Here is a 56,299-nt window from a genome sequence, read left to right on the forward strand (position 1 = left end):
CTTCGGCATCATCAGCGAAGTGATCCCGGTGTTCTCCCGCAAGCCGATGTTCGGCTACATGGGTCTGATCGCCGCGACCATCGCGATCGCCGGTCTGTCGGTGACGGTGTGGGCCCACCACATGTACGTCACCGGCGGTGTGCTGCTGCCGTTCTTCTCCTTCATGACCTTCCTGATCGCCGTGCCGACCGGTGTGAAGTTCTTCAACTGGATCGGCACGATGTGGAAGGGCTCGTTGTCCTTCGAGACACCGATGCTCTGGGCGACCGGCTTCCTGATCACCTTCACGTTCGGTGGTCTGACCGGTGTCATCCTGGCCTCGCCGCCCATGGACTTCCACGTCTCCGACTCGTACTTCGTGGTGGCCCACTTCCACTACGTGGTCTTCGGTACGGTCGTCTTCGCGATGTTCTCCGGCTTCCACTTCTGGTGGCCGAAGTGGACCGGCAAGATGCTCGACGAGCGCCTCGGCAAGATCACCTTCTGGACGCTGTTCATCGGCTTCCACGGCACCTTCCTGGTCACCTGCACCACCCTGAGATCGCCGCGCTCGAACAGCTCGAGCACGCCGGTCACGGCACCGCCATCGCGGGCAGCAAGGAGGCCGGCAAGTGAAGATCCAGGGTCGGATGTTCATCTGGCTGAGCGTCTTCATTCTGATCATGGCCATCGTGTATGGCGTGTGGTCGAAGGAGCCGGCCGGTACCACCGCGCTCTTCCTGGCCTTCGGCCTGAGCGTCATGATCGGCTTCTACCTGGGCTTCACCGCCCGGCGGGTCGACGCGGGCGCCCAGGACGACAAGGAGGCCGACGTCGCGGACGACGCGGGCGAGCTGGGCTTCTTCAGCCCGCACAGCTGGCAGCCGCTCATGCTGGGCTTCGGCGGTGCCGTCGCCTTCCTCAGCATCGCGGTCGGCTGGTGGCTGATCTACTTCGCCGCCCCGTTCATCGTGGTCGGCATCTTCGGCTGGGTGTTCGAGTACTACCACGGTGAGAACCGCACCCAGTAGAACGCGAAGCGACACGCCGGGAGCCCGGACACTCCATCAGGAGGGTCCGGGCTCCCGGCTTTTCCGCTGCTCCGGCGTGTCCTTCCTTTGCCGCAGTGTCGTTCGCTCGTACGGGTTACCTGCCATGCCGGTGAGCTCTCCATCTCATAACGTGATCATATGAACCACACTCCGCGGACCCGCACCGTCGTCAGCTGCACGCTGCTGGTGGCCGCCCTCGGCGCGGGCGTCACCGCTTGCGGTTCGGACGGCAACCCCCTGTCGGCCAGGCCGTACGACGCAGCGGGCCTGATCTCCTTCAACGGCCCCACCGAAGCGGGGAAGCGGGCCGACCCGGACAAGCCCCTGGAGGTGACCGCCAACAGCGACGAGGGCCGCATCACGGACGTCACCGCCCAGGACGCCACAGGGCGCCATGTGGCGGGCGAACTCGCCGCCGACGGCAGCCGCTGGCACAGCACCTCCCCGCTGGCCGCCAACGCCCACTACACGGTCACGGTGAGCACCGAGGACGAGGACGGCGCGCCCGGCCGCAAGGTCCTCACGTTCGACACCAGCCAGCCGACCAGCAAGCAGCGCCTGCACGTCACGTTCGGGCCGCAGAAGGGCACCTACGGCGTCGGACAGCCGATCACGGCCCAACTCGACCACGAGATCAAGGACAAGGCACAGCGCGCCGTCGTGGAACGGGCCCTCCGGGTCGATTCCACGCCGGCCGTGGAGGGCGCCTGGCACTGGGTCGACAACAAGGAACTCCACTACCGGCCCAAGGACTACTGGCCCGTGCACGCCACCATCCAGGTCCACAGCAACCTGGACGGCGTCAAGATCGGCGACCGGCTGTGGGGCAGCGCGTCCAAGCCGTTGACGATCACCACCGGTGACAGGATCGAAGCCGTCACGGACGCCGCCACGCACCAGATGACGGTCTACAAGAACGGCCAGGAGATCAACCAGATCCCCATCACGACGGGCAAGCCCGGTTTCGAGACCCGCAACGGCGTCAAGGTCGTCCTGGCCAAGCAGTACTTCGTACGCATGCGCGGCACCACGGTCGGCATCGCCGAGGGCAGCGCCGACTCCTACGACCTGCCGGTCTACTACGCCACCCGGGTCACCTGGTCCGGCGAGTACGTCCACGCCGCCCCCTGGTCGGTGGGCTCCCAGGGGTACGCCAACGTCAGCCACGGCTGCACCGGTATGAGCACGTCCAACGCCGAGTGGTTCTTCGACACCGTCCGCGAGGGCGACATCGTCAAGGTCGTCAACTCCAACGGCGACGACATGGAGCCCTTCGGCAACGGCTTCGGCGACTGGAACCTCGACTGGAAGAAGTGGCGCGAGGGCAGCGCCCTCTTCAACGGCAAACCGGAGGGCCCGGCCCCGGGGAACGCGCTACGCGTCCAGCCGGCGGCGGCGTGATGAAGGGGCGCGGGGAACCGAGCGAGGAGGACCCACCGGCCCGCACTCGCCCGCGAACCCGGCGCCCCGCCCCGCTACGCGCCCACCAACCGCCGCTGACGCAGCAGAGAGGCCAGGGCGGAGGCGAACTCCACCGGATCCACCGGCAAGGTCACCGCCGCGTCGGCCCGGCTCCACGTGGCCAGCCACGCGTCCTGCGGCCGCCCCATGAGCAGCAGTACCGGCGGGCAGTTGAACACCTCGTCCTTGATCTGCCGGCACACCCCCATGCCGCCCATCGGCACGGCCTCGCCGTCGAGCACGCAGACGTCGATGCCGCCCTTGTCCAGCTCCCGCAGCACCGCCTGCGGAGTCGCGCACTCCACGAACTCGACCAGGGGGACGTCGGGCGCCGGCCGACGCCCGGCGGCCAGCCGTACTTGCTCGCGGGTGTTGGAGTCGTCGCTGTAGACCAGCACCGTGGCGGTCGGCTGCATTGTTCCTCCGAGACGTCGGCGTCGTACGGACAGGACGGGCGGGCCCGTTCCGGCGGATGTTACTCCCGCCATCGTCCCCATGAACACCACGTCAACACCGGTCTCGCGGGTGGCAACACTCCGAACGGCACCCCCCGGAGTGAGCGCGAGATAAGCGACCGACATAATGTCGGTCGTGGCGACAGCAACGACAGTAGAAACCGGGCACGCGCACCCGTCGGTCAACCGGCCGAACCTCACCAGCGTCGGAACCATCATCTGGCTGAGTTCCGAGCTGATGTTCTTCGCGGCCCTCTTCGCGATGTACTTCACCCTCCGGTCGGTGACCGGACCGGCTCACTGGAAGGAGATGGCGGAGGCACTCAACGTGCCCTTCTCCGCCACGAACACCACGATCCTGGTGCTCTCCTCCCTCACCTGCCAGCTCGGCGTGTTCGCGGCCGAGCGCGGCGATGTGAAGAAGCTCCGTGGCTGGTTCATCCTCACCTTCATCATGGGTGCGATCTTCATCGGCGGTCAGATCTACGAGTACACGGAGCTGGTGAAGAAGGACGGCATCTCGCTGTCCTCCGACCCGTACGGCTCGGTGTTCTACCTGACCACCGGCTTCCACGGCCTGCACGTGACGGGCGGTCTCATCGCCTTCCTGCTGGTCCTCGGCCGCACCTACATGGCCAAGAGGTTCACCCACGAGCAGGCGACCGCCGCCATCGTCGTGTCCTACTACTGGCACTTCGTCGATGTCGTCTGGATCGGCCTCTTCGCCACGATCTACCTGATCAAGTAGCCGGGACCGCTCCCGCACATCCAGAAGCACCGACGCAGAAGATCCTGACACCGGGGTAATCCGTGAAAAAGCTCTCCGCACGACGACGCCATCCGCTGGCGGCGGTCGTCGTCCTACTCCTCGCGCTGGCGGCCACTGGGGGGCTGTACGCCGCGTTCGCGCCCGCGGGCAAGGCGCAGGCCGATGAAACCTCCCAGTCCCTGACCATCAAGGAGGGCAAGAAGCTCTACGAGGTCGGCTGCGCCAGCTGCCACGGCACCGGTGGCCAGGGCTCCTCCGACGGCCCGAGCCTCGTCGGCGTGGGCGCCGCGGCCGTCGACTTCCAGGTCGGCACCGGCCGCATGCCCGCCGCCACCTCGCAGGGCGCCCAGGTCCCGCGCAAGAAGAACATCTACTCGCAGGCCCAGATCGACCAGCTCGCCGCGTACGTCGCGTCGCTGGGCGCCGGCCCGACCGTGCCCACGAAACAGCAGTACGGCCCCGAGGGCGCGGACATCGCCAAGGGCGGCGAGCTGTTCCGCACCAACTGCGCGCAGTGCCACAACTTCACCGGCAAGGGCGGCGCCCTGACCAAGGGCAAGTTCGCGCCGGACCTGGAGGGTGTCGCTCCGAAGCACATCTACGAGGCCATGCAGACGGGCCCGCAGAACATGCCGTCCTTCCCCGACACCACGCTGTCGGAGAAGAACAAGAAGGACATCATCGCGTACCTGAACGCGGTCAACGGCGACAAGACCGAGAACCCGGGTGGTCTGGAGCTGGGCGGCCTCGGGCCGGTCAGCGAGGGTCTGTTCGGCTGGATCTTCGGTCTCGGCACGCTCATCGTGGTCGCCGTGTGGGTCGCCGCTCGGACCGCAAAGGCCAAGAAGTCATGAGTAGCCAAGACATTCCAGAAGAGAACCTGCCCGCTGAGCAGGACCACGCGCACGGCGCGGTAGGGATCGCGGACGAGGAGAACCCGTTCGCGGACCCGGGGCTGCCGCCGCACGAGCACCGGATCCAGGACATCGACGAGCGGGCCGCCAAGCGGTCCGAGCGCGTGGTGGCCCTGCTGTTCACGGTGTCGATGCTGGCCACCATCGGCTTCATCGCCGCGTACCTGGCGGTCCCGCACGACAAGTCGATCTTCGTCTTCCCGATCGGTCACATCAACGCGCTGAACTTCACGCTCGGTCTGACCCTCGGTGTGGCGCTGTTCTGCATCGGCGCGGGCGCGGTCCACTGGGCCCGCACCCTGATGTCCGACGAGGAGATCGCCGACGACCGTCACGCGATCGAGGCCCCCTCCGACGTGCGGGCGAAGGTCCACGCGGACTTCCGCCAGGGTGCCAAGGAGTCGGCGCTCGGCCGCCGCAAGCTGATCCGCAACACGATGTTCGGTGCGCTGGCCCTGGTGCCGCTCTCCGGTGTCATGCTGCTCGGCGGTCTCGGCCCGGCGCCGGGGACCAAGCTCCGCCACACCATGTGGGCCAAGGGCAAGCGCCTGGTCAACATGAACACGAACCAGCCGCTGCGTCCCGAGGACGTCTCCGTGGGCTCGCTCACCTTCGCCAAGCCGGACGGCCTGGAGGAGCACTCCGAGGAGTTCCAGAAGGAGATCGCCAAGGCCGCCCTGATGATCGTCCGGCTCCAGCCGGGCAACATCAAGGACAAGCGCGAGCTGGAGTGGTCGCACGAGGGCATCGTCGCGTACTCGAAGATCTGCACCCACGTCGGCTGCCCGATCTCCCTGTACGAGCAGCAGACGCACCACGTGCTGTGCCCGTGCCACCAGTCCACCTTCGACCTCTCCGACGGTGCCCGAGTGATCTTCGGCCCCGCCGGCCACGCCCTGCCGCAGCTGCGCATCGGTGTGGACAGTGAGGGTTACCTCCAGGCGCTCGGCGACTTCGAGGAGCCCGTCGGTCCTGCTTTCTGGGAGCGCGGATGAGTACTTCAGCGAACGAGACCTCCCGCTCACGCGGGAAGGCACCGGCCGGCGAGCGTCTCGCCGACTGGGCCGACGGCCGGCTCGGGATCTACTCCCTCGCCAAGGCCAACATGCGCAAGATCTTCCCCGACCACTGGTCGTTCATGTTGGGTGAGGTCTGCCTCTACAGCTTCATCATCATCATCCTGACGGGTGTCTACCTGACGCTGTTCTTCCACCCGTCGATGAACGAGGTGGAGTACCACGGCTCGTACGTCCCGCTCCAGGGACAGCTGATGTCCGAGGCGTTCAGCTCCACCCTGCACATCTCCTTCGACGTGCGCGGTGGTCTGCTCATCCGGCAGATCCACCACTGGGGCGCGGTCGTCTTCATCGCCGGCATGTTCGTGCACATGATGCGCGTGTTCTTCACCGGCGCGTTCCGCAAGCCGCGTGAGGTCAACTGGCTGTTCGGCTTCCTGCTGCTCGTCCTGGGCATGTTCACCGGTTTCACCGGTTACTCGCTCCCGGACGACCTGCTCTCCGGCACCGGTGTCCGCTTCATGGAGGGCGCGATCCTGTCCGTGCCGATCGTCGGCACGTACATCTCGTTCTTCCTCTTCGGCGGCGAGTTCCCGGGCGGCGACTTCGTGGCCCGCTTCTACTCGATCCACATCCTGCTGCTGCCGGGCATCATGCTGGGCCTGGTCGTGGGCCACCTGATCCTGGTCTTCTACCACAAGCACACGCAGTTCACGGGCCCCGGCAAGACGAACAAGAACGTCGTCGGCATGCCGCTGCTGCCGGTGTACATGGCGAAGGCCGGCGGGTTCTTCTTCCTGGTCTTCGGTGTGCTCGCGGCCCTCGCGGCCATCGCGCAGATCAACCCGATCTGGGCCATCGGCCCCTACCGTCCGGACCAGGTGTCCACCGGCGCCCAGCCGGACTGGTACATGGGTATGGCCGAGGGTCTGATCCGCGCCATGCCGGGCTGGGAGATCAACTTCTGGGGTCACACGCTGGTCCTGGGCGTGTTCATCCCGCTGGTGCTGTTCGGCGTGATCCTCGGTGCGATCGCGATGTACCCGTTCATCGAGGCCTGGGTCACGGGCGACAAGCGCGAGCACCACATCCTGGACCGCCCGCGCAACGCTCCGACCCGTACGGCGTTCGGTGTCGCCTGGCTGACCGTGTACTTCGTGATGCTGATCGGTGGTGGCAACGACATCTTCGCCACGCACTTCCACCTGTCGATCAACGCGGTCACCTGGTTCGTCCGGATCGCCTACTTCGTGGGTCCGGTCATCGCGTTCATCGTCACCAAGCGGATCTGCCTGGGCCTCCAGCGCCGCGACCGCGACAAGGTGCTGCACGGCCGCGAGACCGGCATCATCAAGCGGCTGCCGCACGGTGAGTTCATCGAGGTGCACGAGCCGCTCAGCCAGGAGCAGCTGCACACGCTCACCTCGCACGAGCAGTACCAGCCGGCCGAGATCGGTCCGGCGGTCGACGAGAACGGGGTCGAGCGCAAGATCCCTGCCTCGGAGAAGCTGCGGGCGAAGCTGTCCAACGCCTACTTCGGCGAGGACAACCAGATCCCGAAGCCGACCGTCGAGGAGTACAAGGAGATCACGAGCGGCCACGGCCACCACTGATCCCCGCGTCGCCACGCCACGCTGAAGGGCCCCGTCCGGGTTACGGACGGGGCCCTTCGCCATGCCGCCGGCTGGATAGGGTGGTGTACGACGTAGCAGGAACCTGTTCAAGGAGCGGCTGATGAGCGCTGTGACCCCCGCTGGAGGCGACACCGCGGCGGGCCGCTCCTGGCCCGCCCTGCTGAACGGCCTGCTGGACGGCCGGGACCTGAGCGCCGACGACACCGCCTGGGCGATGGACCTGATCATGCGCGGGGAGGCGACCGACGCGCAGATCGCGGGCTTCATGGTGGCGCTGCGGGCCAAGGGCGAGACGGTCCAGGAGATCACCGGACTGGTCCGCACGATGTACGCGCACGCGAACGTCATCGAGGTGCCCGGCCCGGCCGTCGACATCGTCGGCACCGGCGGCGACGGCGCCAAGACGGTGAACATCTCCACCATGTCCTCGATCGTCGTCGCGGGCACGGGGGCGAAGGTCGTCAAGCACGGCAACCGCGCCGCGTCCTCCGCCTCCGGCTCCTCCGACGTCCTGGAGAAGCTGGGGATCAACCTGAACCTGACCCCGCAGCGAGTGGCCGAGGTGGCGGAGGAGGCCGGCATCACCATCTGCTTCGCGGTGCGGTTCCACCCGTCCCTGCGTCATGTCGCCGCCGCCCGCGGCCAGTTGGGCATCCGGACCACCTTCAACGTGCTCGGCCCGCTCACCAACCCGGCGCAGGTGCGGTCGCAGGCCGTCGGTGTCGCGGATCCCCGCATGGCGCCGATCGTCGCCGGCGTCCTCGCCGAGCGCGGCAACTCCGCGCTGGTCTTCCGGGGCGACGACGGCCTGGACGAGCTGACCGTCACCGCCCCCTCCCGGGTGTGGGTGGTCCGGGACGGCAAGGTCACGGAGGAGGTCTTCGACCCGCGGGACGTAGGCATCGACCTCGTCCCCGTGGACGCCCTGCGCGGTGCCGACGCCTCCTACAACGCCGAGGTCGCCCGCCGGCTGCTGGACGGCGAGACGGGGGCCGTGCGGGACGCCGTCCTGCTGAACTCGGCTGCGGCGCTGGTGGCCCTGGAGCCGACGGACGCGCCGCTCACCGAGCAGATCCGCGCGGGCATGGCACGGGCCGCGGAGTCGATCGACTCGGGCGCGGCCAAGCGCACCCTGGACCGCTGGGTGGCCGTCAGCAACGCCTAGCACCCCCGGGAGTCGTCCCGCGATCCGGACACGGGTTGCGGGGCGACGATCACTTCAGTACGTTCCTGTACCAGGTCATGAGTGACAGTCATGAGGCCCCGGCCGACTGTCCGGCAACCCTCCGTCCGTGGCGGGGTGCCCCGGGTGAAGACCAGGTCGTACGGCAGCAAGGCCTACGGCAAGCGCGGACCCCTCGCATACCAGGGGTCCTGGTCGTTCGAGGGAGCCTTCCGTGAGCAAGCGAATGCGTTAGGGCCGCAGAGCCCCGCCTCCGCACACCCCTTTTTCTCTCTTCTCCGCATTCCTGTCACGGGAGTTCCGCCATGTCTGTCTCCACCGCTGCCGCCGACCAGTCCGTTTGCACCCCTCTGCCCGTTCTGGGGCGAGATGTCACCGTCCCGCTGGTCACCGGCGGCGAAGTCAGCTACGCCGCCCTGGACTACGCGGCCAGCGCCCCCGCCCTCCAGCGCGTCTGGGACGACGTCGCCGCGTACGCCCCGTACTACGGCAGTGTCCACCGCGGCGCCGGTTACCTCTCGCAGCTCTCCACCGACCTGTTCGAGAACGCCCGCAAGACGGTCGCCGACTTCCTCGGCTGCCGCCCGGCCGACCAGGTGATCTTCACCCGTTCGACCACCGACTCCCTCAACCTGCTGGCCCGGGCGATCCCGGCCGACTGCCAGGTCTTCGTCTTCGAGACCGAGCACCACGCCTCCCTGCTGCCCTGGCAGGACGCGCGGGTGACCTACCTCGACGCCCCGCGCACCCCGCGCCAGGCCGTGGAGACCCTGGAGCGGGCCCTCGCCGACCGGGACCCGTACGGCCCGGCCCTGGTCTGCGTCACCGGCGCCTCCAACGTCACCGGCGAGCTGTGGCCGGTGCGCGAACTGGCCGTCGCCGCGCACGCCCACGGCGCCCGCATCGTCCTGGACGCCGCCCAGCTCGCCCCGCACCACCCGGTGGACCTGCGTGACCTGGACGTCGACTGGGTCGCCTTCTCCGGCCACAAGCTGTACGCCCCCTTCGGCTCCGGGGTCCTGGCCGGCCGCGCCGACTGGCTCCAGGCGGCCGAGCCGTACCTCGCGGGCGGCGGCGCCAGCCGCAAGGTCACCCGGCGCGAGGACGGCGGCGTGGCCGTCGAGTGGCACGAGACCGCGGCCCGGCACGAGGCCGGCTCCCCGAACGTCATCGGCGCCTACGCCATCGCCTCGGCCTGCAAGGCCCTCACCGAGGCCGGCTGGGACAGCCTCGTCACCCGCGAACAGCACCTGATCGCCAAGGTCCGCGAGGGCCTGGGCGAGGTGCCCGAGGTGCGCGTGCTGTCCCTCTTCGGCGACGACGCCCCGCGCGTCGGCGTGATCTCCTTCGTCGTCGAGGGCTGGAACAGCTCCCACTTCGCCGCCGCGCTCTCCGCCGAGTACGGCATCGGCGTCCGCGACGGCCTCTTCTGCGCCCACCCCCTGGTCCGCACCCTGCTCGGCAGCGGCCCGCAGACCCAGGGCGAGTGCGGCGCCCCCGAGGCGGCCCCCGGCGAGAAGTCCCTCAACGCCATCCGCGTCAGCTTCGGCGCGGGCACGCCGGACGAGCACGTGGAGCGCTTCGTGAACGCCGTCGGGGAACTGGTGGCGGAGGGCGCGAAGTGGCAGTACCGCACGGAGGACGGCCGCTGCGTGCCGGCGGTCTGACCGCGCTATAACCTCCCCTTGACACCTCGTCGGACAGGGGGAGCCCGGAGTGCAGCCGCTGCGCGCAACAGACCCGCGCCACATCGGCCCGTACACCACCACGCACAGACTGGGCGCGGGCGGCATGGGCGAGGTCTACCTCGCCGAGTCCCGCACCGGACTGCGGCTCGCGGTGAAGGTCGTACGGGCCGAGCACGCCGAGGACCGCACCTTCCGCGCCCGCTTCCGCCACGAGGTCCGCGCCGCCCAGACCGTCGGCGGCGCGGACACCTACACCGCACGGGTCGTGGACGCCGACACCGAGGCCGAACGGCCCTGGATGGCGACGGAGTTCGTGCCCGGACCGAATGTGCGGGACGCCGTCCTGGACCACGGAGCGCTGCCCGGGCCCGCGGTCCGGATCCTCGCCGCCGCGCTCGGCGAGGCGCTCGCGGCCATCCACGCCAAGGGTCTGGTCCACCGCGACCTGAAGCCGTCGAACATCCTGCTGGGCCCGGACGGGCCCCGGGTCATCGACTTCGGGATCGTCCGGGCGCTGGAGGCCACCTCGCTGACCCGGACCGGGGCGGTCGTCGGCTCGGTCGGCTACGTCTCTCCGGAGCAGATCCGCAACGGCGGCCAGGTCGGCCCGCCCAGCGACGTCTTCTCCCTCGGCGCGGTCATCGCCTACGCGGCGGCCGGCCGGGAGCCGTTCGGCGAGGGGCAGGACTCGGTGGTCCTGCTGCGCATCCTCACCCGCGACTTCGACCTGTCCGGCGTCCCGGAGGACATCCGCCCGCTGGTGACGGCCTGTCTGCGCGAGGACCCGCTGGAGCGCCCGGAGCCGGCGGAGGTGGTGGCGAGCGCCGGGTTCACCCCGGACACCCTGCGCACCGCCGTCCGCCCGGGCTGGTACGGCCCCGCGGCCCGGCCCCGCCCGACCCCGTACGACCGTCCCAGCGGCGTGGAGTACCTGGCCCCGGAAACCCCCACCCGGCCCACCCCGACCGACTCGGCGACCGCCGCCACCCCGGCAGGCTCGACCGACCTGACCACCCAAGCCGACTCGGCGGCCGCCGCTACCCCGGCAGGCTCGACCGACCTGACCACCCAGGCCGGCTCGGCGACCGCCGCCACCCCGGCAGGCTCGACCGACCTGGCCGCCCCGGCCGACTCGGCGGCCGCCGCTACCCCGGTCGGCTCGGTGGCCCCTTCGATCCCGATGGGCTCGGCCACTGGGGCACCGGCCGGCTCGACTGACCTGGCCGCCCCGGCCGACTCGGCGCCCCCCGCCACCCCGGCCGGCTCGATCGCCCCGGCTACCCCGACCGGCTCGGCGGCCGCCGCTACCCCGGTCGGCTCGGCGGCCCCCTCGACCCCGACGGGCTCGGTTACCGGGGCCCCGACCGGCTCGACTGACCTGGCCACTCCGGCCGATTCGGCGGCCCCGGCCACCCCGGTCGGTTCGGTCACCCCTGGCACCCCCGTCGACGTGCCCACCGCCGGCCGCAGCCTGGGCCCCGTGGCCCCTGGTCGCCGCCGGCTGCTCAAGGCCCTCGCCGGGGGAGCCGTCGGCGTGGCCGGGGTGGGGGCCGGTGGCTGGCTGTGGGAGTACGGGTTCCGCACCGAGAGCAGCGGCGGCAGCGACCGCTCACCGTCCCCGTCGGCCCACCGCGCGATGGGGGCGGCGGTGCTGCGCTGGCAGTACGACCTCGGTGGCATCGGCGGTCTGGACGGGGCCTGCTGCGCGCTCTCCCCGGACGGCTCCGTCGTCTACGCGGGCACCTCGGGCGGGGTGCTGCACGCGATCTCCCGGGACGGCTCCAAGCGCTGGAAGGTCCGGCTGGGGGATGACGTCTCCACGCCCGTGGCCACCCGGGACGCCGTGTACTGCGTGGTGGGCCTGCACTCCGAGGACACGCGCCGGCTGACCGCGGTCAGCCCGTCGGGCAGCCCGCTGTGGACCCGCACCCTCGGCGACCAGCGGTACGCCGTCCCCGTCCTGCTCGGTCAGGACGTCCTCGTCTCCGTCGGCGGCACGGACACGGGCGGGCTGCGCCGCTACGCCTCCGACGGCAGCGAGAGCTGGACCGTCAAGACCCCGGCCGGCCCCACCGGCACCCCGCTCGTCTCGGCGGGGACCGTCTGGACGGGCAGCTACGGCGACGTCCTGCTGGCGCTGGACGCGCGGGACGGCTCGCGGAAGTGGCAGGTGTCCGGGGGCACCGACGTCACCGCCCTCGCCCTGGCGGGCAGCACCCTGTTCACGGACTCCGCCGCCGAACTCCAGGGCTTCCGCGTCACGGACGGCCGGCGGCTGTGGCACAAGGAGGACGACGGCGGGATCCTGGCCGGGGGCAGCCGTACGCTGGCCGTCGGCACCGAACAGGGCGGCCTCTACGCCGTCCGGGCGGCCGACGGCTCCCGTGCCTGGAGGTACGGCTTCGAGGGCGGCCAGGCCGCTCCCCGCGCGGTGGTGGCCGGTGACACCGTGTACGCGCGTGCGGGCGAGAAGGTCTGTGCGCTGGACCTGAACGGGAAGAAGCGCTGGAACGCGGACCTGGGCCGGGACGCGGGCGACGACCAGCACACCCCGGTCGTGCGCGGCGACCGGCTCTACGTCCCCTCGGGCACCGGGATCGCCGCGGTGGACGTGAGCGCCTAGCCGCCCCCGGCCGCCCCCGGCCGCCCCTGGTCGTCCTAGTTGTCGAGGCCGATCGCGAACGCGGCCTCCAGGTCGTGCTGGGAGTAGGTGCGGAAGGCGACGTGCGTGTCCGTGGCCTCGACGCCGGGGATCTTGCTGATCCGCCCCGGGATGATCTCGGCGAGATCCTCGTGCTCCCGCACCCGGACCATCGCGATCAGGTCGTACGTACCGGTGACGGAGAACACCTCGCTCACCGAATCCAGCGAAGCGATCCGCTCCGCGATCTCGGGGATCCGGTCCACGCTGGTCTTGATCAGGACGATCGCGGTGATCACGGCTGTCTCTCTCCCTCGGTGACCGGAGCTGCGGAGGGTTTCACTCTAGTCGTACGGCCATAACGCACCCACGCGTAACCGAACCCGAGCCCGAACCCCACCAGGTGCGCCAGATACGCCACCCCCGGCCCGTCGGACGCCTGCCCCGCCGCCAGCCACTGCAGGGCCGCCCAGGACGGCAGCACCACCCAGGCGGGGAAGCGCAGCGGCAGGAAGAACAGGAACGGCAGGAGACTGGTCACACGCGCGCGGGGGAAAAGGTAGAGGAACGCTCCGAGGACCGCCGAGACCGCCCCGGAGGCGCCGACCAGCGACTCCTCGGAGGCCGCGTTGGCCGCCGCGTATCCCAGCAGGGCGAGGTAGCCGCAGCCGACGTAGAACAGGGTGAACTCCACCCGGCCCATCCGTTCTTCGGTCATCGCCCCGAAGACGAAGAGGAAGAGCATGTTGCCGAGCAGATGCACCCAGCTGCCGTGCACGAACAGCGCGGTGGCCGGGGTGAGCGCGGCCCCGGCCGGGCCCTCGAACAGCTCGGCCGGGACCACGCCCCAGTGCCGGAAGTACGCCCGCTGCGCCGCGAGCAGCGCGTCCCCGGAGCCGTACCCGGGGACCAGCCCGGAGGCCGGGCCGAGGGCGAAGATCAGACCGCACAGGACGATGAGGCCGTACGTCATCGGTGCCGAGGTGCCCCGGACCGCTCTCAGTGTCCTGCCGGCCGCCGTGCTCCAGGTGCTGATCATGACTACAGAGCATGACGTAACGGGACGCTTGCTGACAGACCGCCTCGCCGCCGCGGACGGACGGGCGGCGGGCACCCGCCAGGCCGTAGGGTTACGGCCACACGCGTCGGGGGACGGCGCGGACCGACACGAGAAGGAAGAGAACAGTCACGATGACGGTTCCCCTGCCGACGGCCACGACACGATGGCGCTGCACCCTGTGCGGCAACCTCACGCGCTTCGACGTGACCCGCTCGTCGAAGGTCGTCGAGTACGTCCACCTCGACCTGGCGGGCGAGCCGACGGTGGAGGAGCGCGAGGTGGTCAGTGAGACCATCGAATCGGTGCGCTGCCGCTGGTGCAACGCGGTGGACCAGGTGGAACTCGTGGACAGGCCGGGCGCCGGCTCCTGAGCGGGGCGGCCCCGGAGAGGCTTATTCCGGTATTGGGGTGTGACGGATGGTGGAGACCGCAGGCGGGGGGCCGGGCGACGGCACCGCTGAGGTGCTTGACCGTCCGCTGCCCGACGGCGTGCGCAAGCGGGTCGTGCAGATCGTGTCGGACGGTTTCGGCGGGCTGACCGTGGCGGAACTGCCCGCCCAGCTCAGACAGTACGCCCGGTTCGCCCCCAATCGCCGGGCGAAGTTCGCCGGGAACGCGATGGCGGCGGCGCTGGAGACCGATTCCCTGTTCCGGCAGCGGATCGGGGAGCGGTTCAGAGAGGCGCAGCCGGAACTCGCCGGTGCCCTCGACGCCGGCTCCGCGCCCCCGGCCGCGGACCCGCTCGACGTGGCGGCCGCTGCCTACGTACTGCGCCCGGCGGGCTGGGTGAAGCTGGTCACCGCGGCCGGCGAGGAGGCCCAGCGCGCGCACGCCGAGCGCGCCGACGAGGAGAACCGGGCCGAACTGGAGCGGCTGCGTGCGGAGCTGGCGCAGGCCCGCGACCACACCCGGGCCGAGACCGAACGGCTGCGCACGGAGCTGGAATCGGCGAAGAAGGAAGCGGAATCGCTTCACCGCAAGCTGCGCGCCGCCCTCAGTGACGTCAAGCGGGGCGAGGCCGCGCTGCGCAAGGCACAGGCCGAGATGGACGCCGTACGCGCCGAGGCGCAGGCGCAGGTGTCGGCCGCGGAGAGCGAGTCCCGGCGGCTCAAGGCCCGCCTGGGCGAGGCCGAGGCCACACTGGAGGCCACCCGGCGGGCGGCCCGGGAGGGCCGCAGCGTGGAGGACATGCGGGTACGGCTGCTGCTCGACACCCTGCTGGAGGCGACGCAGGGGCTGCGGCGCGAACTCGCCCTGCCTCCGGTGTCCGTGCGCCCGGCCGAGACCGTGGACGCGGTCGAACCGGGCCGGATGACGCCGAAGGACATCGCGGCGCGCGCCCTGTCGGAGAACGATCCGGCCATTCTCGACCAACTGCTCGCCCTGCCGCAGGCGCATCTGGTCGTCGACGGCTACAACGTGACCAAGACCGGTTATCCGCAGATGCCCCTGGAGAAGCAGCGGCTGCGGCTGCTGGGGCAGCTCTCCGCGCTCGCCGCGCAGACCGGTGCCGAGGTGACCTGCGTCTTCGACGGCGCCGAACTGGCCGCGCCGGTGCTGCTCGCGCCACCGCGCGGGGTGCGGGTGCTGTTCTCCAAGCCGGGCGTCACGGCCGACGAGCTGATCCGCCAGCTCGTGCGGGCGGAGCCGCCGGGGCGTCCGGTCATCGTCGCCTCCACCGACCGCGAGGTGGCCGACGGGGTCGCGAAGGCGGGTGCCCGACCGGTGGCCTCTGCGGTGCTTCTGAAGCGACTGTCCTGAAGGTCCAACGGACGCGCCCAATGCCCGAATTGGCCGTATCGTCACGCAACGTAGTGTCAATCGCCTCTCACTGCACGTGAGTTGTGTGCAAAGAATGCACTGTGTGACGAGTTTTTTTGCTGTGGGATTTGAACTGATCACAACGAGGTCACTAGGGTCTGGGCTCGAACCTCCGAACGGGTGATCACTCACAAGAAGGAGTTCGTCCTCCGTGGCGTCCCACCGTCGACCCAAGCAGCCGAGTCGCACCCGTGTGACCGTGCTGACCACCGCAGCCGCCGCTGCCGTCGCGCTGAGCGCGAACGCCGCCAACGCCGCCCCCAGCGAGAAGCTGAGCAAGGACGAGGTGAAGGCGAAGGTCGACAAGCTCTACGAGCAGGCCGAGCAGGCGACCGAGAAGTACAACGGCGCCAAGGAGAAGCAGCAGAAGCTGCAGAAGGAAATCTCCACCATCCAGGACGACGTCGCCCGTGGCCAGGAGGAGCTCAACAAGCTGCGCGACGGCCTGGGTTCGCTGGCCACCGCCCAGTACCGCTCCGGCGGCATCGACGCCTCGGTCCAGCTCTTCCTGTCGTCCAACCCGGACGACTACCTCGACAAGGCCTCCACGCTCGACCAGTTGAGCAGCCAGCAGGTCGACGCGCTGAAGAAGATCCAGGACAAACAGCGCGAACTCGCCCAGGAGCGGGCGGAGGCCACCGAGAAGCTCAAGGACCTCTCCGCCACCCGCACCGAGCTGGGCAACAAGAAGAAGGAAGTCCAGAGCAAGCTCGCCGAGGCGCAGAAGCTCCTGAACTCCCTGACCGCCAAGGAGAAGGCGCAGCTCGCCGAGGAGCAGGAGCGCGCCAACCGCTCCTCCACCGAGCGCGTGGACCTCGGCGACGCCCCGCCCGCCTCGGGCCGCGCCCAGGCGGCCTTCTCCGCCGCCCAGACCCGGCTCGGCTCGCCCTACGTCTACGGCGCCACCGGCCCGTCCTCCTTCGACTGCTCGGGCCTGACCTCCTGGGCCTACGCCCAGGCCGGCGTCTCCATCCCGCGCACCTCCGAGGCGCAGGCGCAGATCGGCACGAGGATCTACAACCAGAGCGACCTCAAGATCGGCGACCTGGTCTTCTTCTTCAGCGACATCCACCACGTCGGCCTCTACGCGGGCAACGGCCGCATCCTGCACGCCCCGCGCACCGGCACGGTCGTCCGGTACGAGTCCATGTCGACCATCGGTGGCCCGTTCATGTTCGGCGTCCGGGTCTGACACCGGCGTCCGACACCCGGCGACACGCGGACACGGTGGCGCCCGAACGAGCGAATCCCGGGGACCGGAACTGACTCCACGCCCCGCCGGTGACCTGCGTCAGCGGCGGGGCGTCAGTCTGTGTTGACGCCGAGGTCTTTGGTCCGGGCCCGTCCGCACGGCTACTGTCTGCCGCGTTTCCCCGGCGCCGGGGCCTCCCCGTCCCCAGGCGCCGGGGAAACGGTCTGTGTCCGCCAGCAGTTAGGACTGCCGTGGGGTCCCACCGCCGCCTTGCCCCGTCCGGATTCGACCGGGGTGCCGTCGCCCTGTGTGTGCTGTCGGCCGCCGCCGCGCTCGGCGCCGTACCCGCCCAGGCGGTACCGGGAGCCGACACCCGGGCCGAGGTGGACCGCCTGTACGAGGAGGCGGAGAAGGCGACCCAGGCCTTCGACAAGGCCGACGAGCGGGCCGGCCGGCTGCGCCGGGAGGTCCGGCACGCCCAGGACCACATCGCCCGGCAGCAGCAGCGCGTCAACGACCTGCGGGAGCAGCTCGGTTCGCTGGCCGGCGCCCAGTACCGCTCCGGCGGCATCGATCCGACGGTCGCCCTGCTCTTCTCCGCCGACCCCGAGGACTACCTGGACAAGGCGTCCACGCTCGACCGCATCGGCTCCCGGCAGGCCCGCCGGCTGGGGGAGCTGCAGTCGGCGCTGCGCGACCTCGCCCAGGAGCGCGCGGAGGCGGCCGGGAAGCTCGCCGAGCTGGAGAAGAGCCGCAAGGCCGTGGCCGCGCACAAGCGGACCGTGGAGCAGAAGCTGGCCCGGGCCCGGCGGCTGATCAACGCCCTGCCCACCGCCGAGCGCGCCGCGTACGACCGGGCCTCCCGCGGCGGCCGCGCCGACCTGCCCGACCTGACCGGCGCCCCCGCCCCCGACGGCCGCGCCGCCGCGGCCCTGGCCGCCGCCCGCTCCGCCCTCGGCCGCCCCTATGTGTGGGGCGCCAACGGTCCCTCCGGCTTCGACTGTTCGGGCCTGATGCAGTGGGCGTACGCGCACGCCGGTGTCCACCTGCCGCGCACCTCGCAGGAGCAGCGGTTCGCCGGCCGGCAGGTGCCGCTCTCCCAGGCCCGCCCCGGTGACCTGGTCGTCTACCGCTCCGACGCCAGCCATGTGGCGATCTACGCCGGCAACGGCCAGGTCATCCACGCTCCCTATCCCGGTGCTCCGGTGCGCTACGACCCGGTCGGGATGATGCCGGTCTCCTCGGTCACCCGGCCCTGACCGCCCTCCTCGCCGTACGATCGGGAAATGGCTGGTCGCGGGCGGGCGTGGGAGATCGGGGCCGTGGGGCTCGCCCTGCTGCTGCCGCTGACCGGGTGCGGCGCGCACACGGTGACCGACTCCGCGCGGGCCGAGGTGCAGCGGGTGCTCGACCGGCGCGCGGCGGCCCTGCTCGGCCACGACGAGACGGCGTACGGCGCGACCGGCACCCGCACCGAGTACACCCGGCTGCGCGCCCTCCCGCTCGCCTCCTGGAGCTACCGGGTCACCGCCCTGCGCCGCACCGCGTCCGGCGCCACCGCCGACGCCGAGCTGCGCTACCGCGTCGCCGGCTACGACAACGCCCCCGTCGACGCCCGCCGCACCCTCACCCTGGGCCGCGCCGCCGACGGCCACTGGTACGTCACCGCCGACGAGCCCGCCCGGAAGGCCGGACAGCAGCTGTGGGACCAGGGCACGGTGACCGCCGTCCAGGGCGCGCACAGCCTGGTGCTCGGCGCCGGGGGGTCCGCGGCCGGCCTGAGACCGTACGCGCGGCTGGCCGACCGGGCGGTCCCGGCGGTCTCCGGGGCGTGGGGCCGGAACTGGAGCCGCCGGATCGTGGTGCTGGTCCCCCCGTCCCTGGAGGGAATGGCGGCGCTGCTCGGCTCGCCCGCCGCCGACTACCGGGGCATCGCGGCCGTCACCACGGGCGAGACGGGCGGCTCCGGCCGGTCGCCGGCGGACCGGGTGCTGGTCAACCCGGAGGCGTACGCCGTGCTCGGGGACGCCGGCAAGCAGGTCGTCCTCACCCACGAGACGACCCATGTCGCCACCCGGGCGGACACCACCGCCGCCACCCCGCTGTGGCTCTCCGAGGGCTACGCCGACTGGATCGGCTACCTGGGCACCGGCCGCACGCCGGGCGAGATCGCGCCGGAACTGGCCCGGGCCGTGCGGGAAGGCGAGGCGCCCGACGCGCTCCCCGGTGACGAGGACTTCGCCTTCACCCGCGAGCCGACCCGGCTGGCGCGGGCCTACGAGGGCGGCTGGCTGGCCTGCCGGATGATCGCCGAGCGGTGGGGCGCGGACCGGCTCAGCGCCTTCTACCGGGCCGTCGGCGCCCACGGGAAGCGGGCGGGCGCGGTGGAGGGGGCACTGCGGAAGGTGCTCGGGACGACACCGGAGGAGTTCACCGCGCGCTGGCGCGACTACGTCACGAACCGGCTCGGCTGAGCACGTCGAGGGCCTCCCGCAGCCATTCCCGCTCGGCCTTCCCGGTGGCCCGCCCGACCCGCGGCATGCCCTCCCGGAACAGGTCCCCGGCCTCCTCGGCCGGCACCGGCTCGCCCTCGCGGCAGAAGAAGCTCTGGATCATGGCCGCGTTCGGCGCCGGCCCCGCGGGCAGCGGGGGAGCGCCGGCGCTGCTCCGGGTCACCCTCGTGGGCACCGCCGTCCAGCTCCCCTGGCGTACGCCCCCGCCGGGCTCGGCCTGCCCGGTGTCTGCCTGGCGCCGGCGCTCGCGATGGCCGTGCAGTGCGCGGCGGTGGCGGTGCTGCTGCGGCGGGCCCGGCGTCAGGAGGAGACCGGGGTCTCCTTCGCGCGGGCGGTCTGAGACGGGAAGGGGGCGGTCGCGGCCGGCGGGACGGTCGCGCGCCACAACCGGCGGGCCGCCGTGACCGTGGCCGCGACCAGCAGGCCGTTGCGCACCACCAGCAGCGTGACGCCGTACCAGTCGCTCGTCACCACGTGCGAGAAGCCCAGCGGGAACTCCAGGACCGTCACGAAGGACGCGAGGAGGACCAGCAGCGCGGGCGGTCCCATGCGGCTCGCCCGGTACGAGAGGCACACGGCGGCCAGGCCGACCAGCCACACCAGGTACTGCGGGCTGATCACCCGGCTGGTCACCGTGAACAGCAGCACCGCCGTCAGGGCCGCGTCGGCGACGGTGTGCGGCGCGAACCGGGTCGCCCGCAGCCGCCACAGCAGCAGCCAGCCGAACGCGACCCCGGTCAGCGCCAGCGCGGCCGTGCTGACCTGGTCGACGTGCGGGCCCAGGAACTCGATCGAGCCGTAGTTCAGCAGCACCTCGCCCCGCCAGCCGAAGTGCCGGGCCACGTGGAAGACCAGGGCGCCCAGCGACTCCACCTCCGTGCCCCGGTCCCGCTGGAAGGTCAGGAACGCGAAGGCGCCCGGCATGGACACCGCGAACAGCAGCGCGAGACCGGCGGCGGTCACCACCGCCGACGCCCACGCCCGCCGCCGCACGGCACCGACCAGCAGCAGCGCCGGCCACACCTTCAGCAGCGCCCCGAAGGCCGTCAGGGCGCCCATCACCCGCGGGTGCCGCGCCCCGGCCAGCAGCGCCGCCACGGCCACCGCGGTCACCATCACGTCGTAGCGGGCGTACACCGTGGGCCCGAGCAGCGGCACGCCCGCCACCCACACCCAGGTCCCGCGCGGCGACCGGTCCGGCCGTCCGCCCGCGTACCGCAGCAGGGCCAGCACGACGGCGTCGGCGAGACAGGCCAGCACGAAGAAGGCGTGCGGGTACGACAGGAAGGGCAGGACGCCGGGGGAGAGGACGGGCAGGGCGGCGGCGGGCGGGTACTGCCAGGTCACGTCGTCCAGCGGAAACGTTCCTTGCCGCAGGACCTCGTACCAGCCGCGGTAGATCACCGACACGTCCGAGGTGACGTCCGGACCCGGGAAGGCGAACACCCGGAACACGAACAGCAGCAGCGCCGCACGGGTGCCGACCCAGGTCGCGAGCAGCCACGCCAGGGACCGCCCGGCACCCTTCGTCTCCACCTGATCCCCCTGCCGTCCGGTTCCCGCGCCGATCGCCGTGCCGTTCGCATCCGCTGCGAGCGTCCATGATGTCGTGCACACCTGTGCGGATGCCACAGGCTCGGCCGCGCCCGCCCGGGAACGCCCCGTTCGGTAGGGTCGGCGGCGATGCACAAGACCCTGATCGTCACCAACGACTTCCCGCCCCGGCCGGGCGGCATCCAGGCCTTCCTGCACAACATGGCCCTCCGCCTGGACCCCGGCCGGCTGGTCGTCTACGCCTCCACCTGGAAGCGCGGCCGGGAGGGCGCCGAGGCCACCGCCGCCTTCGACGCCGAGCAGCCCTTCACCGTCGTACGCGACCGTACGACCATGCTGCTGCCCACCCCGCGGGCCACCCGGCGGGCGGTCGGGCTGCTCCGCGAGCACGGGTGCACGTCCGTGTGGTTCGGCGCGGCGGCACCGCTGGGCCTGATGGCGCCGGCGCTGCGGAAGGCGGGCGCCGAACGGCTGGTGGCCACCACCCACGGTCACGAGGCCGGCTGGGCCCAGCTGCCCGCCGCCCGGCAGTTGCTGCGCCGGATCGGCGAGTCCACGGACACGATCACCTACCTCGGCGAGTACACCCGCTCCCGGATAGCCACCGCCCTCACACCGGAGGCGGCCTCGCGGATGACGCAGCTGCCGCCGGGGGTCGACGAGAAGACCTTCCACCCGGGGTCCGGCGGCGACGAGGTCCGCGCCCGGCTCGGGCTCACCGACCGTCCGGTGGTCGTCTGCGTCTCCCGGCTGGTCCCGCGCAAGGGGCAGGACACCCTGATCCGGGCCATGCCCATGATCCTGGCCGCCGAGCCGGACACCGTCCTGCTCATCGTCGGCGGCGGGCCGTACGAGGAGGACCTGCGCCGCCTCGCCCGGGAGACGGGGGTCGCCGGCTCGGTGCGCTTCACGGGCGCCGTGCCCTGGTCCGAGCTGCCCGCGCACTACGGCGCGGGGGACGTCTTCGCCATGCCCTGCCGCACCCGGCGCGGCGGCCTGGACGTGGAGGGCCTCGGCATCGTCTACCTGGAGGCGTCGGCGACGGGCCTGCCGGTCGTCGCGGGCGACTCGGGCGGCGCCCCGGACGCGGTCCTGGAGGGTGAGACGGGCTGGGTGGTCCGGGGCGGCTCGGTGGAGCAGACCGCCGAACGGATCGTGGCGCTGCTGGCCGACGCCGAACTGCGCCGCCGCATGGGGGAGCGGGGCCGCCAGTGGGTGGAGGAGAGGTGGCGCTGGGACCTGCTGGCGGAGAGGTTGAAAACGTTGCTCTGAACCCTGCCGACGCTCTGGGCGGAACCTGAAAATCCGCCGATGCTGCACGCATGACAGCAAAACTGACGAGGCGTCACATCCTCGGAATGGCCGCGCTGCAAACCGCCGCCACCCTCGGTCTCACCCGCATCGGTCTCCAGTCCGCGCGCGCCGTCGAACCGGCCGCCGTCGACAACTCCCCGGCCATCGTGGTCGGTTCCGGATACGGCGGCGCGGTCGCCGCCCTCCGCCTCGGCCAGGCCGGCATCCGCACGCTCGTCCTGGAGATGGGCCGGCTGTGGAACACCGTCGGCGCCGACGGCAAGGTGTTCTGCTCCACCAGCGCCCCCGACCAGCGCTCCATGTGGTTCCGTTCGCGCACCGAGGCCCCGCTCGCCACCTTCCTCTGGCTGGACGTGGTCGACCGGGCCATCACCCCCTACCCGGGCGTCCTGGACCGCGTGCACTACGACCACATGTCCGTCTACGTCGGCCGGGGCGTCGGCGGCGGCTCCCTGGTCAACGGCGGCATGGCGGTCACCCCGCCCCGGTCCTACTTCACCGAGCAGTTCCCGGCCGTGGACGCCGACGAGATGTACGGCACCTGGTTCCCGCGCGCCCGCGCCATGCTCGGCGTCAACTCCGTCGACCCGGCCTGGTTCGAGTCGACCGAGTGGTACCGGTTCACCCGGACCTCCCGGAAGGCCGCCGCCAACGCCGGTCTGAAGACCACGTTCGTGCCGAACGTCCACGACTTCGACCACATGCGGCGCGAGGCCGCCGGCACCGCGCCGAAGTCCGCGCTCGCCGGCGAGGTCATCTACGGCAACAACCACGGCAAGCGCAGCCTCGACCGGACCTACCTGGCCGCCGCCCTCGGCACCGGCAACGTCACGATCCACACCCTGGAGAAGGTCACGTCGGTCACCAGGGCGGGCGACGGATCGTACGTCCTGACCGCCGACCGCATCGACGAGACCGGCTCCGTCGTGGGGACCCGGCAGTACGGCTGCACCCGCCTGTTCCTCGGCGGCGGCAGCCTCGGCACCACCGAACTCCTCGTCCGCGCCCGGGACACCGGCACCCTGCCCGACCTCTCCCGGGCCGTGGGCGCCGGCTGGGGCACCAACGGCAACACCATGCTCGGCCGCGCCAACCACGTGTGGGACACCGTCGGCGCCGACCAGGCCACCATGCCCGTCATGGGCATCGACGACTGGGCCAACCCCGACAACCCGGTCTTCGCGGAGATCGCCCCGCTGCCCATGGGCTTCGAGCACTGGATCAGCCTGTATCTCGCGATCACCAAGAACCCCGAGCGGGCGACGTTCTCGTACGACGCCTCCTCCGGCGCGGTGCGGCTCGGCTGGACCGCCGCCCAGAGCGCCGTCTCCGCCGGCATGGCCAAGAAGCTGTTCGACCGGATCAACGCGGCCAACGCCACGATCTACCGGTACGACCTGTTCGGCTCCGGTGACAAGGTCTTCGCCGACGACTTCACCTACCACCCGCTCGGCGGCTGCGTGCTGGGCAGGGCCACCGACACCTACGGGCGGGTGAAGGGATATCCACGGCTGTACGTCACCGACGGCTCGCTCGTACCCGGGTCGATCGGCGTGAACCCCTTCGTCACCATCACGGCCCTCGCCGAACGCACCATGGCGCGGGTCCTCGCCGAGGACACCGCGCCATGACGCTCTGGCAGGAGGGAGGCTACTTGGCGTAGATCGCCTCGATCTCGTCCGAGTAGTCCTTCGCCACCACGTTCCGCTTGAGCTTCAGCGACGGGGTGAGGTGGCCCGACTCCTCCGTGAACTGGGAGGGCAGAATGCGGAACTTCCGCACCGATTCCGCCTTCGACACCGCGGCGTTGCCGTCGTCCACGGCCGCCTGGATCGCGGCGAGCAGATCCGGGTCGTCCTTCAGCGACGCCGCGGTGGAACCCGACGGCTTGCCGTGCTCGGAGCACCAGCGGCCCAGGAACTCCTCGTCGATGGTGACCAGCGCGCCGACGAACGGCCGCCCGTCGCCCACCACCATGCACTCCGCGACCAGCGCGTGCGCCCGGATCCGGTCCTCGATCACCGCCGGGGCCACGTTCTTGCCGCCCGCCGTGACGATGATCTCCTTCTTCCGGCCGGTGATCCTCAGATAGCCGTCCTCGTCGAGGGTGCCGATGTCACCGGTGTGGAACCAGCCGTCGGCCAGCGCCTCCGCCGTCGCGCCGGGGTTGTTCCAGTACTCCTTGAACAGGTGCTCGCCGTGCAGCAGCACCTCGCCGTCGTCCGCGATCCGCACCACCGAGCCGGGCAGCGGCTGCCCGACCGTGCCGATCTTCTGCCGGTCCCACGGGTTGAACGCGGTGGCCGCACAGGACTCGGTCAGGCCGTAGCCCTCCAGCACCGTGAAGCCGATGCCGCGGAAGAAGTGCCCGAGCCGCTCGCCCAGCGGGGCACCGCCGGAGATGGCGTACTCGCCCCGGCCGCCCAGGACCGCGCGCAGCTTGCTGTAGACCAGCTTGTCGAAGACCTTGTGCTTGAGCTTCAGGCCGAACGACGGGCCCGAGGGGCTGTCCAGCGCCTTGCTGTAGGCGATCGCGGTGTCCGCCGCCTTGTCGAAGATCGCGCCCTTGCCGTCCGCCTGCGCCTTGGCCCGCGCCGAGTTGTAGACCTTCTCGAAGACCCGCGGCACACCGAGGATCAGCGTCGGCCGGAACGCTGCCAGCTCGTCGGTGAGGTTCTTGATGTCCGGGACGCAGCCCAGCTTGATCGGCGCCATCATCGGCGCCACCTGCACCAGCCGCCCGAAGACGTGCGCGAGCGGCAGGAAGAGCAGGACGGAGCACTCACCGGTGCGGAACAGCGGGCGCAGCCGCTCCACGACGTTCCCGCACTCGGCGAAGAAGCTGCGGTGGGTGAGGACACAGCCCTTGGGGCGCCCGGTCGTGCCGCTGGTGTAGACGATGGTCGCCGGGTCGTCGGCCTTGGCGAGCGAGCTGCGCTCCTCCACCGTCGCGTCCGACAGGTCCTGCCCGAGCCGGCCCAGCTCCGCGACGCCCCCGGCCTCGATCTGCCAGACGTGTTTCAGCGCGGGCAGCGACTCGCGCACCGCCTCGACGGCCGCCACGTGGTTGTCCAGCTCCACGATGCAGGCGGTCGCGCCCGAGTCGGACAGGATCCACTGCACCTGCTCCGGCGAGCTGGTCTCGTACACCGGCACGGTGATCGCGCCCGCGCTCCAGATCGCGAAGTCCAGGAGCGTCCACTCGTACCGCGTCCGCGACATCAGACCCACCCGGTCGCCCGGCTGCACGCCGGAGGCGATGAGGCCCTTGGCGGCGGTGCGCACCTCGGCCAGGAACTCCCGTGCGGTCACGTCCTGCCAGGCACCTCCCCCAGACTTCGTCCGGGGGGACCCCCCCCTTCGCTTCGCTCACCTTGCGGGCGATCACGGCGACGTCGGGATGCTGCGCGGCGTTTCTGCGGACGATGTCGGTCAGATTCCCGTCCGCGGGGACCTCGTACAAAGCCGGAAGGCTGAACTCGCGCAAGACTGCTGCTCCTCATAGGGCGCCGGCGCCACGACGTTGTGCGATGCGACGGTGCGGTCCAAGGCTCGGGCAAGTGCTCCGGAACAACATGAGCATTCACATGTTGAAATCCTGAGCACGACTGGACTGCCCGGACGTTACCCGCCGGTATGGCGTCTACGACAGGGGGTCCCGGCGAGATGTTCGCTGCGTCACACACGTGGGCGTTCCTTCGCGCACAGTAGTCCACGGCCGAACCGACCGGCGAGTAACCGCAGGCCGGACCGGCACTGTTCACCTGGACCGCACACGCCTACGCTTGATCGCCATGGCATCCACACGTTCCGGCGCCCGGCGCACCCGCGTCCACGTGGTCAGCGACGTGCACGGCAACGCCCGCGACCTGGCCCGGGCCGGTGACGGTGCCGACGCCCTGATCTGCCTCGGCGACCTGGTCCTCTTCCTCGACTACGCCGACCACTCGCGCGGGATCTTCCCGGACCTGTTCGGCAAGGAGAACGCCGACCGCATCGTCGAGCTGCGCACCGCCCGCCGCTTCGAGGAGGCCCGCGCGTTCGGCGCCCGGCTGTGGGCCGGGATCGGCGCCGACCGGGCCACGGCCATCGAGGAGGCGGTGCGCAAGCAGTACGCCGAGCTGTTCGCCGCGTTCCCCACCCCGACGTACGCCACCTACGGAAATGTCGACATGCCGGCGCTCTGGCCGGAGTACGCCCGGCCCGGCACCACGGTCCTCGACGGCCGGCGGGTGGAGATCGGCGGGTGGACCTTCGGCTTCGTCGGCGGCGGCCTGCGCACCCCCATGCGCACCCCGTACGAGATCAGCGACGAGGAGTACGCGGCGAAGATCGAGGCCGTCGGCGAGGTCGACGTCCTGTGCACCCACATCCCGCCGGAGGTGCCCGAACTGGTCTACGACACCGTGGCCCGCCGCTTCGAGCGGGGCAGCCGGGCCCTGCTGGACGCCATCCACCGCACCCGGCCGCGGTACGCCCTGTTCGGGCACGTGCACCAGCCGCTGGCGCGCCGGATGCGGATCGGCGCCACCGAGTGCGTGAACGTGGGGCACTTCGCCGGGACCGGCACGCCCTGGGCACTCGAATGGTGAGGTCCGGCAGGCGCGGTGAAGGCGGCAGGTCGGCGGCGCGGTAGCCTTCACGCTGCACACACGTGCGCAGCCCGGCGCACACGAACTCTCCAACCCGGCCCGCATCTGGAGGAGCCACGGCGATGGCGGAACACACCAGTTCGAGCATCACGATCGAGGCGGCTCCGGCCGACGTCATGGCGGTGATCGCCGACTTCGCGCGCTACCCGGACTGGACCGGTGAGGTGAAGGAGGCGGAGGTCCTCGCCTCGGACGAGCGGGGCCGCGCCGAGCAGGTCCGTCTCGTCATGGACGCCGGCGCCATCAAGGACGACCAGACCCTCGCCTACACCTGGACCGGCGACCACGAGGTCTCCTGGACCCTCGTCAAGTCCCAGATGCTCCGTTCCCTCGACGGCTCCTACCTCCTGAAGCCGGCCGGCGCGGACGCCACCGAGGTCACCTACCAGCTCACGGTCGACGTCAAGATCCCCATGCTGGGCATGATCAAGCGCAAGGCGGAGAAGGTCATCATCGACCGGGCACTGGCGGGTCTGAAGAAGCGGGTCGAGTCGAGGGAGAAGTAGACACCTCCGTTCAGGTCCCGTGCGCGACGGTACCGTTCACCGTCATGCGCACCATCCTGATCACGGGCCCCGGCGGCGGCGGTCGTACGACCGTGGCCGCCGCCACCGCGCTCCGAGCCGCCCGCGAGGGCCACCGCACCCTCCTGCTGAGCGCCGACCGCACGGACACCCCCGGTACGGCCCTGGGCACCGCGACAGGACCGGTCCCCACCGAGGTCACCCCGCACCTCACCGCCTGGCGGCCCGACGCCGCCGAACGCTTCCGGCAGGACCTCACCGCCTTCCAGACCCGCGCCGCGAACGTCCTCGACCTCCTCGGCGCCTCCCGCCTGGACGCCGAGGAGGTCACCCCGCTGCCCGGCGCGGAGGAACTGTCCTTCCTGCGCGCGCTGCGGGACGCGGCCCTGTCCGAGCGCTACGACCTCCTCGTCGTCGACCTCCCGCCCCTTCCGCAGGCCCTCGCCCTGCTCGCCCTGCCCGAGGAGCTGCGCCGCTACCTGCGCCGCCTCCTGCCGCCCGAACGGCAGGCCGCCCGCGCCCTGCGCCCGGTCCTCGGCCGGCTCGCCGGCGTCCCCATGCCCGCCGACTGGCTCTACGAGACGGCGGCCCGCTGGGACGTCGAACTGGCCGCCGTCGAGGCCGTCCTCACCGACCGGAACACCGCCGTGCGCCTGGTCGCCGAGCCCGGCCCGGCGGGCGCCGACGCCGTTCGCACCGCCACCCTCGGCCTCGCCCTGCGCGCCCTGCGCACCGAGTCCCTGATCGCCAACCGCACCCTGCCCGAGACCGGCGCCGAGAGCTGGCTCTCCCCGCTCCTGGCCCAGCAGCGCAAGGCGCTCGCCGACTGGCAGGAGTCGTACGACGTCCACCCCGTCCCGCACCTCGGCCACGACCCGCACGGCCCGGACGACCTCACCGCCCTCGCCGTGCCCGGCGTCAACCCGGCGACCACCCCGGTCGGGTGGCCTGTCACCGACCGGCTCGCCGAGGACGGCGTGCTGGTCTGGCACCTTCCGCTGCCCGGCGCGATACGGGACGAGCTGGACCTCGTCCGGCGCGGCGACGAACTCCTGATCACCGCGGGCCCGTTCCGCCGGATCGTTCCGCTGCCCTCCGCCCTGCGCCGCTGCACCGTCGCCGGCGCCGGACTGCGGGACGGCGAGCTGCGCATCCGGTTCGCCCCGGACCCGCAGCTGTGGCCGGCCGCCGGACGGTGAACGGGTACGCCCGTTCGGGTAACGTCGTAAAGGCGAACCGTAGTCAGGAGCCGCCATGAGCGAAGAGCGTCCCGCACCCGACCCTTCCCCGGAGGAGCCGGCGAAGGCGACCGACGCCGACGCCTGGGCCACGGCCGCCGCCGAGGACCTCGCCGCCGAGCAGGCCCGCCGCCGCGCCGAGCACGGTACGCCGCCGGGCTCGGCGGCCGAGGAACTGAAGAAGCTCGTGGACACGGTGGCCGACAAGCTGGCCGGCCTCCAGTCACCGCTCCTCGGCGGTCTCGCCGGACCCGCCGCCCAGCAGGTGGTGCGGCAGGTCGTCCAGCAGGCGAAGGCCGCCGTCGAGCCCGTCATAGACCGCAACCCGGACGTCTTCGACCACCTGGCCGCGGCCGGCAGCGAACTGCTCGCCGCCTACCGCTCCGCCGTCCAGGCCCAGGAGCACCGCTGGACCGCCGGCACGGCCGACCCGGCGCGCGACCGGAAGGACCCGCGCGACCCGGGCGAGGGCACCGGCCCAGGGGAACGCATCGACCTGGACTGAAGCCCTCGCAGGGCAGGGCCTCGGGTACGGTTGGCCGTAGCGGGGCTCGACCGAAACTGAGGGATTCATGGGACTCACCATCGGCGTCGACATCGGCGGCACGAAGATCGCGGCCGGCGTGGTCGACGAGGAAGGCAACATCCTCTCGACCTTCAAGGTGCCGACCCCCACCACGCCCGAGGCCATCGTGGACGCCATCGCCTCGGCGGTGGAGGGCGCGCGCGCCGGGCACGAGATCGTCGGCGTGGGCATCGGCGCGGCCGGTTACGTCAACCGGCAGCGCTCCACGGTGTACTTCGCGCCGAACATCGACTGGCGCAACGAGCCGCTCAAGGAGAAGGTCGAGGCGCGCACCGGCCTCCCCGTCGTGGTCGAGAACGACGCCAACGCCGCAGCCTGGGGCGAGTACAAGTTCGGCGCCGGCAAGGGCCACCGCAACGTCATCTGCATCACGCTCGGCACCGGCCTCGGCGGCGGCATCATCATCGGCAACAAGCTGCGCCGCGGCCACTTCGGCGTGGCCGCCGAGTTCGGCCACATCCGGATGGTCCCGGACGGCCTGCTGTGCGGCTGCGGCTCGCAGGGCTGCTGGGAGCAGTACGCCTCCGGCCGCGCCCTCGTCCGCTACGCCAAGCAGCGCGCCAACGCCACCCCGGAGAACGCCGAGCTGCTGCTCTCGCTGGGCGACGGCACCCCGGACGGCATCGAGGGCAAGCACATCTCCATGGCCGCCCGCCAGGGCGACCCCGTCGCCGTCGACTCCTACCGCGAGCTGGCCCGCTGGGCCGGCGCCGGCCTCGCCGACCTGGCCTCCCTCTTCGACCCGTCCGCGTTCATCGTCGGCGGCGGCCTGTCCGACGAGGGCGAGCTGGTCCTCGACCCCATCCGCAAGTCCTACAAGCGCTGGCTGGTCGGCGGCAACTGGCGCCCGGTCGCCGACGTGATCGCGGCCCAGCTCGGCAACAAGGCGGGCCTGGTCGGCGCGGCGGACCTGGCCCGGGAGCCCGACCCGATCATGTAAGACGCGTTCACCAAGGGGCGCGAGGAGCTGCGCGACCAGCCACGAGGCCGTGGCGGTCGCCCACGCACCTCGCGCCCCGAGCCATTGGGCGTACATTGATCCACATGGCGCTGCTCCCCAACTCCGCGACAGAGTCCGACGGTTCCGCTGTCATCCGCGTGCTGAGCTACAACATCCGCTCGATGCGGGACGACACCGCCGCCCTCGCCAGGGTCATCACCGCCTGCGCCCCCGACCTGGTCCTCGTCCAGGAGGCCCCCCGCTTCTTCCGCTGGCGCAAGAAGCTGGCGCGGCTCGCGGCGGCCTCCGGCCAGGTCATCCTCACCGGCGGTGCCACGGCGGCGGGACCGGCGGTCCTGTGCTCCCTGCGCGCCACCGTCGAACGCACGGAGGACGTCCTCCTCCCCCTCACCCCCGGCCTGCACCGACGCGGCTTCGCCACGGCGGTGGTGCGCTTCGGCGGCGCCCGCCTCGGCGTGCTCAGCTGCCATCTGTCGCTCCAGCCGGACGAGCGCCACGACCAGGGCGGCCTGCTGCTCGACCGTCTCGCCGGACTCGGTGTCGAGCACGCCGTCGCGGGCGGCGACCTCAACGAAGGCCCCGACGGCCGCACCTTCCGCCGGCTCGCCGAGACCCTCCAGGACTGCCGTGCGACCGCTCCCTGGGGCGGTGAGTTCACCTCCACGCCCACCGACCCCCACCAGCGCATCGACGCGATCTTCGCGACCAAGGGCGTCGAGGTGCTGGGCTGCGGGGTGCCCCTGGACCAGCCGGGCGTGCGCGAGGCGGACCTGAGGGCGGCCACGGACCACCTCCCGGTCCTCGCCGCCCTCAGAATCCCGGCCTGAGCCGCCTCAGACCACCGCGCCGCGTCCCGGGTCGTCGTCCTCCTCGTCGTCCGTCCGCATCCGCGCCACCAGCGTCACGAAGCCGCCGAGGAAGCCGCCGATGCTGAGGGTCGCCAGCCACCAGGTCATGTCCCAGCCGAGCAGCACGGCCAGCAGGAGCAGGACCGGGCCGCCGACCACGCCGAGCCAGGCGAACCGGGCGGTCGTGTCCGCGGTCGGCAGCGGGGGCGGCTCCGGCGGTACGAAGTGGCCCTCGTCGTCCTCGTCGAAGTCGTCGTCGGCCGCCTCGGGCGCCGTGTAGTCCCGCGGGCCGATGCCGGGCGCGAAGGAGACCGAGCCGCCCAGCGGCCGGGCGGGCTGCCGGCCAGCGGAGTCCTCCGGCTCGCTCCGGGGCTCGCTCTCCTGGTCCTTCACCGCGTTCTTCTCCAGCAGCGCCAGATCCTCGACCGGCTTGAACGGCCGGGCGCCCGGCGGGTCCGGCGGCTCCACGCCGTATCCGGCGACGATGGCGCGCCAGGCGGCGTCCTCGTCGAACGGCACTTCCTGTCTGTCCGGCTCGCGGGCCTCGTGGCCGCCCTGGTCCTCACGGCCCTCGCGGTCCTCTCGGTCCTCACGGTCGGAGTCGTGCTCAGCCAACTGCGGCCGTCCCTTCCTTGCCGACACTGGGTGCGAGCCGGCCGATGAAGGCGAGGCTCTCCTCGAAGATCCGGTCCGCGTCGTTGTCCAACGTCGCGACGTGGTAACTGTGTTCCAGCACGATCTCCGTGACGTCCGTGGCCGACACCCGGCTCAGCACCCGCGCCGAGTCGGCCGCCGGGACGACGTGGTCCTGGGCGCTGCGCAGCAGCAGCAACGGCTGGGTGACCTGGGGCAGCTCGCCGTCCAGCCGGCGCAGGAACACCCGCAGCGAGTGCGCGGCGTGCAGCGGCACCCGGTCGTAGCCCAGCTCGGCCGCGCCCTCCTTCGCGATGTCGCTGGCGATGCCCTTCGTCGTCCGCACCAGGTGCCGGGCCACCGGAAGGGCGTACGCCGACAGGCCGTGCACCTTGTTGGCCGGGTTGACGACCACCGCGCCCGCGACCCGCTCGCCGTGCCGGGCCGCGAGCCGGAGGGCCAGCGCCCCGCCCATCGACAGGCCCGCGACGAAGACCCGGGAGCAGCGCTCGGCGAGCAGCCGCAGTTCGCGGTCCACCTGCGCGTACCAGTCCTGCCAGGTCGTGAGCTGCATGTCCTCCCAGCGGGTGCCGTGGCCGGGCAGCAGCGGCAGGGACACGGTCAGGCCGTGGGCCGCGTGGTGCTCCGCCCAGGGGCGCAGCGACTGGGGCGAGCCGGTGAAGCCGTGGCAGAGGAGAACCCCCACCTCCCGGCCCTCGTGGCGGTACGGCTCGGCTCCGGGGAGAACTGGCATGTGCTTCACCGTACGCGACCGCACCGACACCGACCAGGGTCGTCGGGTCCATTGTCGGCGCTCCGGGTTAAGGTCTCCTCGACGGAAACAGGAGGCACACGGGTGTTGTACGGCACGATGAAGGTCGCCATCGGAGGGCCGCTGAAGGTTGCCTTCAGGCCCTGGGTGGAGGGCCTGGAGAACGTTCCGGCCACCGGCCCGGCCATCCTGGCCAGCAATCACCTGTCCTTCTCGGACTCGTTCTTCCTGCCGGTCGTGCTGGACCGCAAGGTCACCTTCATCGCCAAGGCGGAGTACTTCACCACTCCGGGCGTGAAGGGCCGGCTCACCGCGGCCTTCTTCAAGGGCGTCGGCCAGCTCCCGGTGGACCGCTCCGGGGCGCGCGGCGCCGGTGAGGCGGCGATCAAGAGCGGCATAGAGGTGCTGGAGCGCGGCGAGCTCTTCGGCATCTACCCGGAGGGCACCCGCTCGCCCGACGGGCGGCTGTACCGGGGCAAGCCCGGCGGCCTCGCGCGCGTGGCCCTCGCCACCGGCGCGCCGGTCATCCCCGTGGCCATGATCGACACGGAGAAGATCCAGCCGCCCGGCAAGGTCGTGCCCAAGCTGATGCGGCCCGGCATCCGCATAGGCAAGCCCCTGGACTTCAGCCGGTACCAGGGCATGGAGCACGACCGGTTCGTGCTGCGGGCGCTGACCGACGAGGTCATGTACGAGATCATGAAGCTCTCCGGCCAGGAGTACGTCGACATCTACGCGACCGCCGCCAAGCGGCAGATCGCGGAGGCGGCGAAGGCGGCCAAGGAAGCGGAGAAGGCCGAGAAGGCGGCGAAGGCGGCCAAGGAGGCGGAGAAGGCCGGCGAGAAGCAGGCCGAGTCCTAGACAGGGCACAAGGGGGAACCGGGGGGAACCGGGGGACATGCCCAAGCGTGAGCGCGTCATGCGCATGTCGGTCGAGCTGCCGCTGTGGCGCGCGCTCGCCGGCTACCGCGTCCTGACCATGCTGTACGCGATCGGCCTGTGCGCCACCGCGTACGACCACTTCAGACGGCCCTGGGTCGCCGTCGCCTACTACGCCGTCCTGTCCGTGTGGACCCTCGCCACCCTGCCCAAGGTGGCGGGCGCGGCGAGCTGCACCCGGCGTTTCCTGGCCGCCGACCTGACCGTCGCCCTCGTCGGCATCCTGCTCACCCCGGTGGCCGACAACCACGAGCGGATCGCGGGCGGCGGTCCCACCCTGCCGTCGATATGGACGGCGGGCGCGGTGCTGGCCTTCGCGCTCAAGGGCGGCTGGCGCTGGGCGGCCATCGCCTCCACGGCGGTGGCCGCCGTCAACCTGGTCGAGCGCGGCCGGCCCGCCCGCGACACCGTGCACAACGTCATCCTCGTCTGGGTGGCCTCCATCGCCATCGGCTACGTCGTGGAGGTGGCCCGCGCCTCCGAGCGCACCCTCGCCCGCGCGCTGGAGATCGAGGCCGCCACCCGGGAGCGGGAGCGGCTGGCCCGGGACATCCACGACGGCGTGCTCCAGGTGCTGGCGATGGTGAAGCGCCGGGGCGCGGCCCTCGGCGGCGAGGCGGCCGAGCTGGGCCGGCTGGCCGGGGAGCAGGAGGTGGCCCTGCGCACGCTGGTGTCGGGCGGCCTGGTCCCGGTGTCCCGGGTCTCGGAGGACCTGGCGGCCGGAGCCGTGGTCCGCGCGGTGGAGGAGCCGGACGACGACGACACGGCCGGCCCGGTCGACCTGCGCTCCCTGCTCGCCCGGTACGCCTGCGCCCGGGTCAGCCTCGCCGAGCCCGGCGCCCCGGTGCTGCTGCCGTCGGCCGCGGCCCGCGAGGTGGCCGCCGCGGTCGGGGCCGCCCTGGACAACGTGCGCGCGCACGCGGGGGCGGAGGCCCGGGCCTGGATCCTGGTGGAGGACGAGCCGGGCGAGATCGTCGTCACCGTCCGGGACGACGGCCCCGGCATCCCCGAGGGCCGGCTGGCGCAGGCCGAGGGCGAGGGCCGGCTCGGGGTGGCCCAGTCGATCCGGGGCCGGCTGCGCGACCTCGGCGGCAGCGCCGAGATCGTCTCCGTGCCCGGGCAGGGCACGGAAGTGGAACTGAAGGTACCGAAGGGCGCCGTGCGGGCGCGGGGGAAGAAGGCGGAGCAGCGATGACACAGCAGGACCCGATCAAGGTCATGGTGGTGGACGACCACCCGATGTGGCGTGACGCGGTCGCCCGTGACCTGGCCGAGTCCGGCTTCGAGGTGGTCGCCACCGCCGGCGACGGCGAGCAGGCGGTCCGCCGCGCCAAGGCCGCCGCCCCCGACGTCCTCGTGCTGGACCTCAACCTGCCCGGCAAGCCCGGCGTCCAGGTGTGCAAGGAACTCGTCGGCCACAACCCGGCGTTGCGCGTCCTCGTCCTCTCGGCCAGCGGTGAGCACGCGGACGTGCTGGAGGCCGTGAAGTCCGGCGCGACCGGCTATCTGCTGAAGTCGGCCTCCACCGAGGAACTGCTGGACGCGGTGCGCCGTACCGCCGTCGGCGACCCGGTGTTCACGCCGGGCCTCGCCGGGCTGGTCCTCGGCGAGTACCGGCGGCTGGCCGCCGAGCCCGCGCCCGCGCCGGACGCCGACGAGCCGGGCGCGCCCCGGCTGACGGACCGGGAGACCGAGGTGCTGCGGCTGGTGGCGAAGGGCCTGAGCTACAAGCAGATCGCCGAACGCCTCGTCATCTCCCACCGCACGGTGCAGAACCACGTGCAGAACACCCTCGGCAAGCTCCAGCTGCACAACAGGGTGGAGTTGGTCCGGTACGCGATAGAGCGCGGCCTCGACGAGGAGTAGGACCGGCGCCGCCCGCTTCCGGCCATGCACCGGAATCACCCTTCCCGCCCCTCCCGGTGTGACCTGAATCACCATTAGCGTGACCGGGTGTCAGGGAACCGCTGCGAAGGGACATTTCCATGCGGGTCGGAGTACTGACCGGGGGCGGCGACTGCCCCGGGCTCAACGCCGTCATCCGGGGCATCGTCCGCAAGGGCGTGCAGGAGTACGGCTATGACTTCGTCGGCTTCCGGGACGGCTGGCGGGGTCCCCTCGAAGGCGCCACCGTCCGTCTCGACATCCCCGCGGTGCGCGGCATCCTGCCCCGCGGCGGCACCATCCTCGGCTCCTCGCGGACCAACCCCCTCAAGTCCGACGACGGCATCCGCCGGATCAAGGACAACCTGGCCAAGCTGGACGTCCAGGCCCTCATCGTGATCGGCGGCGAGGACACCCTCGGCGTCGCCGCGCGGCTGTCCGGCGAGTACGGGGTGCCCTGCGTCGGAGTGCCGAAGACGATAGACAACGACCTGGCGGCCACCGACTACACCTTCGGCTTCGACACCGCCGTCAACATCGCCACCGAGGCCATCGACCGGCTGCACACCACCGCCGAGTCCCACATGCGGGTCCTGGTGGTGGAGGTGATGGGCCGGCACGCCGGCTGGATCGCCCTCCACTCCGGCCTGGCCGGCGGCGCCAACGTCATCCTCATCCCCGAGCAGCGCTTCGACGTGGAGCAGGTCTGCGACTGGGTGACCTCCCGGTTCCGGGCGTCGTACGCGCCGATCGTGGTCGTCGCCGAGGGTGCCGTGCCGAAGGACGGCGACATGGTCCTCAAGGACCGGTCGCGGGACTCCTTCGGGCACGTCCGGCTGTCCGGGGTGGGCGAGTGGCTGGCCAAGGAGATCGAGAAGCGCACCGGGAAGGAGGCCCGTACGACGGTCCTCGGGCACGTCCAGCGCGGCGGCACCCCGAGCGCCTTCGACCGCTGGCTCGCCACCCGCTTCGGTCTGCACGCCATCGACTGCGTCCACGACGGCGACTTCGGCACGATGGTCGCCCTGCGCGCCACCGACATCGTCCGCGTCCCGCTCGCCGAGGCGACGGCCCGGCTGAAGACGGTGGACCCGGAGCTGTACCAGGAGATCGGGGTGTTCTTCGGCTGACGGCGGCCCCCGGCGGCTACACGGTCGTGCGGCGCAGCTGACCGATCAGCTCCCGTACGACCGCCGCGCCGTTCAGGGTCAGCACCGATTCGGGGTGGAACTGCACGCCCGCGAAGCCGGGGCCCCGCAGGGCGTGCACCTCGCCGTTCGCCGCGCGGCTCACCTCGACGCCGTGCGCCGCCAGTTCGCGGGCCGCCTCCTGGTCGCAGTGCGCGACGAAGCTGTTGTAGAAGCCGACCGTCTCCGGCCGCCCGAACAGGTCGATCTCCGTCTGCGCCCCCTGGTACGGCACCTCCTTGCGGACGAGGTCCAGGCCCAGCTCGGCCGCGATCAGCTCGTGCCCCAGGCAGACGCCCAGCACCCCGTGCCGGTGCTCCCGGATCACGGTCGCCGCCAGCTCCCGCAGGAACCGCATCTTCGGGTCGGCCCCGTCGCGCGGATCGCCCGGACCGGGGCCCAGCACCACCGGCCCCGCGTGCGCGGACACCGCCGCCCGCAGCCCCGGCTCGTCGTACCGCCGTACCGTCACCTCCAGGCCGCCCGAGCGCAGCACGTGCGCCAGCATCGCCGTGAAGGTGTCCTCGCCGTCGACCACCAGCGCGTGGCCGGCCGGCTCCGGCACGCGCTCCTGCATCCGCAGCCAGAACGGCGCGAGCCCGGCCCGGCGCCCGTCCAGCGCGGCCCGCACCCGCGGGTCGTCGGCCAGCCGGGGCCGCTCCCGCTCCGCCCGGGGCCGGGCCGGCCGTACCCCGAGGGCGGCCAGCACGCCCGCCGCCTTCGCATGGGTCTCGGCGACCTCGCCCGCCGGGTCGGAGCCGCGCACCAGCGTCGCCCCCACCGGAACGCGCAGCCGGCCGTCGGCGGAGATGTCGGCGGTGCGGATCAGGATGGGGGAGTCGAGGGTCTGCGCGCCCCCGGAGTCCCGCCCGAGCAGGGCGAGCGCCCCGGCGTAGTACCCGCGTCCACCGGCCTCGTGCCGCTCGATCACCCGGCACGCGTTCTGCACCGGCGACCCGGTCACCGTCGCCGCGAACATGGTCTCCCGCAGCACCTCCCGCACGTCCAGCGAGGACTTCCCGCGCAGCTCGTACTCGGTGTGCGCGAGGTGCGCCATCTCCTTCAGCCGCGGGCCGACGACGGCCCCGCCCATGTCGCCGACGGTGCACATCATCTTGAGCTCCTCGTCGACGACCATCGACAGCTCCTCGATCTCCTTGCCGTCGGCGAGGAAGCCGAGCAGGTGCTCGGGCGTCGGACCCTCGGCGGGATAGCGGTAGGTCCCGCTGATCGGGTTCATCACGACGGTCCCGCCGCTCATCCGGACGTGCACCTCCGGACTCGCCCCCACCAGCGTCCGGTCCCCGGTGTGCACCACGAACGTCCAGTACGCGCCCCGCTCGCCCTCCAGCAGCCGCCGGAACAGCGCGAGCGCGTCCGCGCGGCCGAAGCCGGGGATCTCGCCCTCGTAGGTGCGCCGGATCACGAAGTTCGCGCCCTCGCCCCGGCCGATCTCCTCGCGCAGCACCCGCCCGACGGTCTCCGCGTACTCCTCGTCGCCGACGTCGAAAGCGCCGCCCTCGACCCGCACGTCGTGTACGGGGAGCCGGGCGAGGGCCTCGTCCAGGGGCAGCGTGTGCGTCTCCTGCGGGGTCAGCACCAGCAGCGGGGTGCCGTCGTCGCGGACGTCGAAGCCGCGCTCGCGGATCTGCCGGAACGGGACCAGGGCGAGACCCTCGTCGGGCAGGTCGGCGAGCCGGTCCCGGCGGGTCACCGGGCCGAGCAGCACCTCCACCAGCCGCTCGTCGTGGCCCGGGGTGCGGCGGCGGAGCAGGGCGAAGGGGCGGGGATCGGACAGCAGGTCCATGAGGTCCACGGGTGGGGCTCCTTCTGAGTCGTCTGACGGAGAGGAACGGCCCCGGACACACCGAAGGCCGCCCCTCGGGCGGCCTTCGCGAAGTTCTGGGTGCGCGCGATCAGTGGGCCGCCGGAGAAGCGGTCCACCACCAGTTCTGGGTCGAAATCGCGAACATGCGACGCACCCTACCGCATGTCCGCACTGTGTACGCGGTGTCTCAGAACCTGAGCACCGGCGGGACGCCGCGACATCACCCCGTAATGTTGGGGGCGTGACCGTGAACGCTAAGACCAGCCCGAGCGCTGGCAACACCTGGCGAGACCTGCCCGCGGCGCAGCAGCCCGAGTACCCCGACCCCGAGGCTCTGCGCGCAGTGATCGCGGAGCTGGAGTCGTATCCGCCGCTCGTCTTCGCGGGCGAGTGCGACCAGCTGCGCGCCCGGATGGCGGCCGTCGCCAAGGGAGAGGCGTTCCTCCTCCAGGGCGGCGACTGCGCCGAGGCCTTCGACGCGGTGTCCGCCGATCACATCCGCAACAAGCTCAAGACGCTGCTCCAGATGGGTGCCGTCCTCACCTACGCGGCCTCCGTGCCCGTGGTGAAGGTCGGCCGGATCGCGGGCCAGTACTCAAAGCCCCGCTCCAAGCCGACCGAGACCCGTGACGGCGTGACGCTCCCGGTGTACCGGGGCGACTCCGTCAACGGTTTCGACTTCACCGAGGCCAGCCGCATCCCGGACCCGGAGCGGCTGAAGCGCATGTACCACGCGTCGGCCTCGACGCTGAACCTGGTGCGCGCCTTCACCACCGGCGGCTACGCCGACCTGCGCCAGGTGCACGCCTGGAACCAGGACTTCGTGCGGACCTCGCCGTCGGGCCAGCGCTACGAGCAGCTCGCGCGCGAGATCGACAACGCGCTGAACTTCATGCGGGCCTGCGGCACCGACCCGGAGGAGTTCAAGACCGTCGAGTTCTACTCCTCGCACGAGGCGCTGCTGCTGGACTACGAGTCCGCCCTGACCCGGGTCGACTCCCGCACCGGCAAGCTGTACGACGTCTCGGCGCACATGGTGTGGATCGGCGAGCGCACCCGTCAGCTCGACCACGCGCACATCGAGTTCGCCTCGAGGATCCGCAACCCGATCGGCATCAAGCTCGGCCCGACCACCACGGCCGAGGAGGCGCTGCAGTACATCGACCGCCTCGACCCCGAGCGGGAGCCGGGCCGGCTGACCTTCATCGTCCGCATGGGCGCCGGCAAGATCCGCGACAAGCTCCCCGAGCTGGTCGAGAAGGTCACGGCGTCCGGTGCGACGGTGGCCTGGGTGACCGACCCGATGCACGGCAACACCTTCGAGGCGGCCTCCGGGCACAAGACCCGCCGCTTCGACGACGTGCTCGACGAGGTCAAGGGCTTCTTCGAGGTCCACAAGGCGCTCGGCACCCACCCGGGCGGCATCCACGTGGAGCTCACCGGCGACGACGTCACCGAGTGCGTGGGCGGCGGCGACGAGATCTTCGTGGACGACCTGCACCAGCGCTACGAGACGGCCTGCGACCCGCGGCTGAACCGCAGCCAGTCGCTGGACCTCGCGTTCCTCGTGGCCGAGATGTACCGGGACCAGTGACCGGGGACCGGTAGCCACCCGTCTTGGGGCGCGGATCACATCCGATCCGCGCCCCTGCCACTTTTGCGGGTGCCGGGGGGATGGGTAAGGTTAGGTTTGCCTCACCGCAATGGGGATGGCAGAGACAGCGACCCCGTCGGGAGGTGAATCCGCGTGTACGTCTGCAGCTGCTTCGGTGTCACCGAGGATCAGGTCAAGCAGCACGCGGAGAACGGCGCCTGCACCCCGCGCCAGATAGCCTCGGCCTGCAAGGCGGGCACCGACTGCGGTGGCTGCGTCCGGCGCATCCAGGCGCTGCTCGGCCGTGGCGCCTGCCCGCGCCGGGAACTGATCGACCAGCGCGCCCCGGCCCTCGTACCGCTGGACGACGCCGCCTAGCGTCCGTGTCCTCGGGCGCTCAGTGGGTGGAGAAGCCGCCCGTGCCCGGCCCCGAGGAGTCGGGCTGGCTCTGCTCGAGGACGGTCGACAGGTAGAGCGCCTCGCCCAGCTTGTCCACCAGCTCGAGCTGGGTGTCCAGGTAGTCGATGTGGTGCTCCTCGTCGGCCAGGATCGCCTCGAAGACGTTCGCCGACGTGATGTCGTCCTTCTCGCGCATCACCTGGACGCCCCGGCGCAGCCGGTCGATGGCCTCGACCTCGATCTGCCGGTCGGCCTGGAACATCTCGGTCACCGTCTGCCCGACCCGCACGTGGAAGAGCCGCTGGTAGTTGGGCAGGCCGTCGAGGAGCAGGATGCGGTCGGTGAGGACCTCGGCGTGCCGCATCTCGTCGAACGACTCCGCCCGCGTGTATCGGGCGAGCTTGGTCCACCCCTTGTGGTCCTGGAGCTTGGCATGCAGGAAGTACTGGTTGATCGCGGTCAGCTCGGCGGTGAGCTGTTCGTTGAGCAGTTCGATGACCTCGGGGTCGCCTTGCATCGCTGTGGACTCCTTCCAGGTGGACCCGGCCGATAGCGCCGCATGATTGCACCGGTGAGGAAGATCGTCCAGTAAGTACGCACTTAGTAAGTATGTCCTGAGTTGATGGTAGTTGTCCGATTGGGGAGCGGGTGGTCAGGGGCACTGCCCGAGGTCTGTCAGGATGGATACATGGGTCATCCGGTGGAGCGAGAGTCTGGGGCAGCGGCAGGGTCCGAGCTTCCGCCGGGTCAGCGGCTCCAGCGCGGCTGGCCGGTCACGCACTACGGGCCGGTCCCGAAGTTCCGGCCCGAGCGCTGGGAGTTCCGGGTCTTCGGCGCCACCGCCGACGGCGACAAGCGCACCTGGAGCCACGAGGAGTTCACGGCCCTGCCGTACACCACGGTGGTGGCCGATCTGCACTGCGTGACGAAGTTCAGCATGGTCGGCGCGGAGTGGGGCGGCATCCCGGCCCGCGCGCTCGTGGACCTGGCCCCGCCGGCGCCGGACGTCACCCATGTGATGGTCTGGGCGGAGTACGGCTTCAGCTCGAACCTGCGCCTCACGGACTTCGTCTCCGACCGCACGATCTTCGCCACCCACAAGGACGGCGAGCTGCTCACCGCCGAGCACGGCTTCCCGGTCCGGCTGATCGTGCCCCACCTGTACGCCTGGAAGGGACCGAAATGGGTCCGGGGCGTGGAGTACATGACCGCCGACCGCCGCGGCTTCTGGGAGGAGCGCGGCTACCACAACATCGGCGATCCCTGGAAGGAGCAGCGCTACTCCTACCAGGAGGAGCCCGGGGACGGCCCCGAGCTCTGACTCCCGGCCCGCTCAGTGGTACTGGTGGACCACCGCGTGCCCCTTGCCCCGGCCGATCATCCACTTGTTGACCGGGGTGGTCACCGCGAAGGCGAGCACGAACGAGACCGCGAGCGAGACCCAGAACAGCGCGTCGCCCAGCGTGGCGTCCATCGCGGACGGCCAGACCAGGATCACCCCGTTGTCCATCAGCTCCATCACGGCGATGGACAGGGTGTCCGCGGCCAGCGCCACCCGGAAGGCCGTACGGAAGTCGACGCCGGCCCGCAGGACGCCGCGCAGGGTGAGCGAGTAGCCGAAGACGAAGGCCAGGACGATCGCCAGCACCATGGTCGGCAGGTTGCCCCAGCCGAAGGCCGTGCCGACGACCATGCCGAGCACCTCACCGATGGCACAGCCGGTGAGGCAGTGCAGGGTGGCCTGGACGGCCATGGCCCAGGTGGCGGCGGGTGCGTGGTGGTGTCCCCGGTGGTCCGCGTCGGCGTGCCCGTGGTGGTGCGCGTGTGCCGCGTGCGCCTCGTGCTGCATGACTACCCCCATGTCAGGTGACGGCTCCTGCGTCCGACAGGAACCATATACCCCACGGGGGTATTCCCCAACGGTCAGTTCTCGCGGAGTCTCTTCAGCCGCTCCACGTCCGCCGCGTGCCCCTCCTTGCCGCCGGGCGTCTCGATGACCAGCGGGACGCCCTCGGTCGCGGGGTGGGTCATGAGCGCACGGAACGGGTCCTCCCCGATGTGACCGGCGCCGATGTTCTCGTGCCGGTCCTTGTGGGCGCCCGCCACGTCCTTGGAGTCGTTGGCGTGGATCAGCTTCAGCCGGCCCGGGCCGACGGTGTCCACCAGCAGGTCCAGGGTCCGGTGCATGCCGCCCGGCCCGGTCAGGTCGTGCCCGGCGGCGAAGACGTGGCACGTGTCCAGGCACACGCCCAGCTTCGGATGCGCGTCCAGTGCCTCGAAGTACGGCCCGAAGTCCCAGGTCCGCGAGCACAGCGAGGAGCCCTGCCCGGCGGTCGACTCCAGCAGCAGGAACGGGTCGTCGTCGTGGGTCAGCTCGTCGAGCAGCGGCAGCAGATGCGCGCGCACCTGCTTCAGCGCGACCTCCCGCGTCCGTCCGCCGGTGGCGCTCCCGGTGTGCACCACGACACCCAGCGCGCCGATCTCCCGCCCGCGCTGCAGCGAGTGCCGCAACGACTCCACCGACCGCTCCACGGTCGCCTCGGTGTGCGAGCCGAAGTTGATCAGGTAGGGCGCGTGCACGTACGCCGGGATCGACTGCTCGGCGCAGGCCGCGCGGAACGCCTCGTCCTGCCGCGGGTTCCCGGCGGGCGTGGCCCAGCCGCGCGGATTGGCGACGAAGACCTGCACGGTCTCGGCCTTCAGGTCACGGGCGTACGACAACCCGACGGAGTGCAGGCCACCGGCCACGGGCACGTGGCCGCCGACGGGGTTGCGGGGGAGGGGGGACTGAACGGGACTCACCCGTTCAGGGTGTCATGTCCGCCCCCGCGCCCGGACCGCGCTCCCCGGTGAGGCCGGTCACCGATGTGATCGTGATGCGCCGGTCACCGGATGGTGATCGTGATCGTCGACCCCTTGGGCGCCTCGTCGCCGCCCTCCACCGACTGCTTCTTCACGGTGTCCCCGAACAGCCCGAGCAGCCCGCGGTCCTCCTCCACCTGGAAGCCGGCACCCTCCAGGGCGTCGTGGGCGTCGTCCACACTGTCGCCGACCACGTCCGGGACCTCGACCATCTCCGGGCCCTTGGACAACGTCAGCGTCACCGTGTCGCCCTCGGCCGCCTGGCGGCCGTCGCCCGGGCTCTGCGCGGCGACCTCGCCCTTGTCGTACTCGGAGTTGACCCGCTCCTCGGCCACCTTCACCTTCAGCCCGGCGTCCGTCAGCTCCTGCCGCGCGCTCTCGAGGTCGTCACCGGTGACGTCCGGCACGTCGATCGGGCTGCCCTTGCTGACGATCAGCGCGATCGCCGAGCCCGCGTGCCGCTCGGTGCCCGCCTCGGGTGTCGTACCGATCACCGAGCCCCTGGGGACGTCGTCGCTGAACGCGCGGGTGACCATGCCCGGCTCCAGGTCGTCCGCCTTCAGCCGCGCCCGCGCCTTCGCGAGCGACTGCCCCGCCACGTTCGGCACGTTCACCGTCTCCGGTCCCAGCGACACGGTCAGCGTCACCGAGTCGTGGTCCCGGATCCGCGCGCCGGGCGCCGGGTCGCTGCCGATCACCGTGCCGCGCTCGACCGTGTCGCTGTACGCGCGCTTGACCTGCCCGACGTCCAGCCCGGCCGCCTTCAGCCGGTCCTTCGCCTGGGCCTCCGTCTTGGCCAGCAGCGGCGGCACCTTGGTGAACTGGCCGGAGTTGATGTACCAGACCCCGGCGCCCACGCCGAACACCACCAGCACGGCCGCGATCACCGCCAGCACCGTGCGCCGGGGCCGCCCGGGGCGCCGGCGGGGCGGCACGGGCGGGCTCTGGAACCGGGCGGTGCGGTCGATGCCGTCCACAGCGGCGCCGGCGTCCTCGTCGACGGGCAGCGGGCGGGGCACCGTGAGCGCGCGCGGGATGACGCTCGTGCGGTCCTCGGCGTTGTCGTGCTCCGCGGTCAGCGCCTGCGGCGGCACCGCGTCCAGCTGCTCGTCGGTCAGCGTCAGGCGGGCCTCGCGGACCTGGGCGAGCAGCGCGACGGCGTCGTGCGGCCGGATGTCCGGGGTGCGCGCGGTGGCCGACGCCACCAGCTCGTCCAGCACGTACGGCAGGCCCGGCACCAGCGCCGAGGGGGGCGGCACGTCCTCGTGGAGGTGCTTGTAGAGCACCTGGGCCGGGGAGTCCCCGGAGTGCGGCTTGGCACCCGTCAGCATCTCGTACAGGACCACACCGCACGCGTACACGTCGACGCGCGGGTCGGTGGTGCCCTGCTCGATCTGCTCCGGCGCGAGGTAGGAGACGGTCCCGAGCACGGCACCCGTCGTACTGGTCACCGTGTCCACGGAGCGCACCAGCCCGAAGTCGGCGACCTTGACCCGGCCGTCGTCGCCTATCAGCACGTTCTCGGGCTTCATGTCCCGGTGCACGAACCCGGCCCGGTGCGCGGCACCGAGCGCGGCGAGCACCGGCTCCAGGATGTCGAGCGCGGCCCGCGGCTGCACCGCCCCCCGCTCGCGCAGCACGTCCCGCAGGGTGCAGCCGGCGATGTACTCCATCGCCAGGTAGACGTACGACCCGTCGGTCCCCTGGTCGAAGACCTGCACGACGTTGGGGTGGTCGAGCCGGGCGACGGACTTCGCCTCCCGGATGAACCGCTCGACGAAGGTCCCGTCGGCCGCGAGCGTCGGGTGCATCACCTTCAGCGCGAGCACGCGGTCCAGGCGGGTGTCCAGGGCCCGGTAGACCGTGGCCATCCCACCGGCCGCGATCCGCGCGTCGACGCGGTACCGGCCGTCGAGCACCTGCCCGACGAGGGGGTCCTGAAGGGTCGTATCCACGAGAAGCGAGTCTACGAGGGAGCACCGACAGTTCCGGCGCGGAGACCGCTTTCCACCAGCACTGCAGCCGACCTGTGACGCGCCCACGACGTCCCGGCCCGGAACCACGGCACCGGTTCAGAACGCGGGACGCTCCGGATCCAGCACGGCCAGCCCCTCCGCGGGAGACGACGCCTCGGCGAGGTACCTGCGGGGAATCCGCCCGGCCCGCCGGGCCAGCCGGCCCCCCTCCACCGCGAGCTTCATGGCGGAGGCCATGAGCTCCGGCTCCTGGGCCCGGGTCACCGCGGAGGCGAGCATCACTCCCGCGCACCCCAGCTCCATCGCCAACGCCACGTCCGACGCCGTACCGGCCCCCGCGTCCAGAATCACCGGCACACGCGCGTGCTCCACGATGAGCTGGAAGTTGTGGGGGTTGCGAATCCCCAGCCCGGAGCCGATCGGCGACCCCAGCGGCATGACCGCGGCGCACCCCACGTCCTCCAGCTTCCGTGCGAGCACCGGGTCGTCGTTTGTGTACGGCAGCACCGTGAACCCGTCGTCGACCAGCGTCTCCGCCGCCTCCAGCAGCTCCACCGGATCCGGCAGCAGCGTCCGCTCGTCGGCGATGACCTCCAGCTTCACCAGGTCCGTGCCCAGCGCCTCCCGGGCCAGCCGGGCGGTCAGCACGGCCTCGCCGGCGGTGAAACAGCCGGCCGTGTTCGGCAGCACCCGGATGCCGAGCTTCTCCAGCACCGACAGCACCGAGCCGTGCACGGAGGGGTCCACCCTGCGCATCGCGACCGTGGTCAGTTCCGTACCGGAGGCGACCAGCGCCCGCTCCAGCACGTCCAGGCTGGGTGCCCCGCCCGTGCCCATGATCAGGCGGGAGGAGAAGGTCAGGTCACCGAGGACCAGGGGATCGTCGGCCATGGCTCAGCCCCCCTGCACGGCGGTGAGGACCTCGACCCGGTCGCCGTCGGCGAGGGCGGTCGTCGCCCACCGCGCGCGCGGGACGACGGTCTCGTTGACGGCGGCGGCCACCCCGCGCGGGGCGGCGGTGAGGGTCCGGACCAGGGTGTCGAGGGCGGTGCCCGGGGCGATCTCCCGGCGCTCCCCGTTGACGGAAATCATGACCGGACTGTTCATGCGGGCTGCTCCAGCTCTTCCATCGTCTCCATGAGCGCGGCGTTCTCCCCGGGCGCGGTGCCGAACCGCCGCGGCGTGAACGGACGGGCCTCCTCCAAAAGCTCCCCGGTGACCAGTGCGTGCGCCAGCACGTCCCCGGTGACCGGCGTCAGCAGCACGCCGTTGCGGTAGTGCCCGGTGGCCAGCAGCAGCCCGGCCAGTCCGGACGGGCCGAGCAACGGCGCGTTGTCGGGGGAGCCGGGGCGCAGCCCGGCCCGGGTCTCGGTGAGCGGCAGCTCGGTGATGCCGGGCACCAGCTCGTGCGCGTCGCGCAGCAGCTCGTACACGCCCCCGGCGGTGACCGTCGTGTCCCAGCCCAGCTCCTCGCTGGTGGCGCCGACGACCAGTTCGCCGTTCTCCCGGGGCACCAGATACACCTGGCTGCCCCGCACCACGGCCCGCACGGTCCGGCTCAGGAACGGCGCGTACCGGCGCGGCACGGTCAGCCGCAGCACCTGTCCCTTCACCGGCCGCACCGGAGGCAGCAGCTCGTCCGGCACGCCCGCGAGACGCCCGCTCAGGCTGCCGGCCGCGAGCACCACCCGGTCCGCGCGCAGAGCCGTGCCGTCCGCCGTGGTGACCCCGGTGGCCCGGTCCCGCACCACGTCCAGCCGTTCCGCCCACGCGCGGTGGAACACCACGCCGGCCCGCTCGCACGCGGCCACCAGGGCCGCCGCCAGCCGGCGCGGGTCGATCTGGTGGTCGCCGTCGACCCGCAGGCCGCCCCGCACCCCCGGCGCCAGCATCGGCTCCAGGCGCCGGCACTCCCGCCCCGACAGCCACTCCGAGGCGAGGCCCGAACGCTGCTGGAGCGCGTGCAGTTCCCGCAGGTGGGCACGGTCGTCGGCGTCCAGCGCGACGGCGAGCGTGCCGCAGCGGCGGTAGCCGAGGTCATGGCCGGTCAGCTCGGTCAGCTCGGCCGCGAAGGCGGGGTAGCGGCGGGCCGATTCCAGGTTCAGGGCGAGCAGGGTCTCCTCGCCGTAGTGCAGTTCGGTGACCGCGGCCAGCATCCCTGCCGCGACCTGCGCGGCCCCGCCGCCGGGTTCGGGGTCCACGACGGCGGTGGCCAGCCCGCGCTGCGCCGCGCGCCAGGCCGTGACCAGGCCGATGATTCCGCCCCCGATGACGAGGACGTCGGACGTACGTGACGACATGGGCGTCCAGCCCCTCCCTTCGCCGGCATGACCCGGATCAGGTTCGTACGGTCGGAGGCCGCCAGCCTCCCTCTCAGCCCGGTGCGTCCGGGCTCCCGCGAGTGCTTGTACGGTGGCAACCCTAGCCCGCCGCCCTCCTCACCCGTAAGGGAGCCCCGTTCCATGGCCCGGTCGCTCGACGGACTGATCCTCGCCCCCGTGGCGGACCAAGCCCCAGGTCAGGTGGGTACCCGCACGCGGTTCGCGTACCACGAGAAGGACGGCGAGATCTGGGCCGAGTACACGGGCGGTGACGTCGTGCGCGGTCATCTGGTCGGCACCCGCGAGGGCGACCGGCTGGACTTCCGGTACGTGCAGCTCAAGACCGACGGGACGACCTCCTCGGGGCACTGCGTGTCCACGGTCGTCGAACTGCCGGACGGGCGGGTGCGCCTGGACGAGACCTGGGAGTGGGAGTCCCAGGCCGGCTCCGGCACGAGCGTGGTGGAGCAGGTCACCGAGCACGCCCCCTGACTGACGGATCGTCAATTGTCTATGGTGATCGGGTGAGCGAGCAGACAGCGCAAGAGGGCACGGAACCGGCGCGGCGCGTGGTCGTCGTCGGCGCGGGCATGGCCGGGGTGCAGACCGCGGTCGCCCTGCGGGAGCAGGGTTTCCGGGGTGATGTGACCATCATCGGCGCCGAGCCGCACCAGCCGTACGACCGGCCGCCCCTGTCGAAGGCGGTGCTGCTCGGCAAGGCCGAGGACTCCGCCTTCGAGGTGGACTTCGAGTCCCTCGGGGTCGAGCTGCGGCTCGGCTGCGAGGTGTACGGCGTGCGCCCCGCCGAGCACGAGCTGGACACCGAGGCGGGCCGGGTGCCGTACGACGTCCTGGTCCTCGCCACCGGCGCCGAACCGGTCCGGCTGCCCGGCACCGAGGGCGTGCCCGGCGTGCATCTGCTGCGCACCCTGGACGACGCCGAACGGCTGCGCCCCGTGCTCGCCCGGCAGCACGACGTCGTGGTCGTGGGCGCCGGCTGGATCGGCGCCGAGTTCGCCACCGCCGCCCGCGAGGCCGGCTGCGCGGTGACCGTCGTGGAGGCCGCAGGCCACCCGCTCGCCGGAGCCCTGCCCGCCGAGGTCGCTGCGCCCATGGCCGCCTGGTACGCCGAGGCCGGCGCTGAGCTGCGCACCCACGCGCGCGTGGAGCGCGTCGAGCCCGGCGAGGTGGTGCTCGACGACGGCACCCGGCTGCCCGCGGGCGCCGTCGTCGTCGGCATCGGCGCCCGCCCCGCCACCGGCTGGCTGGCCGGCTCCGGCATCGCGCTGGGCGCGCACGGCGAGGTCCTCACCGACGACCGCCTGCGCACCTCCGTGCCCGACGTGTACGCCGTCGGCGACTGCGCCTCCTTCCCGTCGGCCCGGTACGGCGAACGGCTCCTCGTCCACCACTGGGACAACGCCCTGCAGGGCCCGCGCACGGTCGCCGCGAACATCCTCGGCGAGACCCCGGCGGTCTACGACCCGGTGCCGTACTTCTGGTCCGAGCAGTTCGGCCGCTTCGTCCAGTACGCCGGCCACCACGCCGCGGCCGACCGCCTGGTCTGGCGCGGCGACCCGGCAGGCCCCTCCTGGACGGTCTGCTGGCTCCGCGAGAGCCGCCTGGTTGCCCTCCTGGCCGTCGGCCGCCCCCGCGACCTGGCCCAGGGCCGCCGCCTGATCGAGGCGGGCCGGCGGATGGACCCCGAGGCGCTGACCGACCCGGCCCGGCCGCTGAAGAACGCCACGGCCGACTAGCACACCCTCCCACCTGGACCTGCCTGACTTCCGACTGTCAGTGGGGGATGGCAGGCTAGGAAGCGTGACCGAGATTGACGCAAAGATCGATGCTCTCGTCCCCGCCTGGCTCACCCTCCCCGACATCGCCGAAATGCTCGGTGTCGAGGTGACGCGTGTCCGGCAGCTGGTCAAGGAGGGCCAGCTCATCGCCGTACGCCGCGGTGAGAACAGGGCGCTGCACGTCCCCGCCGCCTTCATCGACGGGGACAAGGTCGTCAAGGGCCTGTCCGGGACCCTGACGCTCCTGCGGGACGACGGCTTCACGGTCGAAGAGATGATCGAGTGGCTCTTCACCCCCGACCCGACCCTGCCCGGCACGCCCGCGCAGGCCCTGAGTGAGAATCGTGGCACGGAGGTGAAGCGCCGCGCCCAGGCGCTCGCCGTCTGAGCAGATCCGCACCCAGGCCGGTGGCGTGCGGGCCGGACGCCCGCACGCCACCGCGCACCACCGCCACGGACACCGACCACGGGGGGACCCACGCATGTCCGACACCGCCCGCGCCGCGCTCGCCGACGCCCGCCTGTACCTCTGCACGGACGCCCGCAAGCGCCAGGGCGACCTGCCCGAGTTCCTGGACGCGGTCCTGGCCGGCGGTGTCGACATCGTGCAGCTGCGCGACAAGGGCATGGAGGCCGCCGAGGAGCTGGAGCACCTGGAGGTCTTCGCCGACGCGTGCGCCCGGCACGGCAAGCTGCTCGCGGTCAACGACCGGGCCGACGTCGCCCACGCCGCCCGCGCCGACGTGCTCCACCTCGGCCAGGGTGATCTCCCGGTGCCCGCGGCCCGGGCGATCCTCGGCGACCGGGTGCTGATCGGCCGCTCCACGCACGCCGAGGCGGAGGCCGCCGCTGCCGCCGTCCAGGAGGGCGTGGACTACTTCTGCACCGGCCCCTGCTGGCCCACCCCCACCAAGCCCGGCCGGCACGCCCCCGGCCTCGACCTGGTCCGCTACGCGGCGGGCCTCGGCACCGACCGCCCCTGGTTCGCCATCGGCGGCATCGACCTCGGCAACCTGGACCAGGTGCTGGACGCGGGTGCCCGCAGGGTGGTCGTGGTCCGCGCGATCACCGAGGCGGACGACCCGGGCGTGGCGGCGACGGCCTTCGCGAAGCGGCTGCTGGACGCCCGCTAGGGCCGTTCTGTCCACCTGCTGGACAGGAGAGCGGCAAATCGGGCAAATTTCCGGCATCCGGTTGGGGGACCGCCCACCCCTGGCTAACCTGCCGGTATGGCCCTCGGAACCGCATCCACCAGGACTGATCGCGCACGCACCGTGCGCGACATCCTCGCCACCGGCAAGACGACGTACTCGTTCGAGTTCTCGGCGCCGAAGACCCCGAAGGGCGAGCGGAACCTGTGGAGCGCGCTCCGGCGGGTCGAGGCGGTCGCCCCCGACTTCGTCTCCGTGACCTACGGCGCCGGCGGTTCCACCCGCGCGGGCACGGTCAAGGAGACCCAGCAGATCGTCGCGGACACCACGCTGACCCCGGTCGCCCACCTCACCGCGGTCGACCACTCCATCGCCGAACTGCGCAACATCATCGGCCAGTACGCGGACGCCGGCATCCGCAACATGCTCGCCGTGCGCGGCGACCCGCCCGGCGACCCGATGGGCGAGTGGGTGCCGCACCCCCGCGGCCTGACCTACGCGGCCGAACTCGTCCGGCTCATCAAGGAGTCGGGCGACTTCTGCGTGGGCGTCGCCGCGTTCCCGGAGATGCACCCGCGCTCCGCGGACTGGGACACCGACGTCGCCCACTTCGTGGACAAGTGCCGTGCGGGTGCCGACTACGCCATCACGCAGATGTTCTTCCAGCCGGAGTCGTATCTGCGCCTGCGCGACCGCGTGGCGGCCGCGGGCTGCGACACCCCGGTCATCCCGGAAGTCCTGCCGGTCACCAGTGTGAAGATGCTGGAACGGTTGCCGAAGCTCAGCAACGCCCATGTCCCTGACGCCCTGAAAGAGCGGATCCTCACAGCGAAGGACGATCCGGCGGCGGTACGCTCCATCGGTATCGAGTTCGCCACGGAGTTCTGCGCGCGGCTGCTGGCCGAGGGAGTGCCCGGACTGCACTTCATCACGCTCAACAACTCCACGGCGACCCTGGAAATCTACGAGAACCTGGGCCTGCACCACCCCCCGCAGGCCTAGACCGGCCGCACCGCGATACGACACACTGCGTAGCGGTCACTGGGAGAGGGGCGTACATGGGCTGGACGGTCCTCTACATCGCGTTCGGCGGCGTCGCGCTGTGGTTGCTGGGCGAGGTGCTGCTGCAGTACAAGGCGCGGCTGCGCTGGCGCCTCCTCGCCTTCGGCGGCTTCCTCGGCGTCGTGGTGGGCGTGCTCATGCCGTCCGTCGTCGTGATCGGACTGGGCGCGATCGCCTTCGCGGTCGGCCAGACCTACGTCACGCTGTCGTTCCGCCGCGGCTTCGACTCCGGCTGGGCGGTCAAGCGGCCCGGCCCGGAGGCCGCCGGTGGCAGCAAGCGGCGCCGCGGCCGGGTGGACCGGCACGAGCCGGACCCGCGGGGCGCCGACCCGGAGTTCGCGCCGGCCGCCGACGACACCGAGCACGTCACCGACCACGGGTCCTACGGCCACGGCCAGGCGCACGGCGACTACGACGACGACTACGACCGCGACGACGTCTTCACCCCGGCCGGCGCCCGCGCGGCCGACCCCGCCGCCGCCGAGGCCACCGCCGTCTACGAGCCGCAGCCCCTCCCCGACGACACCGGCAACTACGGCGTCTACGGCGACCCCGCGCACGCGCACACCGCCCAGCAGAGCGACCAGCAGCAGAGCTACGCCTACGACTACTCCGGCTACGGCCAGCAGGGTTACGGCTACGACAGCACGGCCCAGCAGGGCTACGCCAACTACTCCGACCCGTACATCGGAAGCCAGTCCTACGGCTCTTACGAGCAGGGCTACGGCCAGCAGTACGGGCAGCAGCAGGGCTACGCGCAGGACCCGTACGCCACCGGCGGTCACGGCGAGACCCCGGCCGGCGGGGTGTGGGTGCCGCAGCAGCGCACGGACGAGGCCTACGGCGGCGAACTCCCGCAGGAACAGCCGTATCCGCACCAGCAGGGCGCGCAGCAGCCGCAGCCGGGCGCCGGGTACGACGAGCAGTACCGCTTCTGAGGACCCGGGCCCGGGCTCGACCGGGCCGGGCTCCGGTTCGCCTGGCCCGGGCTCCGGCTCACCCGCTCACGGGCGGCCTGGCAGCCGGCCGGCCCGGCGGGAGGCCGTTCACCGCGGGCCGTCCGGCCTGAGCTCTCCGTTCACCGCTGCCCGTTCACTGGGAGCCGCGGAATTCCGGGCCCTCCACGATCAGGCCGGCCACCAGCGCGCCCGACATGCCGGCGTGCGGGAGGCCACCGCCCGGGTGGGACCAGCCGCCGACGGCGAACAGGCCAGGTACCGCCGTGGAGTTGGCCGGATGCAGCACACCCTCCGGCGCGGCCAGCGCGGGCGGCGGCACGGCACCGCCCACGGCCCCCGTCTCCCGCTCGGTGTCCAGCGGTGTGCGGACCTCGCGCCACAGCACCCGCTCGCGCAGCCCCGGCACGGCCCGCTCGGCGGCGGCGAGCATCCGGTCCGCGAAGGCGTCGGCGGCACCGGGCGCCGCCCAGTCGTACTCCGTCGCCGACGGCACCGTCGCCGTCAGCACCACGCTCTCGTGCTCACCGTCGGGGCGCAGGGCCGGGTCGTCCGGCCGGTCGACGACGGTCGTCGGCAGGTCGGGCAGTTCCCCGTGCCGGAGCAGATCAAGGTCGCCCTCGTCGTCGGCCGCGTGCACCAGCGTGCGGTGCACCGCGCCGGGCTCCCGTGCCCCGCGCAGCGCCAGGCACACGACCACCCGGCCCGGGTACCGGTCCTCCGGCTCCGGTTCGACGGCCCCGGCCCCGTACACCTGTCGGTCCGTCAGGTCGCGCAGCCTCCACGGGCCCTGGCCGACCACGAAGTCCGCCTCGGCCACCGTGCCTCCCCCGGAGCCGGAAGCCCGGGAGGTGCCCCCGGCCAGCTCCACTCCGGCCGCGCGGCCGTCCTTCTCCAGGATCCGGGTGACCTCGGCGCCGAACACGAACTCGACCCGCCGTTTCCGGCACCGCTCGTACACCGCGTCCGCCAGCTCCCGGATGCCGCCGCGCACGTACCAGGTGCCGAAGGCGTGTTCCATGTAGGGCAGCACGGCCGCGCTCGCCGGGGCGGTGCCCGGGTCGACGCCGTACGCGAGCGCGTAGCCGTCCAGCAGCTGCGCCAGCCGGGGGTCGCGCAGTTCCCGCCTGCCGATCTCGAACAGCGTGACCACGCGGCGCCTGCCCAGCAGCCGCTTGTACGTGGTGCCCGGGTACGGCTCCTTGCCGGCCAGCACCTGCCAGTTGGGCCACAGCGGCTCCTCCAGCAGCGGCCGGCGGGTGCGGTCCCAGGCCTCGCGGGCCCGCACCAGGAAGTCGCCCCAGCGCTCGCCCGCCCCCGCCCCCAGCGCCTCGTCCAGAGCCGCGACGACGCCCGCGCGGGAGGCGTTGGGCAGGGACACCTCCGTGCCGTCCGCGAAGACGTGCCGTGCGGACGGATCGACCTGGACCAGCTCGACGCAGTCCTCCAGCGGTTCCTTGCCGGTCTTGACGAACAGGTCGCGGTACACGGCGGGCAACGTCAGCAGTCCCGGGCCCGTGTCGAAGCGGAAGCCGTCCCGCTCGAACCGGCGCACCGCGCCGCCGTACGTCTCCGTCCGCTCGTACACCGTCACCCGGTGGCCCGCGACGGCCAGCCGGGCGGCAGCCGCCATCGCGCCCATCCCGGCGCCGATCACCGCAATCCGTGCCATGCCCGCGACTTTATCGACCGCCACCGACACCCCGGCCGCCGGGCGGCTCCAGCGTAGGTCAGGGGGCTCGTGAGGCGAGGCGCCGCTCTTCTCGGCGCTGGGCCCGGCGGCGCAGGAAGCGGCGGATGCGCGAGACGAGGAACAGCAGGGTCAGCAGCCCGCCGGCCAGCAGGACGGCCGCGATGATCGCCGCCGCCTCCGGATGGAACACCGCGAACGTGACGATGCCCCCGACCCCGAGATCCTCCGCGAGGCTCAGCGCGATGTTGCTGAACGGCTCGGGCGAGGTGTTGACCGCCATCCGCGTCCCGGCCTTCACGGCGTGGCTGGCCAGCGCCGTCGAACCGCCGATCAGGCCGGCCGCCACATCGGAGAGCGAGCCGCTCTGCCCGGCGAGCAGCGCCCCGACCCAGGCACCGGCGAGCGGACGGACCACCGTGTGCACGGAGTCCCACAGCGAGTCGACGTAGGGGATCTTGTCGGCGACGGCCTCGCACAGGAAGAGCACGCCCGCGACGATCAGCACCTCGGGGCGCTGCAACGTCTGCGGGACGTCGTCGGCGAAACCTGTCGCGCCGAAGAGACCGAGCAGCAGCACCACCGCGTAGGCGTTGACGCCGCTGGCCCAGCCGCTCGTGAAGACCAGGGGGAGTACGGACACGGACGCGATCGTAGCCAGGCGCCGGACCGCAGGCGTGGGCACGCGCGCGGACGGCTGAGTACGCGTACTCAGACGGCCAGATGAGTACGCGCGCGGATGGGCCGGGACCGGCGCGAACGGAAGAGTGGAGGCACGGCAGAGGGGCGCGGCCCGGCACCGCCGACACGGGGCGGAGGAACGGCGCCCGCCCCCTGGCCGCTCCTTCCGCCGATCCGTCGGCGGAAGCGAGGCACGGGGGCCTCGGGGGAAGACCGCCACGGGGGTCCGCGACGGGGGAGCCCGTACGGGGAGTACGGGAGGGAAGTACGGGGGAGCAACGGGGGAGCCGCCGGGAGGAACGGGGGACGACGGGGGAATCCCGGTGGCGGCACGGGGAAGGGGAAGGCGCCGGTCCACAGCGGACCGGCGCCTTCCGCGTGCGCCTTGCAGCAGCCGGGACAGGGCCGCGTGTACGTCGTCCAGGGAGCGCTCCGGCTGGAACGACTTCCAGTCCAGCGCGGCGACCAGGACCATGCCGACCAGTGCCGCCGCCGTCAACGGGACGTCGATCTCGTCGCAGGACCCCCTCCACCACCGCGACCGCCTCCTGCCGCACCACCATCAGCGTGGACTGCCATGCCCGGTTGGTGCGCCACAGCTCGGCGACGTACAGCTGTGTGAAGGCCGGGTAGCGGTCGATGAAGACCAGGCCCGCGCGGATCATCGCGTCCAGCGCGTCCACCTTGCCGCGGCCCTCGCGTGCCGCCTGCTCGGCCGCCTCCTTCAGGGAGGCGGTGAGCAGGCCGACGCCGTGCCTGAGCAGCTCCTCGAAGAGAACGGACTTGCTCGCGAAGTTGTAGTAGACCGTGCCCTTCGCGACCCCGGCCCGCTCGGCGATCTCGTCCACCGTGGTCGCGGAGAAGCCCTGCTCGGCGATGAGCGTGACGGCCGCCTCGTAGAGCTTCTGCCGGGTGGCCTCGCGGCGCGTGCTGCCGCCGGCCTTGGCGCTGCTGCTTTCCATGGCCCCGATTCTCACAGGTGCGCGCGCGTGCGGGCGCTCGCCCTGGATCACAGGCTCAGCTCCGGGTGCAACCGGGCCGGCGTCCACACCTGGTGGCGGCGGGCCGCGAGGGCGGTCAGCGCCAGGGCGCCGGCGGTGAACCCGGCGAGCACACCGCACGCCAGCCACACCGGACCGAGCCCGCCGCCCGTGATCAGCCGGCGCAGCGCCTCCACGATGTAGCTCATCGGCAGGAACGGGTGGATCGCGTTGAAGAAGCCCGGGCTGGTCTGGACCGGGTAGGTGCCGCCCGCCGAGGTCAGCTGGAGCATCAGCAGGGCGAGCACGAGGATCCGGCCGGCCGCGCCGAAGCGGGCGTTCAGCCACTGCACGATCGCCGCGAAACAGGCCGCGACCAGGAACAGGAAGCCGATCGTGCCGGCCGCCCGCAGCATCTGGAGGCCGACCGCCCAGTGCAGCACGGCCATCAGGGCGGACACCTGGAGCACGCCGACGGCGACCACCGGCAGCCAGCCCGCGAACGCGATCCGCCAGGCGGACGCGCCGGC

54 protein-coding genes, 3 pseudogenes and 2 riboswitches (1 of these 59 cut by a window edge) are annotated in these 56,299 nt (G+C 72.1%); of the genes and pseudogenes, 36 read left to right on the forward strand and 21 right to left on the reverse strand.

From position 1 onward, the window contains the following. The 3 genes and pseudogenes from OO52_RS46925 to OO52_RS06595 all read left to right on the forward strand — a co-directional run. Positions 1-523: pseudogene (locus OO52_RS46925) on the forward strand (cbb3-type cytochrome c oxidase subunit I); the annotation flags it as partial. An 88-nt stretch (positions 524-611) separates the two neighbouring features. Then, a complete protein-coding gene (locus tag OO52_RS06590; RefSeq protein ID WP_030641899.1) occupies positions 612-1,010 on the forward strand; it encodes a cytochrome c oxidase subunit 4 in 399 nt (132 codons plus the stop codon). Between the two features lie 159 nt (positions 1,011-1,169). Then, positions 1,170-2,432 (forward strand): L,D-transpeptidase, encoded by a 1,263-nt coding sequence (locus OO52_RS06595; protein ID WP_030641902.1) that lies wholly within the window; start codon positions 1,170-1,172, stop codon positions 2,430-2,432. Between the two features lie 74 nt (positions 2,433-2,506). On the opposite strand, the gene OO52_RS06600 is transcribed toward OO52_RS06595, so the two are convergent. Beyond that, on the reverse strand, positions 2,507-2,908 hold the full coding sequence (locus OO52_RS06600; RefSeq protein ID WP_030641905.1) for a response regulator: 402 nt from the start codon (positions 2,906-2,908) through the stop codon (positions 2,507-2,509). A 166-nt stretch (positions 2,909-3,074) separates the two neighbouring features. Between OO52_RS06600 and ctaE the strand changes: the two genes are divergently transcribed. The 7 genes from ctaE (at position 3,075) to OO52_RS06635 (ending at position 12,774) form a co-directional block, all read left to right on the forward strand. Further along, positions 3,075-3,695, forward strand: a complete 621-nt coding sequence (gene ctaE, locus OO52_RS06605) for an aa3-type cytochrome oxidase subunit III (RefSeq protein WP_014672235.1) — start codon at positions 3,075-3,077, stop codon at positions 3,693-3,695. Positions 3,696-3,757: 62 nt separating this feature from the next. After that, positions 3,758-4,570: a cytochrome bc1 complex diheme cytochrome c subunit gene (gene qcrC, locus OO52_RS06610; RefSeq protein ID WP_030641908.1), complete on the forward strand. Its 813-nt coding sequence runs from the start codon at positions 3,758-3,760 to the stop codon at positions 4,568-4,570. Then, positions 4,567-5,625 carry a cytochrome bc1 complex Rieske iron-sulfur subunit gene (gene qcrA, locus OO52_RS06615; protein WP_030641910.1) on the forward strand — a complete coding sequence of 353 codons (1,059 nt, stop codon included), beginning with the start codon at positions 4,567-4,569 and terminating at the stop codon, positions 5,623-5,625. The genes qcrC and qcrA overlap by 4 nt, the downstream gene beginning before the upstream one ends. Then, a complete protein-coding gene (qcrB, locus tag OO52_RS06620; protein ID WP_030641911.1) occupies positions 5,622-7,259 on the forward strand; it encodes a cytochrome bc1 complex cytochrome b subunit in 1,638 nt (545 codons plus the stop codon). Before qcrA ends, qcrB begins: the two co-directional genes overlap by 4 nt. Before the next feature lie 121 nt (positions 7,260-7,380). Continuing rightward, positions 7,381-8,445, forward strand: a complete 1,065-nt coding sequence (gene trpD / locus OO52_RS06625; protein ID WP_030641913.1) for an anthranilate phosphoribosyltransferase — start codon at positions 7,381-7,383, stop codon at positions 8,443-8,445. Between the two features lie 73 nt (positions 8,446-8,518). After that, a riboswitch (SAM riboswitch) is annotated at positions 8,519-8,636 on the forward strand. A 132-nt stretch (positions 8,637-8,768) separates the two neighbouring features. Continuing rightward, positions 8,769-10,130 carry an aminotransferase class V-fold PLP-dependent enzyme gene (locus OO52_RS06630; protein WP_030641915.1) on the forward strand — a complete coding sequence of 454 codons (1,362 nt, stop codon included), beginning with the start codon at positions 8,769-8,771 and terminating at the stop codon, positions 10,128-10,130. A 49-nt stretch (positions 10,131-10,179) separates the two neighbouring features. Beyond that, entirely contained in the window at positions 10,180-12,774 is a 2,595-nt protein-coding gene (locus OO52_RS06635) for a protein kinase domain-containing protein (protein WP_030939751.1), read from the forward strand. Between the two features lie 35 nt (positions 12,775-12,809). Here the strand turns inward: OO52_RS06635 and OO52_RS06640 are convergent, their stop codons facing one another. Further along, the gene (locus OO52_RS06640; protein ID WP_014672228.1) at positions 12,810-13,091 is read right to left on the reverse strand and encodes an Lrp/AsnC family transcriptional regulator; all 282 of its coding nucleotides are present in this window, start codon (positions 13,089-13,091) and stop codon (positions 12,810-12,812) included. Further along, a complete protein-coding gene (locus OO52_RS06645; protein ID WP_030641920.1) occupies positions 13,088-13,831 on the reverse strand; it encodes a rhomboid family intramembrane serine protease in 744 nt (247 codons plus the stop codon). Before OO52_RS06645 ends, OO52_RS06640 begins: the two co-directional genes overlap by 4 nt. A 152-nt stretch (positions 13,832-13,983) precedes the next feature. Here OO52_RS06645 and OO52_RS06650 point away from each other — a divergent pair, with 152 nt between their 5' ends. The 5 genes from OO52_RS06650 to OO52_RS06670 all read left to right on the forward strand — a co-directional run bounded on the left by OO52_RS06650 (position 13,984) and on the right by OO52_RS06670 (position 19,339). Then, on the forward strand, positions 13,984-14,223 hold the full coding sequence (locus OO52_RS06650) for a hypothetical protein (protein WP_014672226.1): 240 nt from the start codon (positions 13,984-13,986) through the stop codon (positions 14,221-14,223). Positions 14,224-14,269: 46 nt separating this feature from the next. Continuing rightward, complete coding sequence (locus OO52_RS06655) at positions 14,270-15,613, forward strand: NYN domain-containing protein (protein ID WP_030641923.1); 1,344 nt, start codon at positions 14,270-14,272, stop codon at positions 15,611-15,613. A gap of 211 nt (positions 15,614-15,824) precedes the next feature. Continuing rightward, the gene (locus OO52_RS06660; protein ID WP_030641925.1) at positions 15,825-16,865 is read left to right on the forward strand and encodes a C40 family peptidase; all 1,041 of its coding nucleotides are present in this window, start codon (positions 15,825-15,827) and stop codon (positions 16,863-16,865) included. A 251-nt stretch (positions 16,866-17,116) separates the two neighbouring features. Then, positions 17,117-18,124, forward strand: a complete 1,008-nt coding sequence (locus tag OO52_RS06665) for a C40 family peptidase (protein ID WP_030641927.1) — start codon at positions 17,117-17,119, stop codon at positions 18,122-18,124. A 27-nt stretch (positions 18,125-18,151) separates the two neighbouring features. Further along, positions 18,152-19,339, forward strand: coding sequence for a hypothetical protein (locus tag OO52_RS06670; RefSeq protein WP_199820029.1), 1,188 nt, complete (start codon positions 18,152-18,154; stop codon positions 19,337-19,339). Here the strand turns inward: OO52_RS06670 and OO52_RS06675 are convergent. After that, positions 19,320-19,553 (reverse strand): hypothetical protein, encoded by a 234-nt coding sequence (locus OO52_RS06675; protein ID WP_199820030.1) that lies wholly within the window; start codon positions 19,551-19,553, stop codon positions 19,320-19,322. The genes OO52_RS06670 and OO52_RS06675 overlap by 20 nt on opposite strands. A 125-nt stretch (positions 19,554-19,678) precedes the next feature. After that, positions 19,679-20,914, reverse strand: a complete 1,236-nt coding sequence (locus OO52_RS06680) for a glycosyltransferase family 87 protein (RefSeq protein ID WP_030641933.1) — start codon at positions 20,912-20,914, stop codon at positions 19,679-19,681. A 147-nt stretch (positions 20,915-21,061) separates the two neighbouring features. Here OO52_RS06680 and OO52_RS06685 point away from each other — a divergent pair, with 147 nt between their 5' ends. Both OO52_RS06685 and OO52_RS06690 read left to right on the forward strand, forming a co-directional pair. Next, positions 21,062-22,204, forward strand: a complete 1,143-nt coding sequence (locus tag OO52_RS06685) for a glycosyltransferase family 4 protein (protein WP_030641935.1) — start codon at positions 21,062-21,064, stop codon at positions 22,202-22,204. 86 nt (positions 22,205-22,290) lie between these two features. Beyond that, complete coding sequence (locus OO52_RS06690) at positions 22,291-23,877, forward strand: GMC oxidoreductase (RefSeq protein WP_030641937.1); 1,587 nt, start codon at positions 22,291-22,293, stop codon at positions 23,875-23,877. A 19-nt stretch (positions 23,878-23,896) separates the two neighbouring features. Here the strand turns inward: OO52_RS06690 and OO52_RS06695 are convergent. Then, positions 23,897-25,733, reverse strand: a pseudogene (locus tag OO52_RS06695) (AMP-dependent synthetase/ligase). A gap of 307 nt (positions 25,734-26,040) precedes the next feature. On the opposite strand from OO52_RS06695, the gene OO52_RS06700 reads away from it, so the two are divergent. The 6 genes from OO52_RS06700 (at position 26,041) to OO52_RS06725 (ending at position 31,034) form a co-directional block, all read left to right on the forward strand. After that, positions 26,041-26,838, forward strand: coding sequence for a metallophosphoesterase family protein (locus tag OO52_RS06700; RefSeq protein ID WP_030641940.1), 798 nt, complete (start codon positions 26,041-26,043; stop codon positions 26,836-26,838). Between the two features lie 122 nt (positions 26,839-26,960). Next, positions 26,961-27,404, forward strand: coding sequence for an SRPBCC family protein (locus OO52_RS06705; protein WP_030641942.1), 444 nt, complete (start codon positions 26,961-26,963; stop codon positions 27,402-27,404). 44 nt (positions 27,405-27,448) lie between these two features. After that, entirely contained in the window at positions 27,449-28,621 is a 1,173-nt protein-coding gene (locus OO52_RS06710) for an ArsA family ATPase (protein WP_030641944.1), read from the forward strand. A 55-nt stretch (positions 28,622-28,676) separates the two neighbouring features. Further along, positions 28,677-29,165, forward strand: coding sequence for a DUF5304 domain-containing protein (locus OO52_RS06715; protein WP_030641946.1), 489 nt, complete (start codon positions 28,677-28,679; stop codon positions 29,163-29,165). A 67-nt stretch (positions 29,166-29,232) separates the two neighbouring features. Continuing rightward, the gene (locus tag OO52_RS06720; RefSeq protein WP_030641948.1) at positions 29,233-30,186 is read left to right on the forward strand and encodes an ROK family glucokinase; all 954 of its coding nucleotides are present in this window, start codon (positions 29,233-29,235) and stop codon (positions 30,184-30,186) included. Positions 30,187-30,290: 104 nt separating this feature from the next. Further along, positions 30,291-31,034, forward strand: a complete 744-nt coding sequence (locus tag OO52_RS06725) for an endonuclease/exonuclease/phosphatase family protein (protein WP_030641950.1) — start codon at positions 30,291-30,293, stop codon at positions 31,032-31,034. Positions 31,035-31,040: 6 nt separating this feature from the next. On the opposite strand, the gene OO52_RS06730 is transcribed toward OO52_RS06725, so the two are convergent. Together OO52_RS06730 and OO52_RS06735 are read right to left on the reverse strand one after the other, a co-directional pair. After that, positions 31,041-31,670 (reverse strand): hypothetical protein, encoded by a 630-nt coding sequence (locus tag OO52_RS06730; RefSeq protein WP_030641952.1) that lies wholly within the window; start codon positions 31,668-31,670, stop codon positions 31,041-31,043. Further along, positions 31,663-32,442 (reverse strand): alpha/beta hydrolase, encoded by a 780-nt coding sequence (locus OO52_RS06735; protein ID WP_030641954.1) that lies wholly within the window; start codon positions 32,440-32,442, stop codon positions 31,663-31,665. Before OO52_RS06735 ends, OO52_RS06730 begins: the two co-directional genes overlap by 8 nt. A 117-nt stretch (positions 32,443-32,559) precedes the next feature. Here OO52_RS06735 and OO52_RS06740 point away from each other — a divergent pair, with 117 nt between their 5' ends. From OO52_RS06740 to OO52_RS06755, 4 genes are all read left to right on the forward strand, one after another. Further along, positions 32,560-33,321 carry a lysophospholipid acyltransferase family protein gene (locus tag OO52_RS06740; protein ID WP_030641956.1) on the forward strand — a complete coding sequence of 254 codons (762 nt, stop codon included), beginning with the start codon at positions 32,560-32,562 and terminating at the stop codon, positions 33,319-33,321. A 37-nt stretch (positions 33,322-33,358) separates the two neighbouring features. Next, entirely contained in the window at positions 33,359-34,594 is a 1,236-nt protein-coding gene (macS, locus tag OO52_RS06745; protein ID WP_030641958.1) for a MacS family sensor histidine kinase, read from the forward strand. After that, positions 34,591-35,265, forward strand: coding sequence for a response regulator (locus tag OO52_RS06750; RefSeq protein ID WP_030641960.1), 675 nt, complete (start codon positions 34,591-34,593; stop codon positions 35,263-35,265). Before macS ends, OO52_RS06750 begins: the two co-directional genes overlap by 4 nt. Before the next feature lie 119 nt (positions 35,266-35,384). Next, entirely contained in the window at positions 35,385-36,413 is a 1,029-nt protein-coding gene (locus OO52_RS06755; RefSeq protein WP_030641962.1) for a 6-phosphofructokinase, read from the forward strand. A 16-nt stretch (positions 36,414-36,429) separates the two neighbouring features. On the opposite strand, the gene OO52_RS06760 is transcribed toward OO52_RS06755, so the two are convergent. Then, entirely contained in the window at positions 36,430-38,286 is a 1,857-nt protein-coding gene (locus OO52_RS06760; RefSeq protein WP_030641965.1) for an anthranilate synthase family protein, read from the reverse strand. A gap of 100 nt (positions 38,287-38,386) precedes the next feature. After that, a complete protein-coding gene (locus OO52_RS54520) occupies positions 38,387-38,443 on the reverse strand; it encodes a trp operon leader peptide (protein WP_158712480.1) in 57 nt (18 codons plus the stop codon). A gap of 96 nt (positions 38,444-38,539) precedes the next feature. Between OO52_RS54520 and OO52_RS06765 the strand changes: the two genes are divergently transcribed. Together OO52_RS06765 and OO52_RS06770 are read left to right on the forward strand one after the other, a co-directional pair. Further along, positions 38,540-39,892, forward strand: a complete 1,353-nt coding sequence (locus tag OO52_RS06765; protein ID WP_030641967.1) for a class II 3-deoxy-7-phosphoheptulonate synthase — start codon at positions 38,540-38,542, stop codon at positions 39,890-39,892. Between the two features lie 153 nt (positions 39,893-40,045). Further along, positions 40,046-40,270: a (2Fe-2S)-binding protein gene (locus OO52_RS06770; RefSeq protein ID WP_030641969.1), complete on the forward strand. Its 225-nt coding sequence runs from the start codon at positions 40,046-40,048 to the stop codon at positions 40,268-40,270. 19 nt (positions 40,271-40,289) lie between these two features. On the opposite strand, the gene bfr is transcribed toward OO52_RS06770, so the two are convergent. Continuing rightward, on the reverse strand, positions 40,290-40,808 hold the full coding sequence (bfr, locus tag OO52_RS06775; RefSeq protein WP_030641971.1) for a bacterioferritin: 519 nt from the start codon (positions 40,806-40,808) through the stop codon (positions 40,290-40,292). A gap of 171 nt (positions 40,809-40,979) precedes the next feature. Between bfr and OO52_RS06780 the strand changes: the two genes are divergently transcribed. Further along, positions 40,980-41,612 carry a sulfite oxidase-like oxidoreductase gene (locus OO52_RS06780; protein ID WP_030641973.1) on the forward strand — a complete coding sequence of 211 codons (633 nt, stop codon included), beginning with the start codon at positions 40,980-40,982 and terminating at the stop codon, positions 41,610-41,612. Between the two features lie 12 nt (positions 41,613-41,624). Here the strand turns inward: OO52_RS06780 and OO52_RS06785 are convergent, their stop codons facing one another. From OO52_RS06785 to thiO, 6 genes are all read right to left on the reverse strand, one after another. Then, on the reverse strand, positions 41,625-42,140 hold the full coding sequence (locus OO52_RS06785) for a DUF4396 domain-containing protein (RefSeq protein ID WP_030641975.1): 516 nt from the start codon (positions 42,138-42,140) through the stop codon (positions 41,625-41,627). A 74-nt stretch (positions 42,141-42,214) separates the two neighbouring features. After that, positions 42,215-43,093 carry a deoxyribonuclease IV gene (locus OO52_RS06790; RefSeq protein ID WP_030641977.1) on the reverse strand — a complete coding sequence of 293 codons (879 nt, stop codon included), beginning with the start codon at positions 43,091-43,093 and terminating at the stop codon, positions 42,215-42,217. A gap of 83 nt (positions 43,094-43,176) precedes the next feature. Beyond that, on the reverse strand, positions 43,177-45,108 hold the full coding sequence (gene pknB, locus OO52_RS06795) for a Stk1 family PASTA domain-containing Ser/Thr kinase (protein WP_030641979.1): 1,932 nt from the start codon (positions 45,106-45,108) through the stop codon (positions 43,177-43,179). A gap of 117 nt (positions 45,109-45,225) precedes the next feature. Next, the gene (locus OO52_RS06800) at positions 45,226-46,020 is read right to left on the reverse strand and encodes a thiazole synthase (RefSeq protein ID WP_030641981.1); all 795 of its coding nucleotides are present in this window, start codon (positions 46,018-46,020) and stop codon (positions 45,226-45,228) included. A gap of 3 nt (positions 46,021-46,023) precedes the next feature. Further along, the gene (thiS, locus tag OO52_RS06805) at positions 46,024-46,236 is read right to left on the reverse strand and encodes a sulfur carrier protein ThiS (protein ID WP_030641983.1); all 213 of its coding nucleotides are present in this window, start codon (positions 46,234-46,236) and stop codon (positions 46,024-46,026) included. Beyond that, a complete protein-coding gene (gene thiO, locus OO52_RS06810) occupies positions 46,233-47,429 on the reverse strand; it encodes a glycine oxidase ThiO (RefSeq protein ID WP_030641985.1) in 1,197 nt (398 codons plus the stop codon). Before thiO ends, thiS begins: the two co-directional genes overlap by 4 nt. Beyond that, positions 47,427-47,538, reverse strand: a riboswitch (TPP riboswitch). Its footprint overlaps the gene before it by 3 nt. 53 nt (positions 47,539-47,591) lie before the next feature. Between thiO and OO52_RS06815 the strand changes: the two genes are divergently transcribed. From OO52_RS06815 to OO52_RS06840, 6 genes are all read left to right on the forward strand, one after another. Further along, on the forward strand, positions 47,592-47,942 hold the full coding sequence (locus OO52_RS06815; protein ID WP_030641987.1) for a hypothetical protein: 351 nt from the start codon (positions 47,592-47,594) through the stop codon (positions 47,940-47,942). A 32-nt stretch (positions 47,943-47,974) separates the two neighbouring features. Next, positions 47,975-49,207 (forward strand): NAD(P)/FAD-dependent oxidoreductase, encoded by a 1,233-nt coding sequence (locus OO52_RS06820; protein ID WP_199820031.1) that lies wholly within the window; start codon positions 47,975-47,977, stop codon positions 49,205-49,207. A gap of 64 nt (positions 49,208-49,271) precedes the next feature. Next, complete coding sequence (locus OO52_RS06825; RefSeq protein WP_030641990.1) at positions 49,272-49,637, forward strand: Rv2175c family DNA-binding protein; 366 nt, start codon at positions 49,272-49,274, stop codon at positions 49,635-49,637. Between the two features lie 94 nt (positions 49,638-49,731). Then, positions 49,732-50,382 (forward strand): thiamine phosphate synthase, encoded by a 651-nt coding sequence (gene thiE, locus OO52_RS06830; protein WP_030641993.1) that lies wholly within the window; start codon positions 49,732-49,734, stop codon positions 50,380-50,382. Between the two features lie 96 nt (positions 50,383-50,478). After that, a complete protein-coding gene (gene metF, locus OO52_RS06835) occupies positions 50,479-51,402 on the forward strand; it encodes a methylenetetrahydrofolate reductase [NAD(P)H] (protein ID WP_048910725.1) in 924 nt (307 codons plus the stop codon). 56 nt (positions 51,403-51,458) lie between these two features. After that, positions 51,459-52,400 carry a hypothetical protein gene (locus OO52_RS06840; RefSeq protein WP_030641997.1) on the forward strand — a complete coding sequence of 314 codons (942 nt, stop codon included), beginning with the start codon at positions 51,459-51,461 and terminating at the stop codon, positions 52,398-52,400. 154 nt (positions 52,401-52,554) lie between these two features. On the opposite strand, the gene OO52_RS06845 is transcribed toward OO52_RS06840, so the two are convergent. The 4 genes and pseudogenes from OO52_RS06845 to OO52_RS06855 form a co-directional block, all read right to left on the reverse strand. Beyond that, positions 52,555-54,090: a phytoene desaturase family protein gene (locus tag OO52_RS06845; RefSeq protein ID WP_199820032.1), complete on the reverse strand. Its 1,536-nt coding sequence runs from the start codon at positions 54,088-54,090 to the stop codon at positions 52,555-52,557. Positions 54,091-54,148: 58 nt separating this feature from the next. Beyond that, the gene (locus OO52_RS06850; RefSeq protein ID WP_030642001.1) at positions 54,149-54,751 is read right to left on the reverse strand and encodes a DUF4126 domain-containing protein; all 603 of its coding nucleotides are present in this window, start codon (positions 54,749-54,751) and stop codon (positions 54,149-54,151) included. A 420-nt stretch (positions 54,752-55,171) separates the two neighbouring features. Continuing rightward, positions 55,172-55,751 (reverse strand): annotated as a pseudogene (locus tag OO52_RS46940) (TetR/AcrR family transcriptional regulator); the annotation flags it as partial. Between the two features lie 47 nt (positions 55,752-55,798). Further along, on the reverse strand, positions 55,799-56,299 hold the 3' end of the coding sequence (locus OO52_RS06855; protein ID WP_030642002.1) for a YhgE/Pip domain-containing protein. It continues 1,584 nt past the right edge of the window; 501 of the gene's 2,085 nt are visible here — the last part of the coding sequence; the start codon falls outside the window, past its right edge — the gene reads right to left on this strand; the stop codon is at positions 55,799-55,801.

This window comes from Streptomyces flaveolus, from assembly GCF_000716535.1.
GTDB classification, from domain to species: domain Bacteria; phylum Actinomycetota; class Actinomycetes; order Streptomycetales; family Streptomycetaceae; genus Streptomyces; species Streptomyces flaveolus_A.

Bases quoted from the DNA above. Each gene is read 5' to 3' on its own strand.
- trpD (WP_030641913.1), top strand. From the start codon at position 7,381: ATGAGCGCTGTGACCCCCGCTGGAGGCGACACCGCGGCGGGCCGCTCC.
- OO52_RS06750 (WP_030641960.1), top strand. From the start codon at position 34,591: ATGACACAGCAGGACCCGATCAAGGTCATGGTGGTGGACGACCACCCG.
- bfr (WP_030641971.1), bottom strand. From the start codon at position 40,808: ATGCAAGGCGACCCCGAGGTCATCGAACTGCTCAACGAACAGCTCACC.
- OO52_RS06720 (WP_030641948.1), top strand. From the start codon at position 29,233: ATGGGACTCACCATCGGCGTCGACATCGGCGGCACGAAGATCGCGGCC.
- qcrB (WP_030641911.1), top strand. From the start codon at position 5,622: ATGAGTACTTCAGCGAACGAGACCTCCCGCTCACGCGGGAAGGCACCG.
- OO52_RS06800 (WP_030641981.1), bottom strand. From the start codon at position 46,020: ATGGCCGACGATCCCCTGGTCCTCGGTGACCTGACCTTCTCCTCCCGC.
- metF (WP_048910725.1), top strand. From the start codon at position 50,479: ATGGCCCTCGGAACCGCATCCACCAGGACTGATCGCGCACGCACCGTG.
- OO52_RS06815 (WP_030641987.1), top strand. From the start codon at position 47,592: ATGGCCCGGTCGCTCGACGGACTGATCCTCGCCCCCGTGGCGGACCAA.
- thiS (WP_030641983.1), bottom strand. From the start codon at position 46,236: ATGAACAGTCCGGTCATGATTTCCGTCAACGGGGAGCGCCGGGAGATC.
- OO52_RS06705 (WP_030641942.1), top strand. From the start codon at position 26,961: ATGGCGGAACACACCAGTTCGAGCATCACGATCGAGGCGGCTCCGGCC.
- OO52_RS06690 (WP_030641937.1), top strand. From the start codon at position 22,291: ATGGCCGCGCTGCAAACCGCCGCCACCCTCGGTCTCACCCGCATCGGT.
- thiE (WP_030641993.1), top strand. From the start codon at position 49,732: ATGTCCGACACCGCCCGCGCCGCGCTCGCCGACGCCCGCCTGTACCTC.
- OO52_RS06685 (WP_030641935.1), top strand. From the start codon at position 21,062: ATGCACAAGACCCTGATCGTCACCAACGACTTCCCGCCCCGGCCGGGC.
- OO52_RS06670 (WP_199820029.1), top strand. From the start codon at position 18,152: ATGGCTGGTCGCGGGCGGGCGTGGGAGATCGGGGCCGTGGGGCTCGCC.
- OO52_RS06645 (WP_030641920.1), bottom strand. From the start codon at position 13,831: ATGATCAGCACCTGGAGCACGGCGGCCGGCAGGACACTGAGAGCGGTC.
- OO52_RS06710 (WP_030641944.1), top strand. From the start codon at position 27,449: ATGCGCACCATCCTGATCACGGGCCCCGGCGGCGGCGGTCGTACGACC.
- OO52_RS06595 (WP_030641902.1), top strand. From the start codon at position 1,170: ATGAACCACACTCCGCGGACCCGCACCGTCGTCAGCTGCACGCTGCTG.
- OO52_RS06735 (WP_030641954.1), bottom strand. From the start codon at position 32,442: ATGCCAGTTCTCCCCGGAGCCGAGCCGTACCGCCACGAGGGCCGGGAG.
- OO52_RS06755 (WP_030641962.1), top strand. From the start codon at position 35,385: ATGCGGGTCGGAGTACTGACCGGGGGCGGCGACTGCCCCGGGCTCAAC.
- macS (WP_030641958.1), top strand. From the start codon at position 33,359: ATGCCCAAGCGTGAGCGCGTCATGCGCATGTCGGTCGAGCTGCCGCTG.
- OO52_RS06715 (WP_030641946.1), top strand. From the start codon at position 28,677: ATGAGCGAAGAGCGTCCCGCACCCGACCCTTCCCCGGAGGAGCCGGCG.
- OO52_RS06700 (WP_030641940.1), top strand. From the start codon at position 26,041: ATGGCATCCACACGTTCCGGCGCCCGGCGCACCCGCGTCCACGTGGTC.
- OO52_RS06840 (WP_030641997.1), top strand. From the start codon at position 51,459: ATGGGCTGGACGGTCCTCTACATCGCGTTCGGCGGCGTCGCGCTGTGG.
- ctaE (WP_014672235.1), top strand. From the start codon at position 3,075: ATGTCGGTCGTGGCGACAGCAACGACAGTAGAAACCGGGCACGCGCAC.
- OO52_RS06785 (WP_030641975.1), bottom strand. From the start codon at position 42,140: ATGCAGCACGAGGCGCACGCGGCACACGCGCACCACCACGGGCACGCC.
- OO52_RS06655 (WP_030641923.1), top strand. From the start codon at position 14,270: ATGGTGGAGACCGCAGGCGGGGGGCCGGGCGACGGCACCGCTGAGGTG.
- OO52_RS06650 (WP_014672226.1), top strand. From the start codon at position 13,984: ATGACGGTTCCCCTGCCGACGGCCACGACACGATGGCGCTGCACCCTG.
- OO52_RS06740 (WP_030641956.1), top strand. From the start codon at position 32,560: ATGAAGGTCGCCATCGGAGGGCCGCTGAAGGTTGCCTTCAGGCCCTGG.
- thiO (WP_030641985.1), bottom strand. From the start codon at position 47,429: ATGTCGTCACGTACGTCCGACGTCCTCGTCATCGGGGGCGGAATCATC.
- qcrA (WP_030641910.1), top strand. From the start codon at position 4,567: ATGAGTAGCCAAGACATTCCAGAAGAGAACCTGCCCGCTGAGCAGGAC.
- OO52_RS06630 (WP_030641915.1), top strand. From the start codon at position 8,769: ATGTCTGTCTCCACCGCTGCCGCCGACCAGTCCGTTTGCACCCCTCTG.
- OO52_RS06725 (WP_030641950.1), top strand. From the start codon at position 30,291: ATGGCGCTGCTCCCCAACTCCGCGACAGAGTCCGACGGTTCCGCTGTC.
- OO52_RS06780 (WP_030641973.1), top strand. From the start codon at position 40,980: ATGGGTCATCCGGTGGAGCGAGAGTCTGGGGCAGCGGCAGGGTCCGAG.
- OO52_RS06600 (WP_030641905.1), bottom strand. From the start codon at position 2,908: ATGCAGCCGACCGCCACGGTGCTGGTCTACAGCGACGACTCCAACACC.
- OO52_RS06845 (WP_199820032.1), bottom strand. From the start codon at position 54,090: ATGGCACGGATTGCGGTGATCGGCGCCGGGATGGGCGCGATGGCGGCT.